General features: G+C 65.2%; 51 protein-coding genes, 1 tRNA gene and 1 pseudogene (1 of these 53 only partly in view). 16 read left to right on the plus strand and 37 right to left on the minus strand.

Going from position 1 to position 56526, the window contains the following annotated elements; all coding sequences use genetic code 11:
• Positions 1–148: 148 nt before the first annotated feature.
• The 5 genes from GPT34_RS02970 to GPT34_RS02990 form a co-directional block, all read right to left on the minus strand.
• Complete coding sequence (locus GPT34_RS02970) at positions 149–751, minus strand: SCO family protein (protein WP_291009538.1); 603 nt, start codon at positions 749–751, stop codon at positions 149–151.
• 117 nt (positions 752–868) lie between these two features.
• On the minus strand, positions 869–1768 hold the full coding sequence (gene cyoE / locus GPT34_RS02975; protein ID WP_291009540.1) for a heme o synthase: 900 nt from the start codon (positions 1766–1768) through the stop codon (positions 869–871).
• A complete protein-coding gene (locus GPT34_RS02980) occupies positions 1765–2919 on the minus strand; it encodes a COX15/CtaA family protein (protein ID WP_291009542.1) in 1155 nt (384 codons plus the stop codon). The genes cyoE and GPT34_RS02980 overlap by 4 nt, the downstream gene beginning before the upstream one ends.
• Positions 2920–2978: 59 nt before the next feature.
• Positions 2979–3659, minus strand: a complete 681-nt coding sequence (locus GPT34_RS02985) for a hypothetical protein (RefSeq protein ID WP_291009544.1) — start codon at positions 3657–3659, stop codon at positions 2979–2981.
• On the minus strand, positions 3643–4380 hold the full coding sequence (locus GPT34_RS02990; protein ID WP_291009546.1) for an SURF1 family protein: 738 nt from the start codon (positions 4378–4380) through the stop codon (positions 3643–3645). The genes GPT34_RS02985 and GPT34_RS02990 overlap by 17 nt, the downstream gene beginning before the upstream one ends.
• Positions 4381–4425: 45 nt before the next feature.
• On the opposite strand from GPT34_RS02990, the gene GPT34_RS02995 reads away from it, so the two are divergent.
• Complete coding sequence (locus GPT34_RS02995) at positions 4426–4668, plus strand: twin transmembrane helix small protein (RefSeq protein WP_291009548.1); 243 nt, start codon at positions 4426–4428, stop codon at positions 4666–4668.
• Between the two features lie 84 nt (positions 4669–4752).
• On the opposite strand, the gene GPT34_RS03000 is transcribed toward GPT34_RS02995, so the two are convergent.
• From GPT34_RS03000 to GPT34_RS03035, 8 genes are all read right to left on the minus strand, one after another.
• On the minus strand, positions 4753–5634 hold the full coding sequence (locus tag GPT34_RS03000) for a cytochrome c oxidase subunit 3 (RefSeq protein WP_291009550.1): 882 nt from the start codon (positions 5632–5634) through the stop codon (positions 4753–4755).
• 65 nt (positions 5635–5699) lie between these two features.
• Positions 5700–5909, minus strand: coding sequence for a DUF2970 domain-containing protein (locus GPT34_RS03005; RefSeq protein ID WP_291009552.1), 210 nt, complete (start codon positions 5907–5909; stop codon positions 5700–5702).
• Complete coding sequence (locus GPT34_RS03010; RefSeq protein WP_291009554.1) at positions 5906–6517, minus strand: cytochrome c oxidase assembly protein; 612 nt, start codon at positions 6515–6517, stop codon at positions 5906–5908. The genes GPT34_RS03005 and GPT34_RS03010 overlap by 4 nt, the downstream gene beginning before the upstream one ends.
• Positions 6518–6551: 34 nt before the next feature.
• Positions 6552–6665 carry a cytochrome oxidase small assembly protein gene (locus GPT34_RS03015; RefSeq protein WP_291009555.1) on the minus strand — a complete coding sequence of 38 codons (114 nt, stop codon included), beginning with the start codon at positions 6663–6665 and terminating at the stop codon, positions 6552–6554.
• 15 nt (positions 6666–6680) lie between these two features.
• Positions 6681–8300, minus strand: a complete 1620-nt coding sequence (gene ctaD / locus GPT34_RS03020) for a cytochrome c oxidase subunit I (protein WP_291009557.1) — start codon at positions 8298–8300, stop codon at positions 6681–6683.
• Positions 8301–8344: 44 nt separating this feature from the next.
• Positions 8345–9550, minus strand: coding sequence for a cytochrome c oxidase subunit II (gene coxB, locus GPT34_RS03025; RefSeq protein WP_291009559.1), 1206 nt, complete (start codon positions 9548–9550; stop codon positions 8345–8347).
• 109 nt (positions 9551–9659) lie between these two features.
• Complete coding sequence (locus GPT34_RS03030; RefSeq protein ID WP_363356098.1) at positions 9660–10088, minus strand: DUF2244 domain-containing protein; 429 nt, start codon at positions 10086–10088, stop codon at positions 9660–9662.
• A 217-nt stretch (positions 10089–10305) separates the two neighbouring features.
• Positions 10306–11172, minus strand: coding sequence for a biotin synthase (locus tag GPT34_RS03035; RefSeq protein ID WP_291009563.1), 867 nt, complete (start codon positions 11170–11172; stop codon positions 10306–10308).
• A 240-nt stretch (positions 11173–11412) separates the two neighbouring features.
• Here GPT34_RS03035 and GPT34_RS03040 point away from each other — a divergent pair, with 240 nt between their 5' ends.
• From GPT34_RS03040 to GPT34_RS03050, 3 genes are all read left to right on the plus strand, one after another.
• Positions 11413–12015, plus strand: a complete 603-nt coding sequence (locus tag GPT34_RS03040; RefSeq protein WP_291009565.1) for a ComF family protein — start codon at positions 11413–11415, stop codon at positions 12013–12015.
• Between the two features lie 174 nt (positions 12016–12189).
• Positions 12190–12663 carry a tRNA (uridine(34)/cytosine(34)/5-carboxymethylaminomethyluridine(34)-2'-O)-methyltransferase TrmL gene (gene trmL, locus GPT34_RS03045; RefSeq protein WP_291009567.1) on the plus strand — a complete coding sequence of 158 codons (474 nt, stop codon included), beginning with the start codon at positions 12190–12192 and terminating at the stop codon, positions 12661–12663.
• A gap of 148 nt (positions 12664–12811) precedes the next feature.
• Positions 12812–13135, plus strand: a complete 324-nt coding sequence (locus tag GPT34_RS03050) for a hypothetical protein (protein ID WP_291009569.1) — start codon at positions 12812–12814, stop codon at positions 13133–13135.
• A gap of 13 nt (positions 13136–13148) precedes the next feature.
• Here the strand turns inward: GPT34_RS03050 and GPT34_RS03055 are convergent, their stop codons facing one another.
• The 3 genes from GPT34_RS03055 to GPT34_RS03065 form a co-directional block, all read right to left on the minus strand.
• Positions 13149–13604, minus strand: coding sequence for a MaoC family dehydratase (locus GPT34_RS03055; protein WP_291009572.1), 456 nt, complete (start codon positions 13602–13604; stop codon positions 13149–13151).
• An 81-nt stretch (positions 13605–13685) separates the two neighbouring features.
• Complete coding sequence (locus GPT34_RS03060; protein ID WP_291009574.1) at positions 13686–14303, minus strand: ParA family protein; 618 nt, start codon at positions 14301–14303, stop codon at positions 13686–13688.
• Positions 14304–14353: 50 nt separating this feature from the next.
• A complete protein-coding gene (locus tag GPT34_RS03065) occupies positions 14354–15103 on the minus strand; it encodes a sulfite exporter TauE/SafE family protein (protein ID WP_291009576.1) in 750 nt (249 codons plus the stop codon).
• A gap of 74 nt (positions 15104–15177) precedes the next feature.
• Between GPT34_RS03065 and GPT34_RS03070 the strand changes: the two genes are divergently transcribed.
• Complete coding sequence (locus GPT34_RS03070) at positions 15178–15612, plus strand: DUF1841 family protein (RefSeq protein ID WP_291009578.1); 435 nt, start codon at positions 15178–15180, stop codon at positions 15610–15612.
• Positions 15613–15764: 152 nt separating this feature from the next.
• On the opposite strand, the gene GPT34_RS03075 is transcribed toward GPT34_RS03070, so the two are convergent.
• Positions 15765–16376, minus strand: a complete 612-nt coding sequence (locus GPT34_RS03075) for a c-type cytochrome (protein ID WP_291009889.1) — start codon at positions 16374–16376, stop codon at positions 15765–15767.
• Between the two features lie 197 nt (positions 16377–16573).
• On the opposite strand from GPT34_RS03075, the gene GPT34_RS03080 reads away from it, so the two are divergent.
• The 6 genes from GPT34_RS03080 to GPT34_RS03105 all read left to right on the plus strand — a co-directional run bounded on the left by GPT34_RS03080 (position 16574) and on the right by GPT34_RS03105 (position 25731).
• A complete protein-coding gene (locus GPT34_RS03080; protein ID WP_291009580.1) occupies positions 16574–17416 on the plus strand; it encodes a MoxR family ATPase in 843 nt (280 codons plus the stop codon).
• A gap of 86 nt (positions 17417–17502) precedes the next feature.
• Complete coding sequence (locus tag GPT34_RS03085) at positions 17503–18117, plus strand: GNAT family protein (RefSeq protein ID WP_291009891.1); 615 nt, start codon at positions 17503–17505, stop codon at positions 18115–18117.
• Positions 18118–18147: 30 nt separating this feature from the next.
• On the plus strand, positions 18148–19335 hold the full coding sequence (locus tag GPT34_RS03090) for a VWA domain-containing protein (protein ID WP_291009582.1): 1188 nt from the start codon (positions 18148–18150) through the stop codon (positions 19333–19335).
• Positions 19336–19342: 7 nt separating this feature from the next.
• Entirely contained in the window at positions 19343–21316 is a 1974-nt protein-coding gene (locus tag GPT34_RS03095) for a BamA/TamA family outer membrane protein (protein WP_291009584.1), read from the plus strand.
• 8 nt (positions 21317–21324) lie between these two features.
• The gene (locus GPT34_RS03100) at positions 21325–25569 is read left to right on the plus strand and encodes a translocation/assembly module TamB domain-containing protein (RefSeq protein WP_291009585.1); all 4245 of its coding nucleotides are present in this window, start codon (positions 21325–21327) and stop codon (positions 25567–25569) included.
• A gap of 87 nt (positions 25570–25656) precedes the next feature.
• Positions 25657–25731: transfer RNA gene (locus GPT34_RS03105), tRNA-Arg, on the plus strand.
• Positions 25732–26051: 320 nt separating this feature from the next.
• Here GPT34_RS03105 and GPT34_RS03110 read toward each other — a convergent pair.
• From GPT34_RS03110 to GPT34_RS03125, 4 genes are all read right to left on the minus strand, one after another.
• Positions 26052–27479, minus strand: coding sequence for a GTPase/DUF3482 domain-containing protein (locus tag GPT34_RS03110; RefSeq protein WP_291009587.1), 1428 nt, complete (start codon positions 27477–27479; stop codon positions 26052–26054).
• A complete protein-coding gene (locus GPT34_RS03115; protein WP_291009589.1) occupies positions 27472–28905 on the minus strand; it encodes a DUF2868 domain-containing protein in 1434 nt (477 codons plus the stop codon). Before GPT34_RS03115 ends, GPT34_RS03110 begins: the two co-directional genes overlap by 8 nt.
• 106 nt (positions 28906–29011) lie before the next feature.
• Complete coding sequence (locus tag GPT34_RS03120) at positions 29012–30697, minus strand: hypothetical protein (protein WP_291009591.1); 1686 nt, start codon at positions 30695–30697, stop codon at positions 29012–29014.
• A gap of 51 nt (positions 30698–30748) precedes the next feature.
• Positions 30749–32356, minus strand: a complete 1608-nt coding sequence (locus GPT34_RS03125; RefSeq protein WP_291009893.1) for an iron ABC transporter permease — start codon at positions 32354–32356, stop codon at positions 30749–30751.
• Positions 32357–32455: 99 nt separating this feature from the next.
• On the opposite strand from GPT34_RS03125, the gene GPT34_RS03130 reads away from it, so the two are divergent.
• On the plus strand, positions 32456–33577 hold the full coding sequence (locus GPT34_RS03130) for an ABC transporter ATP-binding protein (RefSeq protein ID WP_291009593.1): 1122 nt from the start codon (positions 32456–32458) through the stop codon (positions 33575–33577).
• 439 nt (positions 33578–34016) lie between these two features.
• Here the strand turns inward: GPT34_RS03130 and GPT34_RS03135 are convergent, their stop codons facing one another.
• The 8 genes from GPT34_RS03135 to GPT34_RS03170 form a co-directional block, all read right to left on the minus strand.
• The gene (locus GPT34_RS03135; RefSeq protein ID WP_291009595.1) at positions 34017–36335 is read right to left on the minus strand and encodes a TonB-dependent receptor; all 2319 of its coding nucleotides are present in this window, start codon (positions 36333–36335) and stop codon (positions 34017–34019) included.
• Between the two features lie 86 nt (positions 36336–36421).
• The gene (locus GPT34_RS03140; protein WP_291009597.1) at positions 36422–36829 is read right to left on the minus strand and encodes a hypothetical protein; all 408 of its coding nucleotides are present in this window, start codon (positions 36827–36829) and stop codon (positions 36422–36424) included.
• 86 nt (positions 36830–36915) lie between these two features.
• The gene (locus GPT34_RS03145; RefSeq protein ID WP_291009599.1) at positions 36916–37557 is read right to left on the minus strand and encodes a hypothetical protein; all 642 of its coding nucleotides are present in this window, start codon (positions 37555–37557) and stop codon (positions 36916–36918) included.
• Between the two features lie 87 nt (positions 37558–37644).
• Positions 37645–38034: a DUF2946 family protein gene (locus tag GPT34_RS03150; protein ID WP_291009601.1), complete on the minus strand. Its 390-nt coding sequence runs from the start codon at positions 38032–38034 to the stop codon at positions 37645–37647.
• A 35-nt stretch (positions 38035–38069) separates the two neighbouring features.
• A complete protein-coding gene (locus GPT34_RS03155; protein ID WP_291009603.1) occupies positions 38070–38507 on the minus strand; it encodes a Spy/CpxP family protein refolding chaperone in 438 nt (145 codons plus the stop codon).
• A 46-nt stretch (positions 38508–38553) separates the two neighbouring features.
• Entirely contained in the window at positions 38554–39039 is a 486-nt protein-coding gene (locus GPT34_RS03160; RefSeq protein WP_291009605.1) for a copper chaperone PCu(A)C, read from the minus strand.
• Between the two features lie 47 nt (positions 39040–39086).
• Complete coding sequence (locus GPT34_RS03165; protein WP_291009607.1) at positions 39087–39731, minus strand: SCO family protein; 645 nt, start codon at positions 39729–39731, stop codon at positions 39087–39089.
• A 61-nt stretch (positions 39732–39792) separates the two neighbouring features.
• Positions 39793–40179 carry a DUF2946 domain-containing protein gene (locus GPT34_RS03170; protein WP_291009609.1) on the minus strand — a complete coding sequence of 129 codons (387 nt, stop codon included), beginning with the start codon at positions 40177–40179 and terminating at the stop codon, positions 39793–39795.
• Positions 40180–40312: 133 nt separating this feature from the next.
• Here GPT34_RS03170 and GPT34_RS03175 point away from each other — a divergent pair, with 133 nt between their 5' ends.
• The 3 genes from GPT34_RS03175 (at position 40313) to GPT34_RS03185 (ending at position 42409) form a co-directional block, all read left to right on the plus strand.
• Positions 40313–40975 (plus strand): glutathione S-transferase, encoded by a 663-nt coding sequence (locus GPT34_RS03175; RefSeq protein WP_291009611.1) that lies wholly within the window; start codon positions 40313–40315, stop codon positions 40973–40975.
• A 130-nt stretch (positions 40976–41105) separates the two neighbouring features.
• A complete protein-coding gene (locus GPT34_RS03180; protein ID WP_291009613.1) occupies positions 41106–42080 on the plus strand; it encodes a DnaJ C-terminal domain-containing protein in 975 nt (324 codons plus the stop codon).
• Positions 42077–42409 carry a chaperone modulator CbpM gene (locus GPT34_RS03185; protein ID WP_291009615.1) on the plus strand — a complete coding sequence of 111 codons (333 nt, stop codon included), beginning with the start codon at positions 42077–42079 and terminating at the stop codon, positions 42407–42409. The genes GPT34_RS03180 and GPT34_RS03185 overlap by 4 nt, the downstream gene beginning before the upstream one ends.
• A 198-nt stretch (positions 42410–42607) precedes the next feature.
• Here GPT34_RS03185 and GPT34_RS03190 read toward each other — a convergent pair whose 3' ends face one another.
• The 6 genes and pseudogenes from GPT34_RS03190 to GPT34_RS03215 all read right to left on the minus strand — a co-directional run bounded on the left by GPT34_RS03190 (position 42608) and on the right by GPT34_RS03215 (position 47219).
• A complete protein-coding gene (locus GPT34_RS03190) occupies positions 42608–43375 on the minus strand; it encodes a lysophospholipid acyltransferase family protein (protein ID WP_291009617.1) in 768 nt (255 codons plus the stop codon).
• Positions 43372–44721: a dihydroorotase gene (locus tag GPT34_RS03195; RefSeq protein ID WP_291009619.1), complete on the minus strand. Its 1350-nt coding sequence runs from the start codon at positions 44719–44721 to the stop codon at positions 43372–43374. The genes GPT34_RS03190 and GPT34_RS03195 overlap by 4 nt, the downstream gene beginning before the upstream one ends.
• Positions 44718–45674, minus strand: a pseudogene (locus tag GPT34_RS03200) (aspartate carbamoyltransferase catalytic subunit); the annotation flags it as partial. The pseudogene GPT34_RS03200 and the gene GPT34_RS03195, both read right to left, overlap by 4 nt.
• Before the next feature lie 2 nt (positions 45675–45676).
• A complete protein-coding gene (gene pyrR, locus GPT34_RS03205; protein WP_291009621.1) occupies positions 45677–46198 on the minus strand; it encodes a bifunctional pyr operon transcriptional regulator/uracil phosphoribosyltransferase PyrR in 522 nt (173 codons plus the stop codon).
• Positions 46195–46623 carry a Holliday junction resolvase RuvX gene (gene ruvX / locus GPT34_RS03210; protein WP_291009623.1) on the minus strand — a complete coding sequence of 143 codons (429 nt, stop codon included), beginning with the start codon at positions 46621–46623 and terminating at the stop codon, positions 46195–46197. Before ruvX ends, pyrR begins: the two co-directional genes overlap by 4 nt.
• A complete protein-coding gene (locus GPT34_RS03215) occupies positions 46620–47219 on the minus strand; it encodes a YqgE/AlgH family protein (protein ID WP_291009625.1) in 600 nt (199 codons plus the stop codon). Before GPT34_RS03215 ends, ruvX begins: the two co-directional genes overlap by 4 nt.
• A 49-nt stretch (positions 47220–47268) precedes the next feature.
• Between GPT34_RS03215 and GPT34_RS03220 the strand changes: the two genes are divergently transcribed.
• Positions 47269–48771, plus strand: a complete 1503-nt coding sequence (locus GPT34_RS03220; RefSeq protein ID WP_291009897.1) for a deoxyribodipyrimidine photo-lyase — start codon at positions 47269–47271, stop codon at positions 48769–48771.
• Positions 48772–48819: 48 nt separating this feature from the next.
• Here the strand turns inward: GPT34_RS03220 and GPT34_RS03225 are convergent, their stop codons facing one another.
• Together GPT34_RS03225 and GPT34_RS03230 are read right to left on the minus strand one after the other, a co-directional pair.
• Positions 48820–54930: an Hpt domain-containing protein gene (locus GPT34_RS03225; protein ID WP_291009626.1), complete on the minus strand. Its 6111-nt coding sequence runs from the start codon at positions 54928–54930 to the stop codon at positions 48820–48822.
• Between the two features lie 44 nt (positions 54931–54974).
• Positions 54975–56526, minus strand: partial view of a methyl-accepting chemotaxis protein gene (locus GPT34_RS03230; RefSeq protein ID WP_291009628.1) — the 3' portion only. 701 nt of this gene lie beyond the right edge of the window; the window shows 1552 of its 2253 coding nt (coding positions 702–2253); the start codon falls outside the window, past its right edge — the gene reads right to left on this strand; it ends in the stop codon at positions 54975–54977.

Below are 56526 nucleotides of genomic sequence, written 5' to 3' on the forward strand. Positions count from 1 at the left end.
TGAACTCCTAGGCATGTAGAAAAAGAAAGGGCCCCGTCCTGTCGGAGGGGCCCAGTCGGGGTTCAAATCAGGCCAAGGGGGCCATCAACAGGTTAAGCGAGGGGCTTGCCCGAGGGTGCCGTTTCTTCTGGAGGCGAAAAGCGGGCGATCAGCCCCCGGCCAGCAACTTTTTCACATCATCGGCCAGTGCCTGTGCACCCGTGCCGTAGCGGTGGTAGAGGCGCACGCGGCCTTGCGGGTCGTACACATAGCTGCCCGCCGAGTGGTCCATCGTGTAAGCCTCTGGCGAGCTGCCCACCACCTTCTTGTAGTAAATCTTGAAGCTCTTGGCCACCTCGGGCAGTTCCTCTGGCTTGGCGTAGAGCGCGAGAAAGCTGGGGTCGAAAGCGGCCATGTAGGCCTTCATGATCTCGGGCGTGTCGCGTTCGGGGTCGATGCTGACGAACAGGCCCTGCAGGCGATCACCGTCAGCGCCCAGCAGCTGCTTGGCTTGTGCCATCTCGGTCATCGAGGTCGGGCACACGTCGGGGCACTGGGTGAAGCCAAAGAAGATGACCACCACCTTGCCCTTGAAATCGGCCAGGGTGCGCGGCTGCCCGTTGTGGTCGGTGAGCGAGAATCCAGTGGCGTAGTCGGCGCCGGTGATGTCGATGCCGGTGAACGGCACCTTGGTTTCTCCACAGGCCGCCAGCGCCAACGACGCTGCGCCAGCCAACAAGCAACGACGACGGGAAATAGACAGGAATTTCATGGTGGTTTGACCGAAGTGAGGTACCTGGTTCCAGTGCACCGCGGAACCGGCTTTGCCGCGCCGCCAGAGCGTCCCCCTGGAGAGGGTGACGAGCGCAGCGCGGCGCGGGGGGGTGGTCTAAATGTAATGATCGATCAGCAGCGCTGCAAACAGCAGTGACAAATGGATGAGCGAAAAGCGAAAGGTCTTGCGCGCAAGCGCATCGGAGTAATCGCGCCACAGCACGAAAGCGTAGGTGCAGAAGCCGATGCTGAGGATCACCGCGGACAACAGGTAGAACCAGCCGCTCATGCGCATGATGAAGGGCATGAGGCAGGCGGCGAACAACACCACGGTGTAGAGCAGGATCTGCAAGCGAGTGAACTCCGAGCCGTGCGTGACCGGCAACATCGGCAGGCCGGACTTGCGGTAGTCCTCCACCCGGTACAGGGCCAGCGCCCAGAAATGCGGCGGCGTCCAGAGGAAGATGATGAGGAACAGGATCAGCGCCTCGGGCGCGACCACTCCCGTCATCGCGGCCCAGCCCAGCACCGGCGGCATGGCGCCTGAGGCACCACCGATGACGATGTTCTGCGGTGTCAGCGGCTTCAAGATCACGGTGTAGATCACCGCGTAGCCCACGAAGGTGGCAAAGGTCAGCCACATGGTCAGCGGATTGACCCAGAAGTACAGGATGGCTGAACCGGCGGCGCACAGCACGGCCGAGAAGCTCAGCGTGCGCACATTGGTCAGCTCACCTTTGGCAGTCGGCCGCCAAGAGGTGCGCTTCATCCTGGCATCGATGTGCTGCTCGACCACGCAGTTGAACGCCGCCGCAGCGCCGGCCACCAGCCAGATGCCAAAACACGCGATGGCGGCGAGCTGCACGTCAGCCCAGCTCGGCACACCCGGCACCGACAGCACCATGCCGATCAGCGCGCAGAACACGATGAGCTGGATCACGCGCGGCTTTGTCAGCGCGTGGTACTGACGCCAGGCCGAAGGCAGGGCGACAGCATAAGAAGATGCGGTGCTCATGGGGACGATCGTGACAGGTTCAGGGCCTGCGCGGCGCTGGTTTGTTCGACGCTGCGGGTGCTCATCAGCGCGCCGGTCATGAGGATGACGAGCGCCGCCGCCCCACCGGTGTGGGCCACGGCGGCCAGCAGCGGCCAGTCGAGCACCACGTTGGTCAGCCCGCTGGCGAATTGCCAGGCGGCCAGCAGCAGCAAGCCTTTTGCGATCCCGCGCGTGTCAGGTGTCTGCCACAGCAGCCAGGCCAGCCAGCCCATGCCGGCCAACACCACGAAGGCGCTGAGCCGGTGCACATAGTGAATGGCCGTGAGGGCCGCAAACGGCAGTCCGTCGCCGGTGTGGGTCAAGCCGAGTTCGCGCCAGATGGCAAAACCGTGGCGGAAGTCCATCGCTGGCCACCAGCTGCCCTGGCAGGTTGGAAACTCGCTGCAGGCGAGTACCGCGTAGTTGGTACTCACCCATCCGCCTAGCGCAATCTGCAGCCACACAAGTGCGAATACACCGAGCAAGACTTTGCGAACCATGGCCGGCAGCTCGGTACGGCCCGCCCGACCGCGATCGGACAGCTCGTAGGCCACCGATTGAGCGCGCAGCAGGGCCAGCAGGCCCATGCCACCGAGCAGGTGCAGCGTGACGATGGCGGGGAACAGCTTCATGGTCACGGTCAACGCGCCAAAAGCACCCTGCAGGCAGACCCAGACCAAGGTGACGGTGGGCCACCAGAATGAGACCTTCAGCCGCCGCCGCTCGACCCAGCTCACCGCAGCCAGCACCAGGATGAGCACGCCCACTCCCGTGGCAAGGTAGCGGTGGATCATCTCGATCCAGGCCTTGGAGAAGGTGACTGGCCCGGTGGGCATGGCGGCCTGGGCTGCCGCAATCGAATCCTTGGCACCGACCGGGCTCACGCTGCCGTAGCAGCCCGGCCAGTCGGGGCAACCGAGCCCGGAGTCGGTGAGGCGGGTGAAGGCGCCAAACAGGACGAGGTCGAAGGTGAGAAACAGGGTGACCAGGGTCAGCACCCGCAGGCGCTGAGCGGGCGCCGAGTCGCGGTTGCGCAGCCAGACCCAGGCCAGAGGCCCGAGTGCGATCACCACGCCCAGCAACATGATGCGGGCGATGGGGGCGAGGTCGTAGAGCGGCTGGATGTCCATGTCAGTGGTGTCCGACCCCTGCAGGAGCGGTGAGCTCGGGTGTGCGCGGGAGCTTCATATCAAGGGAGGTTACGGCCCGACTTGTCCCAGAACGCAGAGGCGCGCAGAAGGCGGTCCAGGTCTCGCTTGGCCTGCTTGGGATCGAGGTTGGCCGGAAAACGCATCATCCAGTTGCCCAGGGGGTCGACCACATAGAGGTGGTCCTCCAGGCGCTGTCCGGGCGCGGGCTCAAGCCAGCTGGCGATCTCGACGGCGTCGACCTGCAACACGTCGGCGGCTGCAGTGGCCAGTCGCAGCGGCTCGGTGAGCGGTGCCCCTCCGGTGCGAAGCCAGACCCAGTCGAGCCGGTCTTTTTCACGGCCCAGGGTTTCGCGCAGCTGGCGCTGCAGCAGCAGGTGGTCCAGGCATGCGGCGTTGCACGCGCTGTCGGCCACGCTGATCAGCAGCCACTGGTCTTTCAGGCTCGCCAGCGGCACGGTCTGTCCCGCTGCGTTCACGCCGGTGAAAGCGGGAATCGGACGTTGTGGCTGGATCAGCTCACCGTAATTGCGACGTCCTTCGGGACGGATCACGTAATAGGTGAAATACGACGCAATGACGGGCGTGGCACACACCAGGAACAGTGCCAGCATCTTCCATCGACCTGAGCGGGTGACGGCGGCCGAGCGCGCGCTGGCCTGATCCAGCTGCGGCAAGCTGTGCACGGTCAGGGTCAGGGGTTCATCAGGCAGCTGGGCCATGGGACTTGGGCTTTCGGCGAGGGGAGAGAATTTGGAACCAGAGGTAAAGCAGAGCGGCCAGCGCAAACAGCGCGAACCACTGCACGGCGTAGCCATAGTGCTTCTGCACGCCCGCATTCACGCGGGGCCACTCGCGCAAAAGGCCGTCTTCGGTGTCACCGGTCTGCATGACCGAAGCATCCAGAAGGCGCAGACCCGACGCTTCGGCCATCGTAGCCACATCGATATTTTGCCGGATCGGTCCTGGCGTAGGCTCGCCGAGCTCGTATAGCTTGGCTGGTGGCGGGGCCAAACGGCCGTCGATGACTACCTCGCCAGCGGGCGTGTCCACGACGGGTATCCGACTGCGGTCGGTGAAGTCGCGCGGTGTCCAACCTCGCTGCACCAGCACGGCCTGATCGCTCCCGCTCAGCCGCAGCGGTGTGACCAGGAAAAATCCGGTGCGGCCATTCATCTGGCGGTTGTCGAGAAACACGCTGGCCTCAGGCAGCCATTGGCCGCGCAAGCGCACCGATCGATGAATCTCTGCCTGCAGGTCACTCGAAGCGAGCAAACTCTGCTCATTCAGGGCAGGCAACCCGGATCGCTGGTCCACCTTGGCCTGCAGCGCTTCCTTCTGGGCCGCCCGGTCTAGCTGCCAGCGACCGAGCGATGCGGTGATCGCCAGGGTGAGCACAGTGGCTGCCGTCACGACCCAGAAGCGCCGTCCTCGGGTACTCATGGCCAGATCCCCACCCGGGCGGGCGCGGCGCCGATAATGGTGGCCATGAAATATTTTGTGATCGCTGGCTTCGTGGCCATCATCGGCAGTCTGGGCGCGGCGCTGGTCTTCATGATGCGGGGCGGCCAGGGGGGGGATGAAACTACCGACGCCGCCACCCCTCCCCGCAACGGCATGGCTCGCGCCCTGGCGTTCCGGGTGGGGTTTTCGATTTTGCTGTTTCTGATCGTGCTCATCAGTTATTGGATGGGCTGGATCCAACCCACCGGATTGCCGGTTCAGCCCTGAAGAGGCGCTCAGGCCAGTGCCAAGAAAAAAGCGCCGGTCGGCGCTTTTTTCTTGGGCCAGTGGGACGCCGGTACGCCCCGACGATCACATCCAGTAGACCAGGATATAAAGCCCCAGCCACACCACGTCCACGAAGTGCCAGTACCAGGCCGCGCCTTCGAAACCAAAATGGCTCTTGGCGCTGAAGTGACCTTTCTGCAGGCGCAGGGTGATGAACAACAACATCAACATGCCTACAAAAACGTGGAAACCGTGGAAGCCGGTCAGCATGAAGAAGGTAGAGCCGAAGATGCCCGAGCTGAGCTTGAGGTTCAGGTCGGTGTAGGCGTGGTAATACTCGTAGCCCTGCACGCAGAGGAAGACGATACCCAGCAACACGGTCATCCACATGAAGCCGATGGTTTTGGCGCGCTGGCCCGCCTGCAGGGCGTGGTGCGCAATGGTCAGCGTCACGCCTGAAGTCAGCAGTAGGGCAGTGTTGATGGTGGGCAGCCAGAATGGACCCATGGTCTGGAACGGGTCGACGATGCCACCCGGCGACGCGGTAGCACCAGCCTGCACGCTGGGCCAGACCGCGCTGAAGTCAGGCCAGAGCAGCGAGTTCTCAAAATTACCCAGGGCCGGCACCGAGTGAGTGCGCGCCCACCAGAGAGCGGTGAAGAAGGCGCCAAAGAACATCACTTCGGAGAAGATGAACCAGCTCATGCTCCAGCGGTAGGACAGGTCAATCTTGCGACCATACAGACCGCTTTGGCTTTCACCGACCGCATCGCGGAACCACTGAAACAGCACCACAGACCAGAACGTCAGACCGAAGGCCACCGAGTAGGCGCCCCAGCCTGCGCCGTTCACCCATTGCCCCGCGCCCAGAATGACGAAGAACAGACCGATGGAGGCCATCACTGGGTGCCGCGAAGGGCCCGGAACAAAGTAGTACGGCGTGGTGCCGTGTGCGGCTGAAGACATGCTCACTCCTAAACGCTTGTCGCTTGTTTGAATATTGAAATACCGAAATTCGCGATGGTCCGCGGTCAGCGAACCACCCAGTTGACGAGCGCAATCAGGCCGCCCACAAACAACAAGGCCATGACGACGCCGACCACGATGATGTGGATCGGATTCAGGCTGGCAATGTCTTTTTGGTAGTCGGCCTGGCGGCGCACACCCAAAAATCCCCAGAGCACGGCCTTGACCGTGCCCCGAATCGAGCCCTTGCGCTGGTGGATCGGCAGATCGCTCAAACAGCCCCCGCCAACGCTTTGGGTGCCAGCACGGGCGTGCCGGCCACATCCTGTGGCGCGGCAGGAACCTTGCCGCCCACTTCAAAGAAGGTGTAGGACAATGTAATGGTGGACACGTCCTTCGGCAGCTTAGGGTCGATCACGAACGCGACCGGCCATTCTTTCTTTTCACCCGGCGCCAGGGTGTACTGCGTGAAGCAGAAGCACTCAAGCTTGTTGAAATGCGCCATGGCCTGTTTGGGCGCGTAGCTGGGAATCGCCTGCGCTGCCATGGTGCGGTTCTGAATGTTCTGGAACTCGTAGAGCACTGTGGTCAGTTCACCCGGATGTACCTGCAACGAACGAACCTCAGGCTTGAAATGCCAGGGACCGCGCACGTTGACATCGAATTCCACCGTGATAGTACGCGAGCGGTCAACCTGGGTGTTGGAAGGCAGCTTGGGCTTGAGACCAGGCACCTCGCGCTCGGACAGCGCGAGGATGTTGATGCCAGTGACCTCGCAGATGGCGCGGTAGATCGGGACCAGCGCGTATCCGAATGCGAACATGCCCAACGTGATCACGCCGAGCTTGCCCACCATTTTGAAATTTTCGCGCTTCAGTCCCATGGTCGATGCTCTGTTCAAAAGGGTTCGACGGGCTTCAGCCGCCGAACAAGGTCATCTTGCCCACAAAGCCAAGGAAAAAGACCGCCGCCACCGACGCCAGAATCAGCGCCAGGCGGAGGTTGTGTTTCTTTTGTTCGTTCGGGTTCATGGGCAGTGAAGCCAATCAGCCCACCACTTTGGTGGCAGCCGCATTGAGCTTGGGCGGGTTCTCAAAGGTATGGAATGGCGCTGGCGAGGGAACTTCCCACTCCAGGCCTTCGGCACCTTCCCAAGGGTTCTGCGGCGCTTTTTCACCCTTGCCACGCATGGCGGGGATGATCACGGCAACGAAGAAGTAGACCTGGGCAATGCCGAAGGCAAACGCGCCCACCGAAGCGACAGCGTTGAAGTCGGCGAACTGCATCGGGTAGTCGGCGTAGCGACGGGGCATACCGGCCAGACCCAGGAAGTGCATCGGGAAGAAGGTGATGTTGAAGGAAATCATCGACCACCAGAAGTGGATCTTGCCCTTGGTTTCGCTGTACATCACACCGGTCCACTTGGGCAGCCAGTAATAGATGCCGGCGAACATGGCGAACAGGGAACCGGCGACCAGCACGTAGTGGAAGTGAGCCACCACGTAGTAAGTGTCCTGCATCTGGATGTCGATCGGCGCCACCGACAGGATCAGGCCGGTGAAGCCACCCAGCGTGAACACGAAGATGAAGCCAACCGCCCATAACATAGGGGTCTCGAACGTCATCGAGCCTTTCCACATGGTCGCGATCCAGTTGAAGATTTTCACGCCGGTGGGCACGGCGATCAACATCGTCGAGTACATGAAAAACAGCTGGCCGGTCACCGGCATGCCGGTGGTGAACATGTGGTGGGCCCACACGACAAAGGACAGGATGGCAATCGAGCCGGTCGCGTAGACCATGGAGGCATAGCCAAACAACTTCTTGCGCGAAAACGCGGGCACCACCTGACTCACGATGCCAAAGGCCGGCAGGATCATGATGTAGACCTCGGGGTGGCCAAAGAACCAGAAGATGTGCTGATACATCACCGGGTCACCGCCGCCGGCGGGGTTGAAGAAGCTGGTGCCGAAGTGACGGTCGGTCAGCGTCATGGTGATGGCGCCGGCCAGCACGGGCATGACGGCGATCAGCAAATAGGCGGTGATCAACCAGGTCCAGCAGAACATGGGCATCTTCATCAGCGTCATGCCGGGGGCGCGCATGTTGAGGATGGTCACGATGATGTTGATCGAGCCCATGATGGAGCTCGCGCCCAGAATGTGCAGCGCGAAAATGCCAGCGTCCATGCTGGGGCCCATTTGCAGCGTCAGCGGTGCGTAAAGCGTCCAGCCAGCGGCGGGTGCGCCACCGGGCATGAAGAACGAAGAAACCAGCATCAGCGCGGCGGGGATCATCAGCCAGAAGCTGAAGTTGTTCATGCGCGCGAACGCCATGTCCGAGGCGCCGATCTGCAACGGCACCATCCAGTTCGCGAAGCCCACGAAGGCCGGCATGATTGCGCCGAACACCATGATCAGGCCGTGCATGGTGGTGAGCTGGTTGAACAGCCCCGGGTTCACCAGCTGCAGGCCGGGCTGGAACAGTTCGGCACGGATCAGCAGTGCCAGCACGCCGCCCACCATGAGCATGGTGAAAGCGAACAGCAGGTACAGCGTCCCGATGTCTTTGTGGTTGGTCGCGTAGACCCAGCGACGCCAGCCAACGGGAGCGTGGTGGTCGTGGTCATGGCCGTGGGCGTCGTGGTGGTCGAGAACTGCACTCATGATCGATTCCTTTGATGCTCAGTATTTGTTGTGCTGTCGGCGGGTCACGGGCGGGCAGCCAGTACCTCGGCAGGCTGCACGAGCCGCTGGGTCTGATTCGACCAGCTGTTCTTGGTATAGGTCATCACGGCGGCCAGCTCGGTGTCGGACAACTGCTTCCACGCCGGCATGGCGCCATTGTTCTGACCGTTAAGCAACACGTTGATCATCGTGGACTTGTCGGTATCCACCACCACGGCGGACCCATCCAGCGGCTTGATCGGACCAGCTCCCTTACCCTGCGCGCCGTGGCACGCCAGGCAGTTGGCGGCATACACCGACTCGCCACGCTGCACCAGATCAGCCAGGTTCCAGACCTTGGACGGGTCGTCTGCCGCAGCGGCCATCGCCTTTTTCTGGCCATCGACCCAGGCGGTGTACTCGTCAGCGGTCACCACCTTGACGTGGATCGGCATGTAGGCGTGCTCCTTGCCGCACAGTTCAGCGCACTGACCATAGTAGTCACCCGTCTTCTCAGCGCGGAACCAGGTGTCGCGCACAAAACCGGGGATAGCGTCCTGTTTGACGCCGAAAGCCGGCACCATCCAAGCATGGATCACGTCGTTGGCGGTAGTGATGATGCGCACCTTCTTGTCCACGGGCACCACCAGCGGGTTGTCGACCTTGAGCAGGTAGTTGTCGGTAGGCGGCGGATTGCCGCTGCTCGACATCACACGATGGCTGTTGTCCAGGGTGGAGAGAAAGCCGATGCCCTCACCCTCACCCTTGATGTAGTCGTAGCCCCATTTCCACTGCATGCCGGTAGCCTTGATGGTCAGGTCGCTGTTGGTGGTGTCCTTCTGGGCTACCAGCACCTTGGTGGCTGGCAGCGCCATGCCGATCACGATCAGGAGCGGCACGATGGTCCAGCCGAGCTCAACCCAAATTGGCTCGGCCAGCACCTGCGACTTGTGACCCACCGATTTGCGGTGCTTCAGGATGGAATAAAACATCACGCCGAAAACGATCACGAAGATCACGGCGCAGATCACCATCATGAACCAGTGCAGCCAGTGCTGCTCTTCGGCGATCTTGGTGACTGCCGGCGCAAAGTTGAGCTGGTTCACGGCCGGGCCACCGGGCAGGTCATTGACCTTCTGGGCCAGGGCGGTGCCCCAGGCACCCGCCGTGAACGCCAGCGCGATGACTGCCGAGCGCCAAGCCGCGCCTTGTTTCCCTGGATTCACCACCGACTTCATGGTCTTGCTCACGTTTTCCGCCTCGAAGAATATAAGTATTGATTTATATCAACACCGATTAGAACAAATTTTTCCGCCTTCGCCCAGCCAAACCTGCCAGCACCGAGCGCGTTTCCCAACTTCACCCAGCCCTCAACGCCTGCCGAATCTCCTTGGCCAGCACCGGGCGCAGATCGGACCGCAAATAACGACCGACCCGCACCGAGCGGCCCCCGGCGCGCAGCTCCACCAGACCGTGCCCGGTGCGAGGCTCGACGCGCACCCAGTCACGCGCAAACTCACAGCGCTCGGTTCGGCCTGCGCTCTCCAGCTCCACGACCAACTGGCCTTCTTGAACGCTGATGCGCTCTCCGTCGGCCGCGTGGCGCGCATAGACCAGAAACGCGGTGGCGAGTGCCGCCAGCTCCAGTGCCGCAAAAGGCAGCACCAGCACCGCCCCCTGAAACCAGAAGAACAGTGCCACCGACAGCGACAGGGCACTCAGCAAACCGAAGGTCAGACCCAGCTGGGCCGGGCTGACCGAACAGTTGCGTCTCAGGATCCAGTGCAAGCCGTCTGCAGATGCTGTTGCCAATCGGAACGAATTGCTGGATTGAACCACCACCGACTCCAGTCAATGCGCCCACACCCAGCTGGGTATGGCGTTGATCAGGGAAGATGCCCCAGATACGTTGAATTCATGCAATTGTAGCGAGCACCGGCAGCCCGCTGGACTGCAAAGGCGCCACTCCCGAGTAGGACAAGGTGGCATGGCTCTTAGCGCCGCATCAGCGCCGACCCGAACGCAACATGGCCCGCATGTCTTGCATCGACACCGCTGCCTCACCGGCCGGGCCCTTGGGAGGTTTTGGCGCGGCCTTGAAGGCATGGCCGTAGATCAGCTCTACCGTCATCACCAGCCGGCCGTCGACATCGCGCGGCAAGCCGGCTTCGAGGGCATCGACCAGGGCCTGGCGCCAGCGGCGCGTCCTCAGGCCGGGATGGCGGGCGGCGTGCAGGTTGCGCCCTAGCGAACGCAGGTCATCCAGCAATGTGCTGCCCGAGCTGTAGGTGAGTGTCAGCCGCTCCATGTCCATTACCGGCTCGGCAAACCCGCTGTGCACCAGCATGTCGCCCCAGTCGTGCATGTCGGTGAACGGGTGGTGGGGCAGGGGCCAGCCCTGCTGGCTGAACACGCTCCGCAGCTCGCGCAAGGTGTCAGGCCCCAGGCAAGAGAACATCAAAAACCCGTTGGTCTGGATGTGGCTGTTCCATTGGCGCAACAGCTTCTGGGGTTGCGGTTCCTGGTGCAAGACCAAGTTGGCCCACAACATGTCGACCTGGGTCTCCTGTTCGGCGAGAGGCGGCGCCCGGTGGCGACCCCACAACAGCGGGTTCCACGAGCGGCCACCCGCTGGCTGCAGAGCGTTCAGGGCGGCGGGCCCGGCGTCGGCAACGACCCAGCAAGCGGCGTCGGGAAACAGACCGCGCAGGCGCCGGTGCGCTTCGATGCCGCCCTGCAGCGGCTCCCAGTGCAACCAGCTGGCGGGCGGGTGGCGGAACCACTGCAGCCGATCGACCATGCGCGAAGCCACCTCTTCGTGCAGCCACGGACTTTGCGCGCGCGGCAGGCGGCGCCAGCGGCGTGCGGCCACGGCGTCAAGATTAGGAACCGGTGGTTCAGCTTCGGTGGGTGGGGACAAGCGGACTACCAAGATGGGGGATGTGAGCGGGACGCGTCACGCCGAAAGGCAGCGCTGAGCCCTATTGTTGGTCCGATGTTAAAGACCTTGTGGCGAGCGGCAGGCCTGGGACCTGGCATTTGTCAGGTTTGCGGCCGCTGGCCGGCACACCCCATTTGCGATGGCTGCGTGCGCCGATTCGGCACGCCACGGATGCGCTGCATCGCATGCGCCGCTCCGCTGAACCGCGCCGAATCGCTGTGCGGCGCCTGCCAGGTGCGCGATGAATCGCACGCCCTGCCCCGCTGCGTGGCGGCGGTGGACTATGCGTATCCGTGGGACAACCTGATCGCCCGATTCAAGTTTCGCGACGAGCCTGGCTGGGCCAGACCCCTGGCGCAGCTCATGGTGCAAGCGCCAGACACGCTGGCTTTGTTGCGATCCAGCGACTGGCTGGTGCCGGTGCCCTTGAGACCTGCGCGGCTGGCCAGCCGTGGCTACAACCAGGCCTGGGAGCTGGTCAAGGCCCTGCGGACCTTGCAACCCGATGCGCCGGCTGGATTGGCCGATGCTCTGGTGCGGCTAAGTGACGCACCAGACCAGCACAGCCTGCCGCGCGAGCAGCGGCTGCGCAACCTGCGCGGCGCGTTCGCCGCACACCCCGACCACGTCGTTCACCTGCAAGGCCGCCGGGTGCTGCTGGTCGATGACGTGAGCACGACCGGCACCACGCTGCGCAGTGCCGCCATGGCCCTGCGCCAGGCTGGCGCCATGGAAGTCAACGCCCTGGTAATCGCACGCACCCTGCGCCATTGACAAGAGGCAGGCCACCTGCACGCGGGGTCGAACCGACACCCTGTCAGATCTGACGTGACACGGGCAGCGCGGACAATACATCCGGCGGTATCATTTGCCACGCAGGGAGAGCCAAGAAGATCCGAACACGGATCCGCTCTGATCATGGGCCATCGCCCATCACCACCCTGCCCGATGTTTCACATCGTCCTCGTTGCTCCCGAGATCCCGCCCAACACGGGCAATGTGATCCGCCTGTGCGCCAACATCGGCTGCACGCTGCATCTGGTGGAGCCCCTGGGCTTCTCGATGGACGACAAGCAGATGCGCCGGGCCGGCCTCGACTACCACGAGTACGCCGAGATCAGGCGACACAGCAGCTGGGACGCGCTGCTCGCGGCCGAGCAGCCCGACCCGAAGCGGCGCTTTGCACTCACCACCCGCGGCAGTCACAACCTCTTCGACACCCCCTTCCAGCCAGGTGACTGGCTGGTATTCGGGTCCGAAACCCAAGGCCTGCCTGAGGCGATCCGCGAGCAGTTTCCTGCCGAGCAGCGCCTGCGCCTGCCCATGCGCGCGGGGCAGCGCAGCCTCAACCTGTCCAACGCGGTGGCGATCTCAGCGTTCGAGGCGTGGCGCCAACAACGCTTCCAAGAGGGCAAAGCGTGACAAAACACACCGATTTCCTGGGGAGCTGGCCCAACCACTTGGGGGCATCCGGCCGGAGAATATCGGCTTATCTTTTGGTGTGCCGCCTGTCCCAATCCACAGCCGACACCCACCCAACAGCGGCTTACCCAGCCGCGCGGAGACTGCCTTGATCACCACCCTTGCCCGGATGCTCGGCATTCAGCCCAGCAACCGCATGCCGGTGCGAAGCGCGCCCAGCCTGAAGACCCTGCTCGCGATCCGTCAGGCCTTGCTGGCCTGCATCGTGGACTGCGACACCACCGCTTCTGAACGCCTGCGCCACAAGATCGGCCACACCCAGACGCCGCAAGAGCTCTGGATGCTGCGCAACGACGCCTACCAGCTCATCGCCCAGCGCCACAACCAGACCGTAGCGGCCGAGCGCATCAACGAACTGATCGAGCACTTCGAAGGCTGGGTCGATCCCAAACAGTTGGTGCGCATCGGCTGATGCTCGGACCCGGTCAGGGGTAGCGGCGTACCAGCGACTCGGCCACGCAAACCGGCTTCTCCACGCCTTCGCGTTCCACCGCCACACCCCAGGTCATCTGCATGCCATTGCCGTCAATCGGTTGGGCTGTCAAGAGCGTCATGCGAGCGCGCAGTCGGCTGCCCACCGGGACTGGCGCGGTGAACCGCACCTTGTTGAGCCCGTAGTTCACGCCCATGGCGGACTGGCGCACCGTCAGCGCCGATTCGAAGAACACGGGCAGCAGCGACAGCGTCAGAAAGCCGTGCGCGATCGGCGCTCCAAACGGGCCTTGCTGCGCCCGCGCTACGTCCACATGGATCCACTGGTGGTCGCCCGTCGCCTGGGCGAACAGGTTCACCTGTTCCTGGGAGATGGTGACCCAGTCGCTCACCGCCACTTCCTGGCCGACACACGCGGCCAGGTCGGCCAAGGTTTCAAAGGTTTTCATGGAACTGACTCTAGTGGTGCCTTGAGCACCCGCCTGTCTGAGTCGGGACAGCGATCCGCGCAGCGGTAGAGCACGGAGGCTCTATTGCTCCAGCCACTCTCGGATGCCCTGCCACTGCAGCAGATCCTTCTCGACCCGGCTCGGCGCAACATCGAACAAGGTGAGCCCGCGCGCGGCGAGATGGATGTAGTTCTGCGTGTCGCGCAGGTAGCCGAGCACGGGCAGCCCGAGGCTGTCCACAAACTCGTGCAGCTTATCGGCCGCAATCGTGCGCGCATCCACCCGCATGCCCACGATCCCAATCTGCAATTTATCAGCGTGTCGCGATTCGGCCAGCTCGTCCAGAAAGGCGCGTGTGGCGTAGATGTCGAAGATGCTGGGCTGCAGAGGCACCAGGATCTTGTCGGCCAGCTTGAGCACATCCTTGAAGCGCCAGCCGTGAAGGCCAGCCGGGGTATCGAGCACCACATGGGTCGTGTCCCTTGGCGGGCGGGCGATCAGGTCGGCCGAGACCGCCCAGGTGTTGATCGGTCGCGCCTGTGGCGGGCGCAGCCGCAGCCACAACGCCGATGACTGCTGCCGGTCGGCATCGCCCAGCATCACCGCATGGCCCTGGCTGGCGAAGTAGCCGGCCACGTTCGTCGACAGCGTGGACTTGCCCACGCCTCCCTTGGGATTGGCCACCACCACCACTGGCATAAGAAGCTCCTCGGAATCTGGGTTTGAAGCGCAATGTTACGCCTTGTGTCTCAGTGAAACGCGTCCCAGACCAGCTTGATGCCAGTGAGAAACATGCCCAAATACACCAAGCGGTAGAACAGTCGAGGCTGGATGCGGTGAGCGATCCGCACACCCAGCCACACGCCCAGCGGCGCCAATGGCAGCAGAACCAGCGAAGTCAGCATGTTCTGCACATCGAGCAACCCCAGCCAAGCGTAGGGCACCCATTTGGCCAAGTTGATGAAGAAATAAAAGAACGCCATGGTGCCGGTGAACAGCAGAGGCGAGAGCTCGAGCGGAATCACGTAGGCGTTGAGCGGCGGCCCGCCGGCATGGGCGATGAAGCTGGTGAAACCCGAAGTCACGCTCAGCAAGCGGCCGAGCCAGCGTGGCGGCGGCGGCGCATCTGGCCTCGGCGGAAACAGCAGGCGCTGCGCCAGAAACACCAACGTGAACACACCCACGATGCCAGCCACCCAGCGCGGTTCCAGTAGCTTGAACAGCGCGGCACCAATCACGATGCCGATCAGGCCATAGGGCAACAGGAACTTCAGCAACTGGCGGTCAACGTTGTTTCGGAAAGCCGCCATACCCAGCAGATCCATGAGCAGCAGCACCGGCATCAGAATCGCCGCTGCCTGCGGCACCGTCACCGCAATCGCCATCATGGGCACGGCCAGCGAGCCAAAACCCGCGCCAAAGCCGCTTTTGCTGATGCCCAGCAGCAGCACCGCGGGAACCGCCACAGCGTAGAAAAACGGATCGGTGTTGATCAGCATGGTGGCGCGAGCATAAGCGGGCGAAGCGCCTCGCGTGGCCCACCAGGTGCGCCCCATGGACCACAATAGCGGTCATGTTCAATCCGTCCCAGGCCGACGTCAGGCGTTTTTTCTGCGGCGTTTACCGCAAGCAACTCGGCGCCGAGCCCATGCAGGCGATCGAAACCTTGGCAGCCCAGTGGATCACCGAGCACCCGGCCTACCACTCCGAACTGGCCGACGAGGCCTCAGCCCTCGAGCGCATGGGCGAGGCCCAGACCACCGCCGAGAATCCGTTCTTGCACCTGTCGATGCACCTCTCGATCAGCGAGCAATGCAGCATCGACCAGCCGCTCGGCATCAGGCAAGCGGTGGAGCTGCTGGCAGCGCGCCGCGGCGACCTGCACGCCGCCCACCACGAGGTGATGGAGTGCCTGGGCCGCATGCTGTGGGAAAGCCAGCGTGCGGGTCGCCCCCCTGACGGCGAGGCATACATCGAGCAGGTGCGCCAGCGCGCGACGAGGGACTGACCCCCCTGCGCCGCTTCGCGGCTCCGTCTGTGGGTTGAACAAACCAGTTCCACTGCTTGTGCTGGTCCGAGCCCCGCGCTGCAGACAGATGTTCGCAAAGTCCACAAAAAAGCCGCTCGGTGAGCGGCTTTTGGGGATAGGTAATTTGCGCTTCAGCGGAAGCGCGACTGTGGCACCACCGAGAGCTCGGTGTCCAGGGTGGACAGGTACTTGGCCATCTCACGCATTTCGGCGTGCGAATACTGCTTGGCGATGCCGGACATGATGGCGTTGTTGCGGCCCACCACCTGGTTGCCCTCGACCGTGTAGGCCTTGAGGGCCACGTACAGGTAGTCAGCGTGTTGGCCAGCCAGCTTGGGATAGCTAGGGTCGATCGGCTTGCTGAAATTGGCCCCGTGACAGGACGCGCAAGCGCCTTTTTCAATCAGCGCCGCCGCCGTCACGCTCGCGGCCTTGGGTGTCTCGGGTGCGGTCTTGTCGGCGTGCGACGCGTAGTACGCAGCGAGGTCGGCCATGTCCTGCTCGGACAGCGCTGCGGCAATACCGCGCATGGTCGGGTGCTTGCGATCGCCCTTCTTGTAGGCGGTCAGCGAAGCCACGATGTACTTGTCCGACTGACCCGAAATCTTGGGCACCTTGTGGATTTCCGGGAAGCTGTTCTGGTAGCCCGGAATGCCATGGCAGCCGATGCACATCTCGGCTTTCTGTTTGCCGGCTTGCACGTCGCCCGTTGCGCCCTGGGCCATGGCGGCAGTCCCCATCATCGCGAGCGTCGCGGCGGTGACAAGGGTACGAACGGAGGCGGTCAACAGGTGGATCATTTTGCTAGCACAATGAGATGAACGTTGATAAAAATCAACTTCCGATTATATAGACCCGATTCGGGGTCTTCCCGCAATGCCCCCCGCCATGGGCACAGGCCGCCACTGTCCCACCCAGCTGACCTAACCGCACACCCACCATGAAATTCCAAGGCTCCGAGAATTACATCGCCACCCAGGACCTGATGCTGGCCGTGAACGCCGCCATCACCCTCAAACGCCCGCTGCTGGTCAAGGGCGAGCCTGGCACCGGCAAGACCATGCTGGCCGAAGAGGTGGCCCAGTCGCTGAAACTGCCGCTGCTGCAGTGGCACATCAAGAGCACCACCAAAGCACAACAAGGCCTGTACGAATACGACGCAGTTTCGCGCCTGCGCGACTCCCAGCTTGGCGACGAAAAGGTCAAGGACATCCACAACTACATCGTCAAGGGCGTGCTGTGGCAGGCCTTCACTGCCGATGAGCCAGTCGCGCTTCTGATCGACGAGATCGACAAGGCCGATATCGAGTTTCCCAACGACTTGCTGCGCGAGCTCGATCGCATGGAGTTTTACTGCTACGAGACGCGCGAGTTGGTGCGCGCCAAACACCGGCCGCTGGTCTTCATCACATCCAACAACGAAAAAGAGCTGCCCGACGCCTTTCTGCGTCGCTGCTTCTTCCACTACATCAAGTTCCCCGATGCCGAGACCATGCAGCGCATCGTCGACGTGCACTTCCCAAATCTCAAGAAGGAGTTGCTGGCGGCAGCCATGAAGACCTTCTTCGACGTGCGCAACCTGCCCGGCCTCAAGAAAAAGCCCAGCACAAGCGAGCTGCTGGACTGGCTCAAGCTGCTGATGGCCGAAGACATCCCGCTCGAAGCGCTGCAAAGCGCCGACAGCAAAGTCAGCATCCCGCCGCTGGTGGGCGCCTTGTTGAAGAACGAGCAGGACACCTCCTTGTTTGAGAAGCTGGTGTTCATGAATCAGAGAAATCGGTGAGAACTGGCCTCCACGCTCCGCCGCTGCGCGGGTCGCTGCCCTCCGAGGGGGCTGACCCGGCTTGGGACGGCACGGCGCCGAATCACATCGCTGCAAGTCCGCTACAGGGTTTTGTACAGCCCGTGATCCTGAGCGACCACGGCATCCGCCTGGAGCCGTTGGCCCCGTCGCACGAAGCAGGTCTGAGCGAGGCGGCGGCCGACGGCGAATTGTGGAACTTGCGCATCACCTCGGTGCCCGCGCCCGGCGAGACACGTGCCTATATCGATACCGCCTTGGAGATGCGAGAAGCCGGGGAGCGCTTGGCCTTCGCGGTGATCGATGAGGCCTCGGGCAAAGTGCTGGGTAGCACCAGTTACCACGATATCCTGCCGGCGGTGAAGCGGGTGGAGATTGGCTACACCTGGTACGCCAAGCGCACGCAGCGCAGCCACGTCAACACCACCTGCAAGCTGCTCATGATGGGCCACGCGTTCGACACCCTGGGCTGCCGCACCGTGGGCTGGCGCACCGACAACTTCAACTTCGCTTCGCAACAGGCGATCGAGCGCCTGGGCGCACGCAAAGATGGCGTGATCCGGGGCCATGCGATGCGGCGCGACGGCACCATCCGCGACACCGTGATCTACAGCATGATTGCGGGCGAATGGCCCGAGGCCAAGGCACAGTTGCGGTACCGCCGCAGCCTGCATGTAGGCTGACGCACGCGCCGCCTGCCAAAGGAATCCGACATGCTGATCGATTTTTTCTATACCCTGCGCTCGGCCAAGTTGCCGGTTTCGGTCAAGGAATACCTGATGCTGCTGGAGGCCTTGCAGGCCGATGTGGTGGGGCCACGCAACCCCGATGCCTGCAGCATGGACGACTTCTACTTCCTCAGCCGCACCGCGCTGGTGAAAGATGAAAAGCACTTCGACAAGTTCGACCGCGCGTTCGCCGCCTACTTCAAGGGCGTGGAGATGATCGCGGACTTCACCAAGCCCATTCCGGCCGACTGGTTGCGCCAGGAGATCGAACGCATCCTGTCCGAAGAGCAGAAGGCCAACGCGCCCAAGATGGACTGGGACGAGCTGATGGAGACGCTCAAGAAGCGGCTGGAAGAGCAGAAAGAGCGCCACGAAGGCGGCAGCAAGTGGATCGGCACCGGGGGCACCTCGCCCTTTGGAAACAGTGGCCAGAATCCGCAAGGAGTGCGCATCGGTGGCAAGGGCGGCAACAAGAGCGCGGTCAAGGTGTGGGAGCAGCGCGCCTACCGCGACTACGACGATTCGCAAGAGCTCGGCACACGCAACATCAAGGTGGCACTGCGGCGTCTGCGCAAGTTCGCGCGCGAGGGCAATGATCTGGAACTCGACCTGCCAGACACCATCCGAAGCACAGCGGCCAACGCCGGCTGGCTGGACATCAAGATGATCCCGGAGCGGCACAACAACGTGAAGGTGCTGCTGCTGATGGACGTGGGCGGCACGATGGACGAGCACATCCAGCGCGTCGAAGAGCTGTTTTCAGCCGTCAAGAGCGAGTTCAAGCACCTGGAGTTCTACTACTTCCACAACTGCGTCTACGACTTCATGTGGCGCAACAACCGCCGTCGCTACGCCGAAAAGTTTCCGACCTGGGACATCATCCGCAAGTACAACAAGGACTACAAACTGATCTTTGTGGGTGACGCGACCATGAGCCCCTACGAGATCCTGCAGCCCGGCGGCAGCGTGGAGTACAACAACGAAGAGGCTGGCGCGGAATGGATGCAGCGGCTGACCCACGCATTCCCGAAGTTCGCCTGGATCAACCCGGAACCTCAGGGCGTGTGGCAGTATCGACAGAGCATCAGCATCATCCAGCAGCTCGTGAGTCAGCGCATGTTTCCGCTGACCCTCAAAGGTCTGGAAGACGCGATGCGGATGCTCTCGAAATAGCTGTTGCATGAACCTTTTCCTCCTGCGCCGCGTCCTGCGGGCGCGGTGGCACCTGCTGGGGTGCGCGTTTTGTCTGCCGGTGCTGGGTTTCGCCCAAGCGCCGAACACTCCCACGCCTGCGGCTGAACCGACCACCAGCGCAGCAGCGAGTCCGAGTCGCAAGGACAAGCCGAGTGACGAACCGGTCTACCGCTTCGGCATCGAGCTCCAGACCGAATCCAAGGATTTGCGCGAATTCCTTCTGCGGCACATGGAGTTGCAGCGATTTCGCACCCTGCCCGACCTGGACGCCAGCGAACTCGCCCGTCTGGTGGACAAGGCGCCGGACAACATCGGCGACCTGCTGGGCACGCTGGGCCACTTCAATCCCCAGGTCGAGGTGCTGGACCTGGCGCAAGATAGCGCCTTCCCCTTGGGCACGCTGCGCCTGAAGGTCGACCCCGGGCCCTTGACACGGGTGGAGTCGGTGCTGATTGCGTTCCGCGGTGAAATCGCCAGCCGACCCGAGGCGGCCGAGCAGCGCGCCGCCATCCAGAGCGCCTTCTCCATGAAGGCGGGCGACCGGTTCACCCAGGCCGACTGGGCAAGCGCCAAGACCGCTGCCCTGCGCCAACTCACAGCCCGGCGCTACCCGGCCGGACGCATCGACGGCAGCCTGGCCGATGTCGATCCCACCAACCACACGGTACGCCTTGCCTTGGAGCTCGACTCTGGCTTGCCAGTGCAGATCGGGGCGGTTCGGGTGGAAGGCACCGAGCGCTACGAAGGCAGCGACGCCGAAAATCTGGTGCGCCTGGCTGGCCTGTTGCCCGGCAGCGACTACGACCTCGTCAACCTGCAGGAGGCGCAGCGCCGCATTGCCGAAACCGGCTATTACGACTCGGTGTTCGTGTACGTCGATCCTGGCACCGATGCTCAGGTCGCGCCCGTGGTGGTGCAGGTGCGCGAAAGCAAGCTGAAAAAACTTGTCCTGGGCATCGGCGCCAGCACCGACAGCGGTGCACGGCTGTCCATCGAACACATCCACAACCGGGTGCCGGGCATCGGCTGGCGCGCGGCCAACAAGCTGCTGATCGAGCGCGACGACCAGCTGTTCACTACCGACTGGACCCGCCCGGTCGATGAGCGGGGATGGGGCTGGTTCGTGGGCGGCCAGCTGGCGCGCCAGATCGATGGCTTTGACACCACCACCAGCCAGCGCCTACGGGTGGGGCAATCGCAGACCGACCCCCTCCTGGACCGCAGCTTTTACCTGCAGTTCGACCGCGCGTTGTCGAAAAACTCGCAAGACGCCACGCTCGGTTCGGACGGCGCGGAATCGTCCTTGTCGGCGAACTACGCGTGGACTAGGCGGCGTTTTGACAACCTGCTACAGCCCAACGATGGGCACGGCTGGGCGGTGGAGTTGGGTGCGGGCACGACGATCACACCCATCCGCCGCCCCTTTACCCGCACGCGCGTGCGCTGGCTCGGCCTGTGGCCCATCGCCTCGGGCCAGGCCACCACCGACCAGTCCACGGCGGCAGCGCTGGGTGAGGCCAAGCGTGCGCCGGTGAGCAGCAACGCCGGGCGCCTGGCCTTGCGCCTGGAGGGGGGTGCTGTGTTGGCGCAGTCCGATGCGCCGATTCCTGAAACGCAGCTGTTCCTCACCGGCGGTGACAACACCGTGCGCGGCTACGGCCTGCGCTCCATCGGCATACCTCAATCCGATGGCGGCGTGCAGCCCGGTCGCTATCTGGCCGTCGCCAGCCTGGAGTGGCAGCGCCCCCTGGTGCGCAAAGGTGTGCGCACCCCGTTTGAAACGGTGCTGTTCGTAGACGCCGGCGCCGTGGCCGACCAACCTGGGGACCTGCGCATGCAGTGGGGGGTCGGTGCTGGCCTGCGCTACAACAGCCCGGTCGGGCCCTTGCAGTTGGACCTGGCTTACGGTCTGGATCCCAAGCGCCTGCGCCTGCACCTGAACGTGGGCTTCGCGTTCTGAGCCGCCGCATGACACGACCACCGAACGAGGCCGAGGCGCCAGTGCCAGTGGTAGCAGGGCGCCACTCGATTCGCAGCCTGGCGCGGGGCGTGGGGCGTGCATTCAAAGGCCTGGGCTGGTTGGGCGTGTGGCTGCCCGGTACCCTAGTGGCCTTGCTGCTGGCGGCCTTGGTGGTGGTCTGGGTCTGGAGCGGCACACCAGGCTCGCTGGCGCAAGCGCTGGGCTGGGCCCAGGCCTGGACAGAGGATCAGCCTCCCGAGGCTGGGCGTCTGCAGGCCACCAGTGTGCAGGGCAGCCTGCGCGAGGGCGGGCGGATCGAGGGCCTGCAGTGGTCGCAACCGGGCCTGGACGTGCAAGCTCTCGCTGTGCGACTGCGCTGGAGTCCCAGCCTCATCCTGCAGGCCCTGCGCGGCAAGGGTGTGCAGATCGACGAACTGGCCATCGGCGAACTGCGCGTACAAGACAACCGGCAGCCTTCGCCCACAGTGCCGCTGGAATCGCTGGCCTTGCCGGTTCGCCTGAGCGTGCCCTGGTCGCTGGACCGCTTGGTGCTGACCGGCAATGCAGCGCTGGAGCTGAGCCAGCTCAAGGGCCTGTACCGCTACGGCGTGCTGGAACCGGACAGCCCGCCCAGCCAAGGCCTGGTGCCGGGCGCGGATGCCGCACACCAGCTCACGCTGGACTCCCTGCAACTGGCCCAGGGCCGCTACAGCGCGCAACTCGTGCTCGGCGCGCTGGCACCGATGCCACTCAAGCTGAGCCTGCTGGGCGATGTGCAAACCAGTGTGCCCGGCGGGCAGAGCCTCACCTTGAGGGCCACCGCCGATATGATGGGCACGCTGTCTGGCGCCAGCGCCTCGCTGGCCATAGAGGCCCGGGCTCAGCCCGCGAACAGCGCTGGCGCCAGCCCTACGCTGGTGGCCAGTGCCACCGTGCGCCCCTGGGCCAGTGAGCTGACCCAGATGGTGGAGCGGGCCAGCGCCACCACCCGCGAGCTGGACCTGTCCTCGCTCTGGCCGCAGGCACCGCGGACCAAGCTGTCGGGCACGATGAGTGCTGCACCAAAAAACGGCGCCTGGCAGGCCAGTGCCCGCCTTGACAACCGCGACAGCGGCCCCTGGGACCAGCAGCGCCTGCCGGTCCAATCGCTGCGCGCCGAGGTGGAGCAGCGCGAGAGCCGCTGGGTGGTTCCCAGCCTGAGCGCGCGCATCGGCCAGGGCGAAATTCAGGCCCGTGGCGCTTTTCAACCCGCCGCCGGTTCTAAGCCCGCGACCTGGGAAGGCGACGTGACCGTGGTGGGCCTGAGCCCGGCGCTAGTCTGGAGCACGCTGGCACCGCTCGCGCTCGATGCCCAGTTGCGGGCCAGCACCGGCGCGGCGCAACCCGATGCGATCGCACTCGACGCGCGCGTGCTGCCCTCGGACAGGCAGCCTTCGCGAGCAGCCCAGGGTCTGCGCATGCGCGAGGTTCAGGTCACTGGCCAATGGCTGGCCGCGGGCGGCGTGGGCGGCGTGCTCGACCTGACGCAGGCCGTTGTCGACGCCGCTGGCCTGCGCGCCACCGCCCAGGGGCGCTTCGATGTGGCCGCGCGGGCGTTCAAAGGCCAGGCCAGTTTGACCCTGCCCGGTGCCCAGAGCTCCTTCCAGGGATATCTGGGGCATGCGCAAGGCAATGGCGATCTGTCCCTGAACATCACGGATGCCGCCCAGCTACTGGCCTGGGCCCGCAGTCTGCAGACGCTGCCAATGGCCGGCCCGGCCATTGCCGCCTGGCTGAAGGCACAACCGCAGTTGAACACCTTGCAAATCGCCGGCAGCGGGCAGCTGAAAGCGACATGGCAAGGCGGTCTGGCCGAACTGGGTTTTCCGGCGCCGGGCACACCGGCCGCCGCCGCACGCGGCGCGCCATTGCAGCTGCAGGTCACGCTGGATGTGCCGAAGCTAGGTGGCCAGCTGCCGACGCCCCAGACCGGCACCAGCACAGCGAGCGCGGCCAAGCCCACCCCCTGGTCGGTGCAAGGGCTGCGCTTTGACGCCCGAGGCAGCCTAGCCGACCTCGCGCTCAAGCTGCAGGGCGACGCCGCGCTCGCGCCCTGGAACGGGTCGATCAACACCCAGGCCCGCCTGAAGAACGCGCTCGCGGGAATGGGTCTGTCCACCACCACGCCGACAACAGCCACCAGCCAGCTGGACCTTGCCGCGCTGCAGCTCCAGGTGCAGGACGCCTCCAGATCCGATCGCCGCGTCGACTGGCAGATCCGCAGCGAGCAAGCGCTGGCGCTCAGCTGGGTGTCGACACCGGCCGGGCTCCAGCTGCAGGCCAGGCCAGGCCGCCTGCAGGCGCTGCCCACCTTCCAGTCGCTCAAGCCGCCTGGCGCAAGAACCAAGCTGAGCGGCAACAATCCGCCCGCCGGTCCGGCGGCGAAAACGCCACTCACCCTGGCCTGGGACGCCATCCGCTGGCAGGGTGAGGCGATTGAGACGCGCGGCCGCCTCAGTGGCCTGCCGCTGTCGTGGATCGACGCGTTGGCCACCGCCGAGGGTGCCAGCAGCGGCCCCATCACCCAGGCCGGCGTGCGTGGCGACATCGTGTTCGACGGCACCTGGGATGTGCTGTTGCCGGCAGCAGGCGCCAGCGGCGCACCGTTGCGTCTGGACGCGCAGCTGCTGCGCGCCAGCGGCGACCTGTCGGTGCAGACCGAGCCATCGGGCAGCGGCTCGGCCCTGGCTGGCGCCGCCCGCGCGCCCGTGCAAGCCGGCGTGCGCGACGCCCGACTGATCCTCAACGCCCAGGGCCGCACGCTGAACGCCAGCCTGCTCTGGGACAGTGAGCGGCTGGGCCAGGCCACGGCTGGCGTTCGCACCGAATTCAACGCCGGTGCGCAGGCAGCGCCGGGCGAGAGCCTGCTCGATGCCTGGTGGCCTGCCAGCTCGCCCATCGAGGGCTCGCTCAAAGCCACGCTGCCCCAGGTGGGTGTCTGGTCGGCGCTTGCGCCGCCAGGCTGGCGCATGCGAGGCACGCTCAAGGCCGAGGCCACGGTCGGCGGCACCCGTGGCGAACCCAAACTGCGCGGCAGCCTGGAAGCCGAAGAGCTGGCGCTGCGCTCGGTGGTCGACGGCATCGAGTTTTCCAACGGCCGACTGCGCGCGACACTGGACGACGAGCGCATCACCATCGAACGCCTCACGCTGGACGGCCCCTCCGGCAGCGAACCAGGTGGCAGCCTCGAGGCCAGGGGCCAGGCCCAGTGGCGCGCCCCCACACCCGGCGCACCGCGCGAGCCCCTGATCGACCTGGAGGTGCGCACCCAACAGCTGCGCGTCTCGACCCGCCCCGACCGCCGCCTCACGCTCTCGGGCGAAGTCAAGGCGCAGCTGGCTGGGCCGCGCCTGAACGTGCGCGGCAAGCTCACCGCCGATTCCGCGATGTTCATCCTGCCCGACGAGCTGGCGCCCACCCTGGGCGACGATGTGATCGTGCGCGGCGGGCGCAGCCTGCCCCAGGGCACGTCGACCGCGGTGCCGATCGAGCCCGACATCGAAGTCACCATCGACCTGGGCCAGCAATTCGAGGTGCGCGGGCGCGGGCTCAAGACGCGTCTGGCCGGCCTGCTCACGGTGCGCAGCACGCCCAAGCTGCCCACGCCGCGCGTGCTGGGCGAAGTGCGCACGGTCGGCGGCACGTACCGCGCTTATGGCCAGAATCTCAACATCGACACCGGAGTGTTGCGCTTCACCGGCCCCTACGACGACCCCACGCTGGACATCCTCGCCGTGCGTGCGCAGGTTGGCGACAACCAGCGTGTGGGTGTGCAGATCACCGGCAGCGCACAGGGCCCACGTGTGCGCCTCTACGCCGACCCCGATCTGCCCGACAGTGAAAAACTGGCCTATCTGGTCTTGGGCCGCCCCGCCACCGGCGCTGGCGCCGAGGCCGCCGTGTTGCAACAAGCCGCGCTCGCACTGCTGGCCGGCGGCGGTGGCCAGCGAGACGGAGGGATTGCCAGCACCATTGGCCTGGACGAGCTGGGCTTCAGTGGCGAATCCACCAACGCCGACGGTTCCACGACCGCCGCTGCCCTCACACTGGGCAAGCGCATCTCGGACAAGCTCTACCTGAGCTACGAGCGCACGCTGGCCGGCACGCTGGGCACCGTATCCATCTTCTACGATGTGTCCAGGCGCCTCACGCTGCGGGCGCGCGCCGGCGAAGAAAGCGCGATCGACCTGATCTTCACCATCCGCTACGACTGACGCATGGCCCTGGGTCCTCAGGGCATGAGACCCCAGCGCGCCTGCATGTGCGCGAAGACCCCGCCTTTACAATCGCCGTTCCTCCTCGCCGCCATAGTTCAATGGATAGAACGAGCGCCTCCTAAGCGCTAGATACAGGTTCGATTCCTGTTGGTGGTACCAAACTCAAGCCCGGAACGGTTCGCAGCCATCCGGGTTTTTGTTTTTTCACTCTGAAGTGGCTACCTATCGGTGCAACAAGGTGTCATGCGATCCAAGCATTCTGCGAGTGTCATCGGGTTCTCCAATGCACCGGCACCTTTGCGCAGCGCAGCTGCGCGCGTGCAGTACGATTTCATCGTGCGCCACGACCTGCCGCTTGCGTTATCCCATGACAAGAAGCGATGCCGAGTCCTTGGTCAGCTCCAGATCAACCACCGTGGGCAGTTCCGCAGACCCTCTCGACGAATACCCTGAGCTGGCCGTGCGCTCGGCGTGCGGCCCTACTCTGCCTTGGTATCGGCGTCCAGAAAGGCGTTCACCTGATGCGCGAGTTCGATACCCAGCGCTTCGCGTCGTCGGCTGTGGTTGCGGGATTGGCCGGACCGATGCTCCCACTCCGGGTGGGCGCGGGCCTGCTGTAGTGGCTCCAGCAACCGCAGCAGCGCTTTTCGGTAGGCGCTCGATGGGGCCAGTCGCAGCTCGATGGTGTCTTGCGCCGCATGCCCGCGCGCCTGCAACACCTGGCACAGGTGGGTCAGGTGGTCAGCCAGCAGCACGAGCACGCTGTTGTCCAGCGTCAGCTCCTCAATGCCCATGATCTTGTTTCTCAGCATGCGCGGTGCTTGCCCCCAGCCCTGGCTGACGGCGCCGCCGATGGCCGCGCCCAGCGCCGTGGCCGCGCCCAGCGACATACCCGCCAGCGCGATGTCGAGCGCAAAGCCCACGGCCGCGCCTGCCGCCGCGCCGCGGCCCAGCAAGCGCCCGACTGTGGCCAGCGTCTCCGGGTTGAACAGGTCCGAGGCCCAGCGGTCGCTGGTCCAGGGCACGACTTCCAGGCTGGCATCGTCGCGCTCGAAGCCGTGCATCTGCAGCAGGTCGTGCACGCAGCGGCGAACGCTGTCCACCAGCTCAGCGCGAAACGCATTCACCAGGGCTTCTTTCGCCCTCGCATCGGCCAGGATCTCGGGTGAGACCTCGCGACGCATCGAGGCCGCCGAAATCAGCGTGTCGGCCACGCGCTGCGCACAGGCGACGCGGCGCTCGGCGGCCTGGCGATCCAGGTCAAGCAGTACGGTCTGGAGCGTGGCTTTGTGCTGGCGCATGAGCACGCTAAGGTCTTCGTAGAGTTGGCGCTCTGCGCCCACAAAGGGTGCGACCGCGTCGAACAGCACGGCGGCGTGCAGGCCGTAGGCGGCCAGCACCTCGCGCCATTCGGGCTCTCGGCTGTGCTTGCTGCGCACGAAGTTGAGCACCGGCATGATGGGTCGGGCACAGGTGTTAAGCACCTCGATCTCGCTGCGGTACTTGGGCAGCAAAGGCTCGCGGCAGTCGATCACGTAAATAGCCGCATCCGACGCCAGCATCTGGCGCAGCACCTTGGCCTCCTGCTCGAACACGCCGCGCGCCTCCGGTCCTTCGAGCAAGGCGCGCACCCGCTCGGGTGGCGAGAGCGCCTCGGGCATCTGCTTCAAGTGGTACTGAAGCGCGACCGAGTCCTCCAGGCCGGGTGTGTCGAAATAGCGCAGCAACGTCTGGCCGTCGATGTCCAGATCGATGGCTTCCACATGCCGGGTGGTTCCGGGCCGGTCGGAAACCTGGCCAAATCGCACCTGGCGCGTCAGCGTGCGCAGCAGCGAAGTCTTGCCCGCGTTGGTGTGGCCCACCACGGCGATGTCGATTGGGCCACCCGTTTTTTTACGTTCAGCCACGGCGCTGCTCCATCCATTGCTTCGCTTCGGCGTCGGTGGCGCAGAAGCTTACCTCCTGCAGATCTCTTTCCGATAGCCAATCGGCCCAACGTTGCGGCTTGTTGGTGCCGGTCGCAGACTCGTCGCTCAGCGGCAGCAGCGCGCAGTCGACCGCCTCGCTGCAGACCTGGCGCAGAAAACGCTCGGCACCCCGGTCTGGACTGGCTGCAGCGGAGCAAGCGATCAGGGTGCGCGCGCCGGGCGAAGCGGCCAGTGCCGTCAGCAAACCTAGGCGCTCGCTCATGGTACCGGTGATGATGTGCACCTGATCGGCCAGCGAGGCCAGTGCGTCCGGTGGCCAGCGTAGGCCATCGGGCAACTCGAAGCCGATCAGCACCACTGGCGCGGCCTGGCCAGAAACATGCGGACGGAACAGCGGCGCGCTGGCCCGCGGCCCGGCGTGTTCGGCATCTACCACCGAGGCTGACGCCATCGAGGCGAAGCGCGTGGCAAGCTGGCGGAAATAGGGCTCTCGCGTGTCCAGCGACAGGCGGTGGGCGCGCCGCTGCCACACTGCGGCACAGACGACCAGCGCGAGCAGACGCGGCAGCAAGCCATACAGCAAGGCGCTTGCCAGCAGCCACCAGGCGATCGCCTGCGAATCGGCTGAGCTCGGCGCGGCGTGCACCACCGCCTGCGCCGGCACCCCGAAGCCCAGCATGCGCGGCAGCCAGCTGGTGAGACGCAGAAATTCGTCAAAGAACGCCGGGCTCAGGATGGTGGTTTCCCAGGTCAGCTGGTAAGCCTGAAACGAAAACAGCGTCAGCAGCGTGACCAGCGCAAGGGCAAACGCCAGCGCCCACAGCCCATGGCTGATCGCGCCAAACACCCACAGCGACAGCCGCTGCTGACGCAGCACGGCGTTGGCGCCGCGCAGCAAGGTGAGCGAGTGCGGCCCGTGCAGCCAGGGCATGCGGGCCGCCAGCGACAGCATCAACTGGCCCAGTGACCAGGGTGCCGTGCCTTGGCCGGAGAGCGCCGAGGCCAGCGCCCACAACAGCCAGATCAGCAGCGCCAGCACCGGCACACCCAGCATGGCCACAAAAGCCAGCGCGGCGTTCAGCGTCTGCCCGCTGCCCAGCGCGCGGGTGAGCAGGCCACCCGCCAGCAGGTAGGCCAGCAGCACCAGCAGGCTCGCTGCGATCCACAACCCGGTCTTCAAGCGCGCCCAGTCCTCCAGCAGGCCCAGGCGACGCCCGAGCAGTCGGGCGCGCTCGAGGATGCGGTCCTGTTCGGTGTGCTGGCGCGCATGGGCCAGCGTCATCTCGCCGGCGTCGTCGAGCGCGCCCGCCTCCTCCATCAGCCGCAGCGTGTGGGCCAGGGTGGCATCGCGGAACGTGGCGGGCGAAGGTGGCGAGGATGGCTGGCTGATGGTGGCTCTCCGCATCCTGAACAAGGTGCCAGGGCGGTGGGTTGGGGAAGGCGCCTGACTTGCGTCAGGGGCGCAAGGCCTATGCTACCCGGGGGGCCGGCGCCCAATGAAACACCGCGCCTCAGAAGCTCTTCTTTGTTTTGACGAGCAATTGCACACTGCTGATGCCCGGGTCGCGGTTCAGCGGCAGCGCCACGTCGATGTGCACCACGTTGCTGGAGGCCGAACGCACGCTGACGATGCGCAGGCCAAAGCCCACGTCGCTGAGCCAGCCTGGGTTGACCGCGTTGGCACTGGTGCCACCCCAGGCCCGGCCCACGTCGAAAAATGCCGCACCGCCAATGCGGAACAGACGCCAGAGGTAGACGTCGGTGTAAAAACGCTGCTCGACCGTGAAGAGCATGCGCCGCGCGCCACTCTGGTAGCGCAGCGGGTAGCCGCGCAGGCCGTTGTCGCCCCCGAGCACCAGGCTGTCGATCGGACCTGCCTGCGTGATCCAGTCACCCGCGGCCGCAGCGTAAAACAGGCGCCGCTCGCTCTGGGGCAGGTAGTACTGGGCCGCTGCGCTGAGGTAATGGCCGCCCGAGCCCGAGAGCTCCCCGCTCAGCGCGGCGCGGGCGATCAGCGAGTGGTCGGGCAACGGCTCGAAGCCCTTGCTGACCGAGGCCGAATAGAACGCTACGTTGCGGCTGGAACCCAGCGCCTTGGACGCCCAGTTGATCTGCACCGATGCGTTAATCCCCACGGCAAAAAACTCGGGTTGACCCACCAGATTGCGGTTGACCTCGCGGTCGAAGCGGTCCTCGATCAAGTCGTAGCGGTAGTAGGGCCCCACCTGCTTGTCGTCACCGGGCAGAGAAGCAGGCGCGACCAGTCCGGGCTCGGCTGCATAGCGCACCTGATTCGAACTCAGCCCCAGGGTATGCCGCCGCACCCAGCCATCCACCAGACCGGCCGACCTACCACCGAAGATCCGGGCCTGCGACTGCTTGACTCGGTACTGGCTGGCAACCACCCCGCTGCTGTAGACCGCATCGATGCGTTCGTCGCTGGAGACCGCGACCCCGGCAGTCCAACGGCTGTCCAGCGCGTAAAACGGTCGCACGACCGATACTGCACTGGCCTTGCCGTCGCTGCTGCTGGCGTGTCTCAGGGCCACCGCCGCCCAGGTGCCCAATGCCCGGTCGTTCGCGTACTCGACGCTGCTGCTGGAGCGGTCGATGTCGTTGGTGCGCTTGAGGCTGAGCCGTGTGCCGGTGCCGAACAGGTTTTCGTCGCTGAACTCCACATTGCTGAAGTTGGCGCCACCGCTGCGCCCTACCCCGGCGCCGACGTTGAGCGACCAGGTGTCGCGCGTCACCACCTCGATGTCGACCAGTCCGTCGCGTACGGCTACCGGCCGCAGGCTGACTTCATACAGATAACCGTTGCTGCGCAGCAGACGCTCGGTTTCCTCGATCGCGCGCACCGACACCGGGTCACCCGACTGGAACAGGATGGCGCGCCGGATCACGCCTTCCCGTGTCTGGATGTGCAGCCGGTTGGCCAAGCGGAACAGCGCATAGTCTTCGGCCGGGTCGCTGGTGTCGAAGATGTCCTTCGGCATGACCCGGATCGTGCCGATCCGGGCACCAGCGGCCTCCAGCTCGGCAAAGCTGGGTAGCGCGCTGTCTGCCTGCTGCGCCGTTACCGGCCCTGCCAGCATCAGTGCACACAGGGCGACCCACCGGGTGACCTGGCGGCGCCAGGCTCGGGTCAGCGATGGCCTCCACGGTTCATTCAACAACAGGCGGCGATTGGGCGACATGTCGCCATGGTAGGCCAGCCGTGCGCGCCAGCCTGGATCAGCCTGCAAACTTCAGCGGCTGCGCAAGGTCCGGCTCAGCAGGATCACCGGCAACAGGCCCACCGCCACCAAGGCCAGCGCCGGCAGCGCCGCTTCGCCCAGCCGCTCGTCGCGGGCGAGCTGGTAGGTGACCACGGCCAGGGTGTCGCTGTTGAAGGGGCGCAACACCAGGGTGGCTGGCAACTCCTTCATCACGTCCACAAACACCAGCAGCGCCGCAGCCAGCGTGGCGCGCTTGAGCAGCGGTGCGTGCACGCGCAGCGCCAGACCCGGACCGGTGGTGCCGAGCATGCGAGCCGAATCGTCCAGACTGGTCGGCATGCGGGCGTAACCCGCCTGCACCGACTGCAGCGCAACTGCCGTGAACCGCACCAGGTAGGCCCAGACGATGCCAAGCGCGGTGGCGGTGATCACGTAGCCCACCGTCGAGTCGGGCCAGGCGGTCTGCACCCAGCCCACCGGCAGCAGCAGACCGACCACGATCACCGCCCCCGGCACCGCATAACCCAGACTGGTGAGCTGGACCGCGATGCGCGTGGGCCAGCCGGGCCGGGTGCGCAAGGCAAAGGCCAGCGCCAGCGCCAGCGAGGTGGCCAGCACCGCACTCAGGCCCGCCAGCCAGATGCTGTTGCGAGACCACTGCACAAACGCGCCCCAGGGCAATTCGTCCCAGCCTCCGATCAGCGGGCGCAACATGAAGAGCACCGGCAACACAAAACCGAACAGCACCGGCAGCGCGCAGACCAGCAGCGCCAGCGCCGCCGGCCTGCCCGCCAGGCGCACCGGTGTTGCCTCAGCACTGCTGCCGCGACCGGCGCGCAGGGTGGCAAAGCGCATGCGGCGTTGTGCACGATGCTCCAGCCACATCAGCAACGCCACCGTGGCCAGCAGCATGGTGGCGAGCTGGGCCGCGGCCAGGCGGTTGTCCATCGCCAGCCAGGCCTTGTAGATGCCGGCGGTGAAAGTCTGGATGCCGAAGTAGCTCGCCACGCCATAGTCGGCCAGAGTTTCCATCAGCGCCAGCGCCACGCCGGCGGCCACGGCCGGGCGTGCCAGCGGCAGCGCCACCTCGCGGATACGGCGCGTCAGGGGCGCACCCAGCAGGCGCGCAGCCTCCATCAGCTGGGCTGCGCGCTCGGCCAGCGCGGTGCGCGCCAGCAGGTAGACATAAGGGTAGAGCGAAAAAGTGAACACCCAGACCGCGCCTGGCGTGTTGCGGATCTCCGGGAACACGCGCCCCTCCCAACCGAAGCTCTCGCGCAGGCCCACCTGCAGCGGCCCGCTGAACTGCAGGAAATCGGTGTAGGCATAGGCCACCACATAGGCCGGCATGGCCAACGGCAGCAACAGCGCCCATTCGAAGATGCGCCGCCCCGGAAAGTCGAACAGGGTGACCGCACTGGCCGTGCCCATGCCCACCACCGCCACGCCCAGCGCCACGCTGACACACAGCAGCAACGACGTCAGGGCGTACTCGGGCAACACCGTCTGCGCCATCTGGCTCAGCACGTCGCGGCCCGCCGCGTCGAATTCCAGCCAGGACAGTCCGAGCGCCACCACCGGCAGGGTCAGCACGACCGCCAGCAGCAGCAGGGCAACGGGGGCCAACCAGCGCAGCATGGACATCCAATCGGGAGAAGGCGGTGAAGGGGCGGGTGGCCGCAGGGACTTGACGCGCGTCAATACAAATGAGAATTGTAGTTATCTACAATTCAATTCATGTTTCTCAACGTCTCACAGCTCAGCGTGCGCTACCCCGGACAGGCCGCGCCAGCGGTGGACGGCGTGTCGCTGGGTCTGCGCGCAGGCGACATCGGCGTGCTGATCGGGCCGTCGGGCTGCGGCAAGACCACCTTGCTGCGCGCGGTGGCCGGGCTAGAGCGAGCCAGCAGCGGCAGCATCCATCTGGGGGGTGAGCTCGTCAGCGATAACCAGCACCACACACCGGCTGAACGGCGCCGCATCGGCATGGTGTTTCAGGATTACGCCCTGTTCCCCCACCTCGACGTGGGCCGTAACGTGGCCTTCGGCATCGACCGCCTGCCGCGCGGCGAGCGCGAGCAACGCGTGGCCGAGGTGCTGGCCCTGGTCGGGCTAGATGGCCTGCAGGCGCGTTTTCCGCACGAGCTCTCGGGAGGTCAACAGCAGCGAGTGGCGTTGGCGCGTGCACTCGCGCCTCGCCCGCGCCTGCTGCTGCTAGACGAACCTTTTTCCAACCTTGATGTGGACCTGCGCGAACGCCTGGCGCACGAGGTGCGCGCCATCCTCAAAGCGGCCGGCGCCACCGCCCTTTTCGTCACCCACGACCAACTCGAAGCCTTTGCCATTGGCGACCTGATTGGCGTCATGCACGAAGGCCACCTGCACCAGTGGGACGAGGCCTATGCGCTCTACCACCGGCCGGCCACCCGCTTTGTGGCCGAGTTCATCGGCCACGGCGTGTTCGCACCGGCGCAGATTCGGCAAGATGGTGAAGAGGTGTCGGTGCAGACGCCGCTGGGTGCTCTGCATGACATGGACGAGTGCCCCTTGCCTAGCGCCTACGAGGCAGGTCTGTGCGACGTGCTGCTGCGCGCCGACGACATCGTGCACGACGACCACGCACCAGTGAAGGCGCAGATCATCCGCAAGGCCTTTCGCGGTTCGGAGTTCCTCTACACACTGCGACTGGCCAGCGGCGAGGTGCTCATGACCCATGTACCTTCGCACCACAACCACGCGGTGGGCGAGTGGATCGGCATCCGCGCCGAGGTCGACCATGTGGTGACCTTTGCGCGTGGCGGCGGCGCGAGTTCGGCGCCGGTGCCGGGAGCCAGCAGGCCCATTCCCAAGGTCGCCTGAAGCAGCAGATCCCGCGCGCTCAGGCTCTCAGCCTTTCAACACCACCCAGGCCTGCATGCCGCCACCGGACCGCACGCTTAAGCCTGCGACGGTGACCGCAGTACCACTGCCAGATCCCTGCTCGCTTCCCTATGGGAAGGGCTACGAGCAACGCCAGCATTTCCAATCGCCTGCCGCCACGTCGGTTCAGGCACCCAATACCAGCGAGTCGCCCACCGTGAACGCTGGCAGCACGGGCAATGCAGTCAACGCTTCCAGCGGCAGGGCCGCGGGCAGACGCAGTGGCTCAGTCGGCTCAGGCCGTGGTCGCTGAACAGGAAAATCCTGCGGACAAGGCACACAGCTCCGACACGGTTCCTTACGCCGGGCCGGAGTTGGGCGAAAGCTCTTGTTCCGAGAGAGCCAAGGCAGATGGTGAGTGAGCCTGCTGCTCAGGTTGTCAGAACTTCACATTCACACCGGCGTACAGCGTACGTCCCATACCTGGCACGGCAGTGCCCCACTGCGGGTAGTTGGGCACTGCGGGGTTGGTCATGGTGGTGCCCTGGCCGACATAAGCTCCACCGGTGGGCAAGTAGTAGAACCGGTTGAACAGGTTCTCGATACCAAAGTCCAGGCGCACCGTTTTCCATGAATAGCTGCCGCGCAGATTCACCAGACCGTACCCAGGTGTCCTGATCTCGTTGCGCATCGTCGAGACGTGGGTCTTGGCTGCCACGGCTACCAGTTCTACGCTGTTATCCCAGCCGCCCAGTTGGTGCGTGACGGTCAGTTTGGCGTTGAGCGGCATCATGTTGTAGAGGCCGTCACCAGTATCACGGTTGGAGCCCCGCGTGTAGTTCAGCCTACCCTTTAAACCCCATTCACCAGCATCGTTGCGTGCCAGAGGCATGTGCCCCGAGAGGTCCAAGCCATAGATACGCGCAGACTGGTTGACATACTTCAGCACGCTGAACTTGTCTGTGACCAGGGTCGTGGCGACCTGGTTGGTGGTGGCGTTCCACTGCACCGCGTCGATGTAGTCGCTGACGCGGGTGTAGTAAGGCGTGGCCCTGAAGCCCCAGCGCTGGTCTTCAGCGTGCCAGTCAAAGGTAGTCGAGAGGGTGTTGGCCTTTTCGGGCTTGAGGGCCAGGTTGCCGATATAGCCGTTGCCGTCGCCGACAAAGTTGTTCATGAGTGCAGCCATCTGCCAAGTGGACCAAGTGAAGCGCTCGTATACGTTGGGCGAGCGCTCCTTGTGTGCAAAACCGAACTCGATGTCGAAATTGGCACTGGCCGTGTAGCGCGCCAGGGCGCTCAGATCCAGGTTGTGATCGGTACTCTGGTGATCCAACGCATTGAAGGCCGTGGCATCACGCCCCTGAAAGCCACCACCGGCCGGGTTGTAGCCGACCACGTCGCCCGCGTTCATCTTCACCTGCTCGACGCGCGCGCCGATCAGCGTCATCCACTGCTCGCTCTTGCGGGTTTCCAGCTCCCCCCAGATGGCTGTGCGATCGCGCTCGCCGTCGCGGATATTCCAGAAGGTACCAGGCCACATGCCGGCGCCGGAAGGCGGCCACCAGTCGTTGAGCCGGTAGGTCTGCAGATCGGCGCCCAGCCGCAGCAGGTCCTGCTCACCCAGGGGAGCCTCGGCCTTGACGCTGACACCGGTCGTCTTGCCCTCGGTGTACATCGGCATGCCCGCTGCACAGCTAGGGCCGATCGGGCTGCAGGGAATGCCATCCAGCGCGGTGCCCCCCCCCGATGCCGTGCCGTACCAGTAACGCTTGTCAGCGCCAAAGTCCATGAAGTGATCGACTTTCTCGTGGTAGACCCGTGCCTCCAGGTGGCCCCAGTCGAGCTCGCCCGTGTAGCGCAGGTTCACACTGGCCTGATCGTTCTTGAGCATGTCCATGCGCTGGTTGGGGTAGAGCTGGTAGGGCATGTCCTGCAAACCCAGCCGGGCCTCGAACAGGTGCCGGTCCTGCTTGAACGCCAGCCCTACCGTGTGGTTGTGCGTCTCATAGGCGGTGGAGCCCACCTCGTCGCGCGGCAGTGTGTGGCCGACCCGTCCCGTGAAGTCGTAGTCCTTGAAGTCGTCGCCCGCCGTGTAGTTGTCGGCCTGGCTGGTGGCGCCGCTGTAGCTGATGTTGAAGCGGTCGGTGGCATAGGTGGCCGAGAGGCTGAGGCCCCTGGCGGCGTTGTTGCTGCGGTAGAAACCGCCGGCCTCGCCTTTGAGGATCGGTGCCTGCCCGGGCGTTGCAAACTCGGGCGCGCGCGTCTCGGCCAGGATGCTGCCGCCGATGCTGTCGCCACCCGCGCTGACCGGCGAAATGCCGGCGTAGACTTTCAGCGAGCCGAGCTGCGTCGGGTCGATGTATGAGAGCGCCGGATTCATGTGGTTGGGACAGGACGCGATCAGGTCCATGCCATCGACCTTGATGCGCAGACGGTCATCGGCCAGGCCATGGATCGATGGCAGGCTCGACACACCGCCGGCCGCATTGAGGCTCACGCCGGGTACGTCGGCGAGCAGGCTGGCGGTGTCACTGGTGGCGGCCCGTCCGGGGAGCAGCTGTGACTGCCTGAGCTGTCCTGCGGCCTGGGGCAGAGGCTCCACTCGGGTGCCCCGGACCACGACCTCTTCCAGTTGGGCAACCGGTTCGGCGGCCTGACTGGCTGGCATGTACAGCAGTGGAAACACGGCGGCGAGCGAAGCGCTCAGCAGCGAGAGGCGGTGCGCGGGTGCGCGCTGGGGTTGATAACGGGATGGCATGTTTGAAACGAAAATGAAGGTGGAGAGGCGCTGGCCGGGACAGCCAGCCTGGCGCACGGTGTGATTTCCTGGATGCGCGGGACGGTTCAGGTCCACCGGGCGGGAGGTGCCCGCATCGCTGACATGAGCAGCACCCGGAGGATGTTGTCTGGCAGGTGCATCGCCCGGACCTGCTGAAGGCCGGGCGCATGAAAATCGGGAACCGCCGTCGGCGGGTAGCCGACGTCCAGGCCAGGCGCCATGGCCACATGGGCGCCAGCCCATACACAGCCGGCAGGTTGTTCCTCCGCACTGCTTGCGCCTTCATCCAGCGCCACCCACTGCATCCCTTGCGGCGTGCAGATCTGTACCGTTGGCTCGTTGGCGATCAGAGGGACCACCCAGGCACCCAGCGTGCCGTGCAAGGCTGCAAAGAGCGTGCACAGCAGCAAGCCACGCAGCCAGCGTCGGGCACCGGCGTTCAAGGCTTGTGTGCTGCCGATGGCCGGTCGCATGGCTCAGACCCGGGTCGATGCCGCTGCACCGACGGACAAGTGCGCAGTGCACACGGTCCCGGTGCGGACCCGTTCCGCTGCGAATCTCACGCCGCAGCGCCCAGTGGCGCGGCGTTGGCGGCCCAGCTGGTGGCCAGACGTCCCAGTCCGGCCACCGGGTCGAAACGGTCCGCCCGCACCGACCCGCTCTTGCGGCTGCGCGGTGGCAGCAGATGCGCCAGCGCGCGGCACACGGTTTCGGTCTTGGCATCCACCACCTGCGCCATTTCACGCAAGGCAGGCAGGGCCTCGCGGATGGCGTCGGCGTTGCGGCCCCAGGCCAGGTCGCCCGGATGCCACTCCAGACCCATCAGGCCCAGGAGGTGGGTGATGCGCTGCAGCACGGTGCCGGTGCGCAGCATTGCCATGTCCTGGCAGCGGTCCTGGTGCTGCAGCAGGGCCTGCTGCAAGAGCGGTTCGCGCGCGCTCTCGGCGCTCAGGCGCACGGGTTCCAGGCGGCAGGCGGTGAAGGCTGTGGCGCTGAACTGGTAGCGCCGTTCGCACAACGATTCGATGCCGACCAGATCGCCGGGCAAGGCCAGCTGCACCGGCTGGCGGACCGGGCCGCTGTCGCGGTCGAGGCGCACGATGCCTTCGACCACGCGCCACACGGGGCCGGCTTCACCGGCGAGAAAAACGGCCTCTGCGCTCGCACAAGCGAGGGCGACTGGGGTGTCTTGATGTTTCATGGGAGCTCCTGTGTCTGACGGACGGATCACCGATGGTGAACATCGGCAACCTGACGGAGGCCTCCCACCAGGGGAAGCCGTTGTGTGTCAGACGAGGAGAGGCGGACCGCGCGCGGCCGGGCTGGGCACAGCGCGCGAGGCCGGCGTGCGGATGGTGTGTTCGGGTGCCGGCCATGGCTGGGCCATTGCCGGCACCACGGGCAGCGTCGGTAGCAGAGGCGCAAAGCGCTCAGCCGCCAGGCCGCAGTGGCCACAGTGGTCGAGCGCGTGCAGCAGGTCGTCGGCACTCAGCGGGTCGGCGCCGGTGCTGGCCGCTTCCAGCTGCATCCAGCGCATGCCGCCCGTGGTGCAGATCTCCACCCAGTCGCTTGCGCCGCGCGTGCCGGCGAGCCCGCGCGAGATGGCCGGCGCCAGCGCGGCCAGCAGCATCGCCACCAGCAGGCAACGGGCCAGGGTGCGCATCATGCGGGCGGACATGGGAGATGCAGGTTCTCAGGGCAACGGGCAGCGGATCAGCGCAGGCCGTCGAGGTACAACTTGCTCAGTTGCGCGAACTGCTCGGCGCTCAGGATCTTGCGCAAGGCTTCCACGCAACGGTCGCGGCCCTTGAAGTGCTCGATTTCGGCATCACCGATCTGCTTCATCAGCGCTTCGCGGTCGGCGGCCGGCTTGTTGTCCAGGATCGCCATGCGCAGCTCGCCGCGCAGCATCTGAATTTTCTTCTGGACCGAGATGCGCCCTGGCATGGCCTGCTTGCGGTAATCGGCCAATGCCGCGATCTGCTCGGCACTGAGCCGCAGGTCGGCTTCGTGCTTGATGACCAGCGGCATCAACTCAACCACGGGAAGGCCTTGATCGGCTGGCACCGATTTCGCCATGGCGACGCTGCCCAACGTCAACAGACCGAGCGCCAACACGGCACCACGCATAAAAACAAGGGAACGGTTCATCGGAATCTCCTGAAAGTGGGAAGGGGTACAGAGAGCCAATCGCTTGTCAGTTCTTGTGGTCCATGCCTGGCTTCATGTCGTGTTTCATCGGCGCGTTACCACCACCCAGAGCGGTCACCTGGGCCTTCACCTCCTGGGTGAAGCGTTGCTTGGCCGCATCCTCGAACACCAGGGTCAGCGGTACCACATCACCCCCCTTGACCGGCGCCTTGAGGTCCATCAGCATCACATGAAAGCCGCCTGGCTTGAGTTCGGTGGTGCGGCCAGCAGCGAGGTCCAGCCCGGCCACCTGACGCATCTTCATGACGTCGTTTTCCATGGCCATTTCGTGGATTTCAACCAAGCCGGCCACCGGTGAACTGACCGACACCAGTCGCGCGTTGGCGCTGGGCGTCAGGCGCATGAAGGCGCCAGTGGCTTTCTGGGTGGCGACCGTGCCACGCACCCAGGCATCTTCTACCTGGACGGTGATGGACTGGGCCCAGGCGCTGGCGCTCAGGGTGATGAGGGAGGCGATGAGGAGTTTTTTCATGGGGATACCTTGGGTTAAAGAAGAAGCGTAAGAAAGAAAACGAAATATCAGATGGTCGGCTCGGCCAGCAGGTGCCGCACATCAGCCGCGTAGTCGTCAGCGGTCTGCTCGTGGCGCAAGGCCACGCGGATGCGACCGGCGGGGTCGAACAGGTAGGTGAGCGCGGTGTGGTCCACGGTGTAGCCACCGCCCGTGGGTACTTTCTTGAAGTGCACACGAAAGGCATCGGCTGTGGCCCGGATCTGCTCCAGGTTGCCCGTCAGGGCCACAAAGCGAGGATCGAAGGCCGCCATGTACTCACGCAGCAGTTCAGGTGTGTCGCGCTCGGGGTCAACCGTGACGAACAGCAGCTGCACCCGGCCCGCATCCGTTCCTAGCTGCTGCATCACCGCCGAGGCTCGGGCCAGTGCGGTCGGGCACACGTCCGGGCATTGCACAAAGCCGAAGTACAGCATCACCACCTGGCCCCGGTAATCGGCGAGGTTGCGCGACTGGCCGTGGAAATCGGTGAGCGAAAAGTCTTGGGCATAGGCGGCACCGGTGAGGTCGATACCGCGAAAGCCATCGCTGCCACCCAGGCGATCGCAGGCGATCAGCATCGGCATGACCGCACCGACCAGCAGGCTGGCGCACACCTGCCTGCGCACCAGGCTCAACTGGGCAGGCGACGGAAATGATCGGGAACGAGGCACGGCGCCTCCTGAAAAACGGGAACACTGGCACCACCCTTGGGCGGCGGGCCACGACGTGAGTTCAGGAAACGAAAGGCGGGGCGCGGGCTGGTGCGGCGGTCCACACGCCCACGGGCGACGCGACGAGCACAACGCGACCGACAAGCAGTGCCGGTGCAGCGGCCGCAACGCCCAAGGCGGTTGCCGGCGGCAGGCCGGCGCCCGGGCTGTGCAGCGAGCACCAGGGGCACTGCATGCCCGTCCCAGGCATGGGAGCGCTTTGCGAGTCGCCTGCAGCAGGGTCGGCTTGGATCCACACCATGCCGCTGGCACTGCAGATCTGGACCCAGTCGCCACGGTCCGAGGTCGACACCGCCGCCTGCGCCAGCGCGGGCGCGAGCGTGGTCAGCACCAGAGCCAGCATGGCCAGCCAAGCGCAGACGCGGCGTTGGGCGCGGGTAAACAACATGAAAATAGTTTACCAGCGGGTGCATCTGCACCATTTGATGAAAGTCACGTCAACTGGGCGACGGTCCCGGGCCTGCCCGCGGGCCTACCATCTGGACTGCCTCAACCCACCCACCCATTCGGAGACGGACCCCATGCTCACACTCTGCGGCTTTGCGGCCAGCAACTACTACAACAAGGTCAAGCTCGCGCTGCTGGAAAAAGGCGTCGCCTTTGAAGAAGAGTTGGCCTGGGTCGGCGAGACCGACCGCAGCGCCAGCCCGCTGGGCAAAGTGCCTTACCTGAAGACCGAGTACGGGCCCTTGAGCGAGTCCACCGTGCTGCTGGAATACATCGAAGACCAGTTCCCAGAGGCACCCCTAATGCCGGCCAGCGCGTTTCACAAGGCCCAGGTGCGCGAGCTGCTGCGCTACATCGAGCTGCACCTGGAGCTGGTGGCGCGCAACCTCTACCCCGAGGCTTTCTTCGGCGGCAAGATTAGCGACGGGGCCAAGGAGAAAACCGGGCAACAACTGGAAAAAAACGTGGCTGCGTTCGCGCAACTGGTGAAGTTCTCGCCCTTCATCGCCGGCGATCAGTTCACCTTGGCCGACTGCGCCGCCGCGGTGCACCTGCCGCTGGTGAGCAGCGCAACCAAGATCATTTACGGTCGCGATTTTCTGGTCGATTTGCCGGTGCGCGACTACCTCAAGCGCCTGGGCGAGCGGCCGACGGTGCAGCACGTCAACGCCGACCGCAAGACCAACACCGAGCTGATGATGCAACGCGCGAAAGCGGCTGCAGCGGCCAAGAACTGAGCCCAAACCACTGGCGTCCCGGCTTCCCGGCTTCCCGCCAATTTCTGGCACCAGCAGATTGAGGCAACCCTCTTGAGACGCATGGCTCTGGCAAAGCAGCGTAAAGTGGCGCACGAATAGGAGGGTGTCTATGGAATACAAGGATTACTACAAGGTCATGGGCTTGGAGCGCAGTGCCACGCAGGATGAGATCAAGCGCGCGTACCGCCAACTGGCGCGCAAGTACCATCCTGACGTCAGCAAGGACAGCGACGCCGAGGCGAAATTCAAAGAGCTGGGGGAAGCCAACGAGGTGCTGAAGGACCCGGAGAAGCGCGCCGCCTACGACCGCCTCGGGGCCAACTGGAAGCAAGGGCAGGACTTTCAGCCGCCGCCTGACTGGAACGCAGGCTATGAGACCGGAGGCAGTGGGTTTGACGGGCAAGACATGGGCGACCAGAGCGATTTCTTCGAATCGCTGTTCCGCCGGGGCTTTGCCCGTTCCCAGTCCACATCGGCGGGCGGCCAGGGCCGCGGTCAAGAATTCCACGCGCACGGCCAGGACAGCCACGCCAGGATTCAGATCACCCTGGAGGAGGCCTATCACGGGGGCTCGCGCAGGGTGAACCTGCAAATGCCGACGGTGGATGCCGACGGCCACGTGGTTCTGCGTGAGCGCCCGATCGAATTCACCATCCCACGAGGCGTGCGCGCGGGCCAGCGCATCCGCCTGGCGGGCCAGGGCGGCCCTGCGATGGGTCAAGGCCAGCCAGGCGACCTCTATCTGGAGGTGGACTTCCTGCCACATAAGCATTACCGGGTCGACAAGCACGACGTGTACATGAATCTGCCGGTCGCCCCCTGGGAGGCGGCGCTCGGCGCGGTCATCGAAGTGCCCACCCCGACCGGAAAGGTCGAGCTCACGGTACCGGCCGGATCGAGTGAGGGGCGCAAGCTTCGACTGAAAGGGCGAGGCATCCCGGGGAAGACACCGGGCGACTTCTACTTCGTGCTGAAGATCGCGGTGCCCCCGGCCGACAGCGATGCCGCCAAGGCCGCCTACCGCGGCATGGCCAAAGAATTCGCGTCGTTCAACCCGAGAAACCTGCAGGGAGATACCGCATGAACACACCCGATGCCAACCCGAGCGAAGCACCTCTGGATACGCAAGCGTTGTTCTCACTTGAGCAGCTGTGCCGTACCTGCGCGGTGCAGACTGAATTCGTGATGGCCATGCTGGAAGAAGGCGTGGTGCAGCCCGTCAAAGGACAGGCTCCCGATAGCTGGCGATTCGGCGAAACCCAGGTTCACCACGTCACTGTGGCCTGGCGGCTGCAGCGCGATCTGGGCGTAAACCCGGCCGGCGCGGCACTTGCACTGCAGCTGCTGGACGAAATGGAAACCCTTCGCGCGCAGCTCGCAACACATCCAACCGATCAGGCCACCCACCGCTGACCATCACCGAGCGGCCTCTATTGGCCGGTGCTGCTCTGCCGGTTCAACGCCTGCATCCCGTCGGGTCCATGCATGCGCTGGCAAATTGGCCCGACGCGGGGCGCCGTGAGGGTGCTTGGCACAGGCCATCCACGCGGCACTGCGTCGACCGGGCTGCCGGTCGCTCACACCTGACCAGTGACCCCACGGGGTTCAAGTTCAGCCGGTTGGTGTGCTGTGCGTCTGCAGCAACTCGCCCACGGCTTCACGCAAATCGCCAGCCCAGGCGCGGCGGTCGCGCCCTGCGGCCTCTTGCGGCTTGCCGTAGGTCACCACCGCCTGAAGATCAGGCGCGCGTAGGGTGGACCAGATCGATTGAACCAGGGTGGTCTCGCCAAGAAACAGCGGCGCGGCGCTGGGTGTGCCCTGCTCGCCATCGAGGTATTTCAGCGCCACCGGCAGCGCCGGAGCCTCTGCCGAAATAGCAGCCTGTATCAGGTTGGCGTGGAACGGCAGCAGCTCGCCGCCGTCACTGGTGGTGCCCTCGGGGAAAACCGCCAAGGTGTCGTCCCCGAGCAGCGCAGCCGCCATCTGATGCACCACGCGCATGGCGTCCCGGCGCGATTCGCGTTCGATGTAGAGCGTGCCAGCGCCCGTGATGAGGGCGCCCAGCACCGGCCAGTGCTTCACGTCAGCCTTGGATACGAAACGAGCAGGATGTGCCGCATCCATCACCAGGATGTCGAGCCAGGAAATGTGATTCGCCACCAGCAACACCGGGCCACGAACGGGCGGCGTGCCGCGCACCACGAGCGCGACGCCCATGATGCGCAGCATCTGGCGCGACCACTCGCGCACCACCAGCGCACGCTGACTGGGCGTGAGCCGGTCGAATTCGCGGCGGATGATCCACAAGCCGCGCAACACATGGAGCACGGCTCGCAACGCCCGCCACAGCGCCACCCAGCGACTGCGCGGCGCGCTCACACCGTGGCCGAAGCAGCGTCCGGGGCCGAGTCGTGTGCAATCTGGCCGCCCACCAGCGTGGTGCGCACGCGCGCTGGCAGCTCGTGGCCTTCGAACGGCGTGTGGCGTCCCTGGCTGAGCAAGGCAGCCGGTTCAACGCGCCAGCTGGCGTTGGGATCAAAGATGCACAGGTCGGCCTGACCACCCACAGCGAGCTGGCCCAGGCTGGCCTGCAGCGTGCCCAGGCTGTGGCCGAGCACCGACTGCGGGCCGCGGGTGAGCACCGCCAGCGCCTGCATCAGCCCCAGCCCGTCCTGCTGCGCCCACTTGCAGGCCAGGCCGAGCAGCAGCTCAACCGCAGTCGCACCGGGCTCGGCTTCGGCAAAGGGCAGGATCTTGGCGTCGGCCGAAACCGGGTTGTGATCCGACACTAGCGCATCGACGCTGCCGTCGGCCAGGCCGGCGCGCAGCGCATCGCGGTCGCGTTGCTGGCGCAGCGGCGGCTGCAGTCGGAAGCGGCTGTCGTAGTAGCCCATATCCACATCTGTCAGGTGCAGGTTGTGCACGCTCACATCACAGCTCACCGGCAGACCCTCAGCCTTGGCCTGGCGCACCAGCTCCAGACCAGCCGCGCTGCTCAAACGGCACAGGTGCACGCGCGCACCACGGCCCTCGTTGGCCTTACCCTTGCCTTGGGCGGCGCGCATCAGTTCAAACAGGGTGTGCAGCGCGATCGTCTCGGCCAGAACCGGCACACCGGAGAGGCCCATGCGCGTGGCCAGCGAACCGCTGGCCGCCACACCCTTGCCCATATAGAAATCCTGCGGCCGCAGCCACACGGTGTAGCCGAAGGTGGCGGCGTATTGCAGCGCACGCTGCAGCACCTGAGTGTTGACGATGGGCACCTCAGCCTGACCAAACCCGACGCAGCCCGAATCGGTGAGCTCGACCATTTCGGTCAGCACCTCACCGTGCAGGCCCCGGGTGAGCGCGCCCAGCGGAAACACCCGGGCCTGGTGCAGCTTTTCGGCGCGGAACTTCAGCATGTCGACCAGGCCGGGCTCGTCGAGCACCGGATCGGTGTCGGGCGGACAGACCAGCGAGGTCACGCCGCCCGCCACTGCGGCCGCCATCTCGCTCTCCAGCATGGCGGCGTGTTCCTGGCCAGGCTCGCGCAACCGCAGCGCAAGGTCCAGCAGGCCCGGTGCCACCACACAGCCGCGCACATCGAGCGTGCGGTTGGGATGAAAATCGCCTCCGATCTGGCCGATGGCGATGATGCGCCCGGCTGCGATCGCCACATCGGCCATCTCGTCACGACCGGTCATCGGGTCCATCACGCGACCGTTTTGAATAAGGATCTTCATGACTCATTCCCCGCCACGATGCCCATGACGGCCATGCGTACCGCGATGCCAAACGTGACCTGCGGCAGGATGACGCTTTGCGGGCCATCGACCACCGCCGAATCGATTTCCACCCCCCGGTTGATTGGTCCTGGATGCATCACGATGGCATCTTTCTTGGCCCAGCGCAGGCGCTCAGGCGTGAGGCCGAAGCTCTTGAAGTACTCCTGGCTGGAGGGCAGCAAGGCGCCGCTCATGCGCTCGTTCTGCAGCCGCAGCGTGATGACCACGTCGCAATCCTTGATGCCTTCTTCCAGCGTGTGGCACACGCGCACGCCCATGTGGCTCATGTCGGTGGGCACCAGGGTGCGCGGGCCGACCACACGCACGTCCGGGCATCCCAGCGTGGTCAGCGCGTGGATGTCGGAGCGCGCCACGCGAGAATGCAGCACGTCGCCCACGATCGCCACCGAGAGCTTGGTGAAGTCGTGCTTGTAGTGCCGGATGGTGTACATGTCGAGCAGCCCCTGGGTAGGGTGCGCGTGGCGCCCGTCACCGGCGTTGACCACGTGCACGTGGGGTGCAACATGCTGGGCAATCAGGTAGGGCGCGCCCGACTCGCTGTGGCGAACGACAAAGATGTCCGCTGCCATGGCGCTTAGGTTGGCGATGGTATCGATCAGCGACTCGCCCTTGGCGGTGGAGCTGCGCGCGATATCGAGGTTGATCACATCGGCTGACAGGCGCGTGGCCGCGATCTCGAAGGTGGTACGCGTTCGCGTGCTGTTCTCGAAAAATAGGTTGAACACGCTCTTGCCTCGCAGCAGAGGCACCTTCTTGACCTCGCGGTCGCTCACGCTGACAAAACCGGCGGCGGTGTCGAGGATTTGCGTGAGGATGGCGCGCGACAGTCCTTCAGTGGAGAGCAGATGGATCAGCTCGCCGTGTCGGTTGAGTTGGGGATTGCCGGCCACGGTCAGGCTTTCTTGGGTTCGATGACAAACTGCAGGCGCTCCTGATCGTCCCGCACCAGTTCCAACGACTGGCCTTGGGGCAGGGTCACGGCAGTGGCGGCGACATCGGCCTGGATCGGCAACTCGCGCCCACCGCGGTCCACCAGCACCGCCAGCCGTACGCTCGCCGGTCGGCCGTAGTCGAACAATTCATTGACCACCGCGCGCAGGGTGCGGCCGGTGTAGAGCACATCGTCAATCAGCAGCACATGCGCGCCCTGCACGTCAAATGGCAGCAAGGTCTGGGTACTGACCGCCAGGCCGCGACGCGCAAAATCGTCGCGGTGCAGGCCGTAGGAGATCACACCAGCATCCCCTTCAAGGTTCAAATCGCGCTGCAGCCGCTCGGCCAGCCACGCGCCGCCCGACGTGACACCGACCAGGCGGGTGGACGCCGGGCCGGCCTTCAGCAGCGCGCCCACGCGTGCCAGCAGCTCGGAGTAGAGCGCCTCAGCGTCCAGCGCAGAAGGATGGTCAAGGCTCAAGGCAGGCTCCTCAGAAACTGTTCCAGGATGAGGCAGGCAGAAGCCGCGTCCGCATCTTTCGCACCCAGCGAAAGCGCTTCGGTGGTGGTGTAGCGCTCGTCCACCTCGAATACCGGCAGGCCATGGCGACCACGCAGCTGGCGGGCAAATTTTTGCGCGCGCGCCGTGTTTTCGTGGGCCACGCCATCGGGGTGGAACGGCACCCCGACCACAAGGGCGTCGGGCTGCCACTCATGGATGCGCTGGGCAATCTGGACAAACCGGGCATCGCCCTCGGCGTTCACCGTGGCCTGCGGTGTGGCGGTGCGGGTGAGGCGGTTGCCGCTGGCCACGCCGGTTCGCTTCTGGCCAAAATCAAAAGCCACAAACAGCTGGCAGTGAGCAGGCACTTCCAGCACAAAGGGCACGGGCACCAACACACTCATGCATGCCCCGCATCAGGTGACAACATCCACGACTGCAGCCCCAGCAAAGCCATGGCGCGGTCGTAACGCTCGTCCACCGGCGCGTCAAAGATCAGGCTGGGGTCGGCTTCCACCGTCAGCCAGCTGTTTTCGGTGATCTCGGATTCCAGCTGGCCCTCGCCCCAGGATGCGTAACCCAGGGTCACGAACACCTTGCGTGGGCCAGCGCCCGATGCCATGGCCTCCAGCACGTCTTTGGAAGTGGTCATTTCCAGCCCCCCCGGAATCGACAGCGTGGACGCGTAGACCGATTCGCCGTCACTACCTTCGCCCGCGTCAATCGCCTCGTGCAGCACAAAACCGCGCTCGGTCTGCACCGGTCCGCCCTGGAACACCGGCTGGTCGGCCAGGTCTTCGCGGCCCATTGGAAGGTCGACTTTTTCAAACAACCTCGACAGCACGATGTCGCTCGGCTTGTTGATCACCAGGCCCAGCGCGCCGCGCTCGCTGTGCTCGCACATGAACACGACGCTGCGACCAAAAAGCTCATCGCTCAGACCGGGCATCGCGATCAGGAAATGGCTGGTCAGGTTGATGGGAGCAGAATCCGCGGACATGACTGCATTTTAAGCCGCCCCCCAACCGCCCTTGACCGCCCCCGCCGAGATGAACACCTACGACAAAGGCCTGATGTGGTTCCGGCGCGATCTACGCGCCGAGGACAACGCAGCCCTCTCCCACGCGCTGCGCGCCTGCCGACAGCTCTGGTGCGTGTTTGTGTTCGACACAGACATCCTCGATCCGCTGCTGGCGCGAGGCCTGAAGGCCGACCGGCGGGTGGAGTTCATCTGGCGCTCGCTGCAGGCACTGGACGCCGAGCTCAAGGCCATGGCCCAGGAACACGGTGTGACAGAGGCTGGCCTGATCGTGCTGCACGGCCGGGCCCTGGGGCTGGTGCCCGAGCTGGCGCAGCGGCTGGAGGTGCAGGCGGTGTTCGCCAACCACGACGACGAGCCCGCTGCCCAGGCGCGCGATGCCCATGTGCTCGGCGATCTGGCGCACGCCGGCATCATGTTCCATGGGCACAAGGACCATGTGGTGTTCGAGCGGCGCGAAGTGCTCACCCAGGCTGGCCACGCATTCGGCGTATTCACCCCTTACAAGAACGCCTGGCTCAAGCGACTCACCGACGACGACCTGGCGCCGTACGCGGTCGCAAGACACAGCCAGGCCCTGGCTGACATCCCGACACCACTGCGCAAGCCCATGCCCAGCCTGGCCTCCATGGGATTTGAGCCCACCAACCTGACTCAGTTACCAATGCCCACCGGGGCGCCGGGCGCACAAACCTTGTTTGAAGATTTTGTCGAACGCATCGACCGCTATGACGAGTCGCGCAACTTCCCCGCCGTGAAGGGACCGAGCTACCTGAGTGTGCACCTGCGCTTTGGCACGATCTCGGTGCGGCGAATCGCGGCGGTCGCCTACGCCATGCATTTGCAGGGCGTGGCCGGCGCCAGCACCTGGTTGTCGGAACTGATCTGGCGCGATTTTTACCACCAGGTGCTGGCCAACTTCCCGCACGTGGTCGAGCGCGCGTTCAAGTCCGAGTACGACCTGATCAAGTTCGAACATGGCAAACACGCCCAGGCCTTGTTTGCGGCCTGGTGTGAGGGTCGCACCGGCTACCCGCTGGTGGACGCTGCCATGGCGCAGATTAACCAGTCCGGCTATATGCACAACCGGTTGCGTATGGTGGTCGCGAGTTTTCTGGTGAAAGACTTGGGACTGGACTGGCGCTGGGGCGAACGCTACTTTGCCGACCACCTGATCGACTTCGACCTTGCGGCCAACAACGGCGGCTGGCAATGGGCGAGCTCCAGCGGTTGTGACGCCCAGCCCTATTTCCGCATCTTCAACCCGGTCACTCAGAGTGAGAAGTTCGACCCGCAGGGCAAGTTCATACGCCGCTACCTGCCCCAGCTCGCTGGTCTGCCCGACGCCGTCATCCACGCGCCTTGGCAGGCACGGGAGCTGGAGCTGGTGGCGGCTGGCATCGAGGTAGGCAAGGACTATCCGCGGCCGGTGGTCAATCACGCCGAAGCCCGAGAGCGCACGCTGCAGCGCTATGCGGTGGTGAAGAAACCTGGAAAAACGCCGCGCACCTGAGACGCAACGCGTTATAAGGTGCAGCGGCGCTGGGCGCAGCGAGTGGCCTCAGGCCTCCGCTGCCACCCTGGCGTAGTGTGCGATCAGCCCAAGCAACTCGTCTTCCGAATAGGGCTTGCCCAAGTAGTGGTCGACGCCCAGTGCACGCGCATGTTCGCGGTGTTTCTCGGCAATGCGTGAGGTGATCATGATCACCGGCAGGTCCGAAAGGCGTGGATCGCTGCGGATGTTGCGCACCAGGTCGAAGCCGTCCATACGCGGCATTTCGATGTCCGACAGCACCACAGTGGGCCGCTCCTGCTGAAGCTTCTCCAGTGCCTGCAGGCCGTCGGCCGCCAGTGTGACGCGGTAGCCCTCGCGCACCAGCAGGCGCTGCGTGACCCGGCGCACGGTGATGGAGTCGTCCACCACCAGCACCTGCGGCACGGCGCTGATCGCCAGTGCAGCGGCTACATCGCCGTCCGCTTCCAGCACCTCGGTCTGGCGCTGCTCCTTGACCCACGCCGGCACTTGGGCGCCGTACACCGTGGCCAGCGCCACCGGGTTGTAGATCAGGGCCACGGCACCGGATGCGAGCACCGACATACCGGCCAGACCCGGCAGCCGTGAGAGCTGCGGTCCGAGGTTCTTCACCACCACTTCCTGGTTGCCCAGCACCTCGTCAACGTGCATCGCCACGCGCTGTGCCGCGCTTCGGAAGATCACTACCGGCAGTGTGCGACCCGCATGCTCCCGACTGGTCGGCGATGACTGCAGCAGCGCACCCGCCCAGTAGAACGGCACGGCTTCCCCGGCCACCGGCAGGCTGCCGCTTTCGTAGGCGCGTGCCAGCTCCTCCGGCGTGACGCGGCGCACCACCTCGACCAGCGTGGAAGGCACACCAAAGGCAAGCGCGCCAGCGCGCACCATCACAACCTGAGTCACCGCCGTGGTCAAGGGCAGCATGAGCTTGAAGCGGGTTCCTTGGCCAGGCTGCGATTGGGTTTCGATGCGGCCACCGAGAGCGACCACATCTGCACGCACCACATCCATGCCAATGCCTCGACCAGCCAGCGAGGAGGTTTCGCTCGCCGTGCTGAGGCCAGGCGTAAAGATCAGCTGGGCCGCTTCGTCATCATTCAGGCTGGCGGTGTCGGTAGCCAGACCGAGCGAGGCCGCCCGTTCTCGGATGCGGCCAAGGTCGAGTCCGGCGCCGTCGTCGCTGAAGACAACTGACACGTCGTTGAGCTCCTGGCTCAAGCGGATGTCGATGCGGCCTTCGCTGGACTTGCCTGCGGCTAGCCGGTCTTCCGGTCGCTCGATGCCGTGTACCACGCAATTGCGCAGCAGGTGCTCGAAGGCTGCGGTCATACGGTCCAGCACACCCCGGTCCATTTCGATGTTGCCGCCGGTGATGTCGAGGCGAACCTGCTTACCAGTTTCTTTGGATGCCTGACGCACAACGCGGTACAGCCGCTCCGAAATGCCTTCGAATTCCACCATGCGCGTGCGCAGCAGGTCGCGCTGCAATTCGCGCGTCTGGCGCCCCTGGGCCACCAGGCTGTCTTCGGTGGCTTCCACCGCGCGCTGCAGGTTGCGCTGCACCGTGGCTACGTCGTTGACCGACTCGGCCATCATGCGGGTGATCTCCTGCACCCGGGTGAAGCGGTCGAACTCCAGCGGATCAAAAGACTGCTCGGCGTCGCGGGCCTGGGCCAGGCGCGACTGCATCTGGGTCTCGGCCTGCAGCTCCATGTCGCGCAGCTGCTGGCGCAGCCGGTCGAGGTTGCCGGTTAGTTCCTTGAGCGAGCCGCGCAGCGTCACCAGCTCGGACTCCATGCGCGTGCGGCTGATCATGACCTCGCCTGCCTGGTTCACCAGTCGGTCCAGCAGCTCAGGCCGCACCCGCACCGCCGCACCGGCGCGGGACGGCGCCAGCACCGGCTGGGCCGGCAGCGTCAGGCCTTGCAGACCGGTTGCGGACTCGACCGGAGCCGGGGCCACCGGGCTGGCCGTGGCCGGCTCGGCGTCGCCCACTGACGGCGCATCGGCGGTAGGCGCGACCTGCTCGGGAGCTGTCTGCACCACGTCCCGGGTTTCGGGGCTGGTTTGGCGCAGCAGCTCAAAACGCGCCTCGATGGCGTCGAAGGCAGTTTGCACCGGCTCCAGGTCCGCACCGCGTTGCACATCCGAGCCCATGCGCTCGACCGTGGTCTCCATGCGGTGGGTCATTTCACCCAGCCGCAGAGCACCGGCGAGCCGAGCACTGCCTTTGAGAGTGTGCAGGTTGCGCAGCACCTCGGCGCGCGCGCTGGCGTTGTCCGGGCGAGCCACCCACTGGCGAAGGGCGCCGCCCAGCTGGGGCAGCAGCTCCTGCGCCTCTTCGGCAAAGATGGGGAAGAGGTCAACGTCGATGGTATCCAGCGCGTCGATGTCGTCGTCGATGTCCTGCACCGGTCCCCGAACGCCGCCCTCCCCCGCGGGCAGACCCGCGAACACGGTGGCCGGTTCGGCAAAGGCGGAAGGCTCGAAGTCGGGCAAGGTTCGAGTGGGTTCGCTGGCAGGCGAGGCTGCCGCATCGCCCCATTGGGTGGAGATCTCGATGTCCAGACCGTCTGCCGACTCCGCGCCGGCATCGGCCTGCGACTCGGGCAGGGGCTCGTGCACCACCAGGTGCAGGGCAGCCAGTAAGTCGGGATTCGGCTCCTTGAGGAAGCCAGCGGCAAACTGGTGCAGCAGGCGCCGGATGTCCTCGGAAGCGTCGACAAACAGCTGGGCCACCTCGGGTGTCGCCACCCAGCCGGCGCGCTGGTGCTGGCGCACGGTATCGATGGCGTGCTCCAGCGCGCGGGCAATGCCCGACAGCGGCTGGAAACCCACAGCGGCAGAGCTACCCGCCAGCGAATGGGCCAACGACTCGGCCTGCGCAGGCGCTGCTTCGTGGCGCTCCAGCGCCCACTCCGCTAGCTCGGTGCACAGGCGGCGAGACCACTCATCGGCCTCGTTCAGATACACGTTGTACAGCTTGATGCCGATGCGTAGCGGTCCAATGACCTTGGTCTGCTCGTCGGCCATCTCGTCTGGGCTCTCTGCCATCGCCTGCTCGATCTCGGCAGGCGCTTCGACGGACTCGGGCGGCACCGAGGCCTCGACAGGTATGTCATCGCTCAGCTGGGGCAGCTCGGTCGGCGGTTCGACCCCGTCGCCCGCGACATTCACCGGTTCGGAGGCATCCGGTGCGTCCAGCGGGATATCGTCGAATATCGACGCGGCGGTCTGGTCAGCGATTTCAGGCAGCTGCTCAGCAGCAGCTTCCTCATCCACCGCTGGCGTGCCAAGCGCCTTGGCGCTCAAGGCCGACAGGCTGCCGAAGTCGATGTCGTCGAGCATCGCCGGCAACGGCGTGGCGGCAGGCGGTTCGACAGCATCGGCGTCGGCCATCAGCGGATCGGTACCCAGGCTTGGCAAGTCTTCTGAAGGCACTTCGTCCTGTGTCGCAGCGGCGGCCTCGGCGAAATTGATCTCGGGCGTCTCATCCGATGCTGGCAGCGGCAGGTCGACATCAAGGTCCACATCCGGAACGTCTGCCCGTGATTCGACCGAGGACTCAGCCGTGGTCTTGTCTGCGGCATCGGTCGAATCGATGGCAGGATCGACCTCGACCGGAACCTCGCCCGAAACGGGTGTGGGCACAGGTTCCGCCTGGGGGAATGGCTGCAACGGCAGGTAACGCGCCTCGTTGCGCCAGGCTTCGGCGCTGGCGCGAAACGGTGCGGCACTCCAGCCCGCATCGCGCTGGCCGGCAATGTCTTCGACCCAGCGGACAAAGGCCTGCATGGCTTCTTGCGACAGGTCCAGCAGCTCGCTGCGGGCGGGGCGTTGCTCGGCCAGCGCGGCATTGAGCATTTGCTCCATCGCCCAGCCCGCTTCGCCAAACTCGTTCAGGCCCACCATGCGGGAGCTGCCTTTGAGGGTGTGGAAAGCGCGCCGCAGCGTGGTCATGCTCTCCAGGTCGGCGGGCTGTTCCCGCAACTGGGTGACCGCCCCCAGGCCATTGCCCACCACCTCGCGTGCCTCTTCCAGGAAGATGTCGAGCAAATCGTCTTCGTCGTCTTCGCTCACCAGCGACACCGGATGCGGCTCTTCCGTCTTGGGGGACGAGGCCTGGCTCAGGTCGACTAAGGCCCGGGCACCCGCTTCGGCGTCCTGGCTGGCCACCGCCTGGGCAGCATCGCGCGCGGCGCGAGCCACACCGGTCTGATCGGCCAGCGAGGCCTGGTTGGCCAGGTGATCTAGCTGCTCGGTGAGGTCGGCCAGGTTGGTGTCGCCCTGGGCGTCTTCGACCAAGCGCTGAAGGCCTGCGCTGATGTCTTCCGCGTCCTGCTGCCTGGGCTTGCCGCCAGACACCGGCGTGTCGTGCCGACCCATCAGGGGCAGCAACTCGCCTTTTTCTTCATCAAAGACAAACAGTTTTTTGGCCAGCGCAGGCTGGTAATTGAGCATGTCCACCAGGAAGCTCAATGCGCTCAAATTGTTGCCCAAGTGTTGGAAGGTGCCAGCCTCTCGGGCTTGCACCTCGTCCACTTCGGTGTCGAGGATTTCGTCGACGGTGGCGCGCATCCGGGCCACCGTCTGCACCGCCTGGTCCATGCCCAGCACCGACAGCACGCCGCGCATCTGCGCCAGCTGAGACACAGCCACATGCAGACCCGCCTTTTCGCCCGGAAAACGAAAAAACTGGTCGAGCGACTTCTCAGCCTCACCGAGCGACACCTTGAGTTCACCGACCACGCTGCCCATGGTCTGGCGATCGCTCACGCGACGGTAAAGCTGCTCCATCCAGGCATCGAGCGGCTGAGCTGGAGCCCCGGAGAGCACCCCTTCGAGCCGCTCGGCCAGGGCCTGGGTGCGCAGCGTCATCTCTTCGTCGTTCGGATCGAAGTCCTCGAACGCCGCCTCCAGGTACAAGGTGGTCGTGGCCACTTCCATCGCCAGTTCGGCACTCACACCGCCCGCTTCATGGGTGGCGACGTCCGCCGCCTTGACCAGTGCGCGAGCCAGCACGGTGCTGGCCGGGTGCAGCTTGAGCAGGGAATCCCCGATCAGGCCGATCTGGTCCTGCACCTGGCGCGCCCGGCTGGAGTCCCCACCGGAGAACAGCGACCAGGCTTCCTTGGCCGCCTGGATGCGCTTGCGTGCCTGCACCAGCACAGCAGGGTCGTAGCGCCCCAGCGTGGCTTGGTGGTAGTCAACCGCATGGGTGTCGTTGAAGCCGAAGGCCTGGCGAACAGCGATCAGATGCGGCGTTTTTTCTGCCGAAGCGCCGCTGGCCTGGGCGCAGAAGAAAAGCAGATCGCGCAACAGCGTCTCGGACACCTGGGTCTGCCCTTGGGCGAAAGTGGCAAACTGAAGTAGGGTGCGGGACGCAGCGCGCTTGACGAACACGTCGGGCACCAGCAGCTGGTGGGACACGGCCTCGAAAAAGCCGGCGGCCACGCGCCAGAAGGTGGAGGCGCGCGGTGCGGCGGCGCCTGCCGAAAGGCCAACACACAATTTGGTCAGTTGCTGGGCCGAGGCTGGGCTATGGGTCTTGACCAGCAACAACACCAGACGGTCAAACAGCGAGCGCATCGGCGCGTCGCAGCGCAGCTCGGTGACCCCGGTGGCAGCGGGCAGGTCCACGCCGTGTTGATCAAAAGACCAGAGATCGGCCGGGTGCACACGCTCAGCTGCAGCCAGCTCCTGCACCTCGCGGTACTGGGCGAACAGGGCCACCGGCTGCACCAGCTTGTTATTGAGCACCGCTTCGAGGTACTCGATGAGCGCAAAACTGGCGCGCTCCACGGTGCTGGCTGCGGCCGGGGTACAGACCTCGGGACGCTGCACAAAGCGCTGCACCGCGGCTTCCATCGCGCGGAGTACCTGCGCAGGCGGCGCCAGGCCGACCATTTCCAGTGCGCCCACGGCCTGATGCAACTGCTGGCGCGCCATGCGCAGCGAGCCGGGATCCACCGCCTCCAGGTCACTCGAGCGAGACTGTTCGGTCTCGCGCACATAGCGCTTGATGGCCTTGTTGGCGTTGTCCAGCGATTTGCGAAGTTCCTCAAAGACCCAGGCCAACGGACCGAGGTCGGCCAGCGGTGCGTCCGGCTGCAGGCTGTCGGTGGCGGTGTCGAGCATGGTCTTCGGGGCTTCCTGGTCTTGGGGGCGGCGCGCGGCGCCGCTCAAGCAATCTTGAATCGGGCAACCGACTGGCGCAGTTCTTCGGCCATGGCCGAGAGCTCACGCACCTGCTGGGCGGTGGAGCGCGTGCCCTCACCGGTCTGCTCAGTCACCGCAAAAATGTGCTGGATGTTGCCCGCCACCTCGTTGGCCTGTTCGGCTTCGCGGGAGGTGGCGCTTGAGATCTGCTCAATAAGTTCAGCCAGTCGGCGAGACACGCGGTCGATCTCGGTCAGTGCACCACCTGCGTTGTCCGACAGCTTCGCCCCTTCGACCACCCCCTGGGTGGAGCGTTCCATGGCGGCCACCGCGTCCTGCGTGTCGGTCTGAATCGCCTTCACGAGCGCCGAGATCTGGCGCGTGGCGTCGGCTGAGCGCTCGGCCAGCCGCTGCACCTCTTCAGCCACCACCGAGAAGCCTCGACCGGCTTCACCAGCGGAAGCGGCCTGGATGGCGGCGTTGAGCGCCAGCACGTTGGTCTGTTCAGTGATGTCCGAAATCAGTTCAGTGATCTCACCAATTTCCTGTGACGACTCGCCCAGCCGTTTGATGCGCTTGGAGGTTTCCTGGATCTGGTCGCGGATGGCGTTCATACCGCCGATGGCGTCCTGCACCGCCTGCAGACCGGACTCGGCGGCCTGCAGCGAAACGCGCGCCACCTGGGCCGACTCCTGCGCCTGACCCGACACCTGGTTGATGCGTTGCGCCATGTCCACCACTGACTGGCCGGTTTCACGGATCTCGCGCAGCTGTTCGTTGGACGCCGCCAGCAGCTCGGTAGAGGTGCTCTCCACCGCCGAGGTAGTTTGCGCCACGCGCGTAGCAGTGGCCTGCACGTTGCCCACCAGGGAGCGCAGCTCTTCGACCGTGTAGTTCACCGAGTCGGCAATGGCGCCGGTGATGTCTTCGGTCACCGTGGCTTCCTGGGTCAGGTCGCCTTCGGCCACCGTCTGCAATTCGTTCATCAGCCGGAGAATGGCGGCCTGGTTGGCATCGTTCACCCGCTTGGCGTCCTGCTCCATGGACTCGGCCGCCAGACGCTGGTTTTCAGCCATGAGCTGTCGCTGGCGGCTGTCCTGCAGACGCACATAACCCAGACCCACACCGCTGACCAGCGCCAGCAGCGCAGGCAACAGCAGCGCGAGCAACTGAGCGCCACCCAGACCCGAGCCTGCCGACACCCCCTCCTGCACCTTTTGCAAACCCAGGCGCAGCGGCTCACTGTCGGTGATGATGCTGGCCTGCGCTTCGCGCGCCGAAACAAGGCCTTGCAGGTTGCCGAGAATGGCACCAGCTTCGGTGCGGGTCTGTTCGTACAGTGCCAGCAGGGCTTCGAGCCGCTCACGCACCTGTGGGTCGCGTGAGGGCGAAAGCCGCAACTCTTCGCTACCCTTGAGCAGACCTTCGGACACTTCCTTAAAGGTATTGAGATCCTTGCCGAGCAAGAACACCGCCTCGGGGCTCACCCCCTCCATGGTCAGGAATTCGTTGGCTGATTTGCCTATGCGCTGAGTCAGCATCACCAGCTGGCCAGACGCCGAGATCTCGGCGGCC

Source organism: Hydrogenophaga sp. (assembly GCF_011390835.1).
GTDB lineage: Bacteria > Pseudomonadota > Gammaproteobacteria > Burkholderiales > Burkholderiaceae_C > Hydrogenophaga.

What these genes read in the sequence shown, in the direction of transcription:
- GPT34_RS02970 (WP_291009538.1), bottom strand. Translation starts at nt 751, where the DNA reads ATGAAATTCCTGTCTATTTCCCGTCGTCGTTGCTTGTTGGCTGGCGCA.
- cyoE (WP_291009540.1), bottom strand. Translation starts at nt 1,768, where the DNA reads ATGAGCACCGCATCTTCTTATGCTGTCGCCCTGCCTTCGGCCTGGCGT.
- GPT34_RS02980 (WP_291009542.1), bottom strand. Translation starts at nt 2,919, where the DNA reads ATGGACATCCAGCCGCTCTACGACCTCGCCCCCATCGCCCGCATCATG.
- GPT34_RS02985 (WP_291009544.1), bottom strand. Translation starts at nt 3,659, where the DNA reads ATGGCCCAGCTGCCTGATGAACCCCTGACCCTGACCGTGCACAGCTTG.
- GPT34_RS02990 (WP_291009546.1), bottom strand. Translation starts at nt 4,380, where the DNA reads ATGAGTACCCGAGGACGGCGCTTCTGGGTCGTGACGGCAGCCACTGTG.
- GPT34_RS02995 (WP_291009548.1), top strand. Translation starts at nt 4,426, where the DNA reads ATGAAATATTTTGTGATCGCTGGCTTCGTGGCCATCATCGGCAGTCTG.
- GPT34_RS03000 (WP_291009550.1), bottom strand. Translation starts at nt 5,634, where the DNA reads ATGTCTTCAGCCGCACACGGCACCACGCCGTACTACTTTGTTCCGGGC.
- GPT34_RS03010 (WP_291009554.1), bottom strand. Translation starts at nt 6,517, where the DNA reads ATGGGACTGAAGCGCGAAAATTTCAAAATGGTGGGCAAGCTCGGCGTG.
- GPT34_RS03015 (WP_291009555.1), bottom strand. Translation starts at nt 6,665, where the DNA reads ATGAACCCGAACGAACAAAAGAAACACAACCTCCGCCTGGCGCTGATT.
- ctaD (WP_291009557.1), bottom strand. Translation starts at nt 8,300, where the DNA reads ATGAGTGCAGTTCTCGACCACCACGACGCCCACGGCCATGACCACGAC.
- GPT34_RS03040 (WP_291009565.1), top strand. Translation starts at nt 11,413, where the DNA reads ATGCGCTGCATCGCATGCGCCGCTCCGCTGAACCGCGCCGAATCGCTG.
- trmL (WP_291009567.1), top strand. Translation starts at nt 12,190, where the DNA reads ATGTTTCACATCGTCCTCGTTGCTCCCGAGATCCCGCCCAACACGGGC.
- GPT34_RS03055 (WP_291009572.1), bottom strand. Translation starts at nt 13,604, where the DNA reads ATGAAAACCTTTGAAACCTTGGCCGACCTGGCCGCGTGTGTCGGCCAG.
- GPT34_RS03060 (WP_291009574.1), bottom strand. Translation starts at nt 14,303, where the DNA reads ATGCCAGTGGTGGTGGTGGCCAATCCCAAGGGAGGCGTGGGCAAGTCC.
- GPT34_RS03065 (WP_291009576.1), bottom strand. Translation starts at nt 15,103, where the DNA reads ATGCTGATCAACACCGATCCGTTTTTCTACGCTGTGGCGGTTCCCGCG.
- GPT34_RS03070 (WP_291009578.1), top strand. Translation starts at nt 15,178, where the DNA reads ATGTTCAATCCGTCCCAGGCCGACGTCAGGCGTTTTTTCTGCGGCGTT.
- GPT34_RS03075 (WP_291009889.1), bottom strand. Translation starts at nt 16,376, where the DNA reads ATGATGGGGACTGCCGCCATGGCCCAGGGCGCAACGGGCGACGTGCAA.
- GPT34_RS03080 (WP_291009580.1), top strand. Translation starts at nt 16,574, where the DNA reads ATGAAATTCCAAGGCTCCGAGAATTACATCGCCACCCAGGACCTGATG.
- GPT34_RS03090 (WP_291009582.1), top strand. Translation starts at nt 18,148, where the DNA reads ATGCTGATCGATTTTTTCTATACCCTGCGCTCGGCCAAGTTGCCGGTT.
- GPT34_RS03095 (WP_291009584.1), top strand. Translation starts at nt 19,343, where the DNA reads ATGAACCTTTTCCTCCTGCGCCGCGTCCTGCGGGCGCGGTGGCACCTG.
- GPT34_RS03100 (WP_291009585.1), top strand. Translation starts at nt 21,325, where the DNA reads ATGACACGACCACCGAACGAGGCCGAGGCGCCAGTGCCAGTGGTAGCA.
- GPT34_RS03115 (WP_291009589.1), bottom strand. Translation starts at nt 28,905, where the DNA reads ATGCGGAGAGCCACCATCAGCCAGCCATCCTCGCCACCTTCGCCCGCC.
- GPT34_RS03120 (WP_291009591.1), bottom strand. Translation starts at nt 30,697, where the DNA reads ATGTCGCCCAATCGCCGCCTGTTGTTGAATGAACCGTGGAGGCCATCG.
- GPT34_RS03125 (WP_291009893.1), bottom strand. Translation starts at nt 32,356, where the DNA reads ATGCTGCGCTGGTTGGCCCCCGTTGCCCTGCTGCTGCTGGCGGTCGTG.
- GPT34_RS03130 (WP_291009593.1), top strand. Translation starts at nt 32,456, where the DNA reads ATGTTTCTCAACGTCTCACAGCTCAGCGTGCGCTACCCCGGACAGGCC.
- GPT34_RS03135 (WP_291009595.1), bottom strand. Translation starts at nt 36,335, where the DNA reads ATGCCATCCCGTTATCAACCCCAGCGCGCACCCGCGCACCGCCTCTCG.
- GPT34_RS03140 (WP_291009597.1), bottom strand. Translation starts at nt 36,829, where the DNA reads ATGCGACCGGCCATCGGCAGCACACAAGCCTTGAACGCCGGTGCCCGA.
- GPT34_RS03145 (WP_291009599.1), bottom strand. Translation starts at nt 37,557, where the DNA reads ATGAAACATCAAGACACCCCAGTCGCCCTCGCTTGTGCGAGCGCAGAG.
- GPT34_RS03150 (WP_291009601.1), bottom strand. Translation starts at nt 38,034, where the DNA reads ATGTCCGCCCGCATGATGCGCACCCTGGCCCGTTGCCTGCTGGTGGCG.
- GPT34_RS03155 (WP_291009603.1), bottom strand. Translation starts at nt 38,507, where the DNA reads ATGAACCGTTCCCTTGTTTTTATGCGTGGTGCCGTGTTGGCGCTCGGT.
- GPT34_RS03160 (WP_291009605.1), bottom strand. Translation starts at nt 39,039, where the DNA reads ATGAAAAAACTCCTCATCGCCTCCCTCATCACCCTGAGCGCCAGCGCC.
- GPT34_RS03170 (WP_291009609.1), bottom strand. Translation starts at nt 40,179, where the DNA reads ATGTTGTTTACCCGCGCCCAACGCCGCGTCTGCGCTTGGCTGGCCATG.
- GPT34_RS03175 (WP_291009611.1), top strand. Translation starts at nt 40,313, where the DNA reads ATGCTCACACTCTGCGGCTTTGCGGCCAGCAACTACTACAACAAGGTC.
- GPT34_RS03180 (WP_291009613.1), top strand. Translation starts at nt 41,106, where the DNA reads ATGGAATACAAGGATTACTACAAGGTCATGGGCTTGGAGCGCAGTGCC.
- GPT34_RS03185 (WP_291009615.1), top strand. Translation starts at nt 42,077, where the DNA reads ATGAACACACCCGATGCCAACCCGAGCGAAGCACCTCTGGATACGCAA.
- GPT34_RS03195 (WP_291009619.1), bottom strand. Translation starts at nt 44,721, where the DNA reads ATGAAGATCCTTATTCAAAACGGTCGCGTGATGGACCCGATGACCGGT.
- ruvX (WP_291009623.1), bottom strand. Translation starts at nt 46,623, where the DNA reads ATGAGTGTGTTGGTGCCCGTGCCCTTTGTGCTGGAAGTGCCTGCTCAC.
- GPT34_RS03215 (WP_291009625.1), bottom strand. Translation starts at nt 47,219, where the DNA reads ATGTCCGCGGATTCTGCTCCCATCAACCTGACCAGCCATTTCCTGATC.
- GPT34_RS03220 (WP_291009897.1), top strand. Translation starts at nt 47,269, where the DNA reads ATGAACACCTACGACAAAGGCCTGATGTGGTTCCGGCGCGATCTACGC.
- GPT34_RS03225 (WP_291009626.1), bottom strand. Translation starts at nt 54,930, where the DNA reads ATGCTCGACACCGCCACCGACAGCCTGCAGCCGGACGCACCGCTGGCC.